The organism is Paracoccus sp. 08 (assembly GCF_024105395.1).
Lineage (GTDB): Bacteria > Pseudomonadota > Alphaproteobacteria > Rhodobacterales > Rhodobacteraceae > Paracoccus > Paracoccus marcusii.
The window spans coordinates 55,266-104,672 of the sequence record NZ_WEKR01000010.1; the positions used below are offsets into that span (position 1 = coordinate 55,266).

A 49,407-nucleotide genomic window follows, 5' to 3' on the forward strand; every position below is an offset into this window, starting at 1 on the left:
GATGCTGATGGCGATCCTGCTGGGCATGCCGCTGCATTTCCTGGCCGAGGATGACCGCGCCGGTCCCGGCATCGACTTTGCCGCCCGCACCCTGCTGCGCGCGGGGGTCGCGCTGCTGGGCCTGCGGGTGTCGCTGGACATGGTCGCCGCGATCGGCTGGCCCTTCGTGGCATTGGTTGCGGGATCGGTCGCGGTGGTGATCCTGGGATCGGTCGTGCTGGCGCGCAGGCTGGGACAGGACCGCGCCTTTGGCCTGCTGACCGGCGGGTCGGTGGCGATCTGCGGGGCATCGGCGGCGATGGCCATCGCATCCGTCCTGCCCGCGCGCGACAGCGCGGAACGCGACCTGTCCTTTACCGTGATCACCGTCACGGTCATGTCGACCTTCGCGATGATCGTCTATCCGATGCTGGCGGCAGGCCTGGGCCTGGACCAGCATCAGACCGGCCTGTTCCTGGGTGCCACGATCCATGACGTGGCCCAGGTCGTGGGCGCGGGCTATTCCGTGTCCGAGGAGACAGGCGACATCGCCACCGTGGTCAAGCTGATCCGCGTGACGCTCTTGGCGCCCGTCGTGCTGATTGCGGCGCTGGTCCTGCGCCGTGCCGCGCCCGCGGGGGCCGCGCGCCCGCCGCTGCTGCCGGGCTTCGTGCTGGTGTTTCTGGTGCTGGCAGCGGCGAATTCGGCACATCTGGTGCCGCTGCCCGTGACCGATGCCGCCTCGACCCTGTCGCGGGCCCTGCTGGTCGCCGCCGTGGCCGCGGTCGGCATGAAAACCGCGCTGGCGCGCATGGCGCAGGTCGGCGCCGCCGCCATCGCCATGCTGCTGGTCCAGACCGCCGCCCTGGCCACGCTGATCGCGGTGCCGCTGATGCTGGGACTGGTGTGACGGGCGGTTGCCCCCTGCCCCGCTTTCGGGCCATCTGATCCGGACCGGAGGGGATCATGGCCTTTCACCTGGACGACTTTCTGCCCTATCGCCTGGCCGTCGCGGCCCAGCAGGTCAGCCGCCGTTTCGCCCGCCTCTATGCGGCCGAAGCCGGGCTGACGATTCCCGAATGGCGGGTGCTGGCGCATCTGAACCATTCCGGTTCCGTCAGCGTCCGCGACATTCATACCCGCGTCAGCCTAGACAAGTCGGTCGTCAGCCGGGCGGCGACGCGGCTGGAACAGGCGGGGCTGGTCGCCAAATCTGACCATGCGGGCGACCGCCGCCTGATCGCATTGGAACTGACTCCGCAGGGGCGTGATCTGATGGACCGGTTGGGCCAGGTCGCGCAAGCGTTCCAGGATCGCCTGCTGCAGGAGCTTGGACCGGAGGCGGCCGCCCTGTCCGCGGCGCTGGACCGGCTGGCGCAGGATCCCGACGCGCCGTGACCCATGAAAAAGGCCGGGCGCATGGCCGGCCTGTTCAACACGGGATCATCGGGTCAGCCGTCGGTCACCGGCTCGATCCCGTCGACCATCAGCAGCGTCCCGTCCGTGGCGCTGAAGATCAGCTCGGTCGGCAGGCCGCCGCGTTCCCCGCTGACGATCAGCGTCTCGGGGCCGCGCAGGACGACGACATTCTCGTAGCCTTGGGCGGACAGGCTGTCGATGACCTCCTGATCGGTCGCGAAACCGTCAAGGGTCGGGAACTGGACCTCCTCCATGGTGGTCATCCCCTCCGTCGGCACGGCGGTCTGGGCCAGGGACGCCGTCGCCATCAGGGCGGTCAGGAAGGCGGCCGCGCCGCCTAGCCTCAGGGATGCGATCGGATTGGTCATCGTGCTCTCCTGTGATTCGCTGCGGTCGATGCCGCTGTCACGGACCCAACCTTTAGGCGGACGAACGGTTCAATCACGCCCGTGTCACGGGGGCCGCTGATGATTTCGTGTGCCGATGTGATCGGCAGCCGACAGCCTGCGCCGGAACCTGCCCAGATCCGGCGATCTCGGGGCGGGTTTCAGGCAGGGTCTTGCCGGTATGGCGGCCATGGACGGTGCGGGTCGGGTCATTCCCGATCGCTCGGTCTAGCGTCCTGCCGACGTTGCCCGGATCACCACCGGGTACGCAGAAAAAGGAAACGACATGATCCGCAAGATCGCATTCGCCATGGGTCTGGGCCTGCTGCCCGCCGCCGTTGTCGCCCAGGATGCCGCAGCGCCTGCACAGGACGCCCCCGCCGATCCCGGCACCACCTACGAGGCCGCGCGCAACCAGCTGGGCATCCTGCAGTACTGCCAGGAGCAGGGCTTCACCGGGGCCGAGGCCGTCGAGGCCCAGGGCAAGCTGGTCGGCCTTCTGCAGGGCGGTGACGAGGCCGTCGGCAGCGCCGCCGAGGAGAAGGGCGCCCAAGGCACCGTGTCCGTCGGCGGAACCGAGGTGTCCCTGGCCGATGCCGTCGAAGAGCGCGGCAGCACCGTCGAGGCGACCTGCCAGCAGATCGAGGCCGCCGTCAACGAGATCGCGCCCACCCTGCCCGCAGGCTGAGCCTTACGCCCATGACAACGGAAAACGGGCCGGCGATCGCCGGCCCGTTTTTCTATGGCGCATCGGTGGCGTCGTGCGTCGCGACCAGTTCGGCCGTAACCGCGCGGGCGGCGGGGCCATCCTCGGCGGCGGCACCCGCCTCGACCAGTTCGCGGGCCTCGTCCTCGTCCTCGTCGGTCAGGGCGGGGGGTTCGTCGCCGGCCAGGAAGTTGCCGAACTTCTCCCACCCGGGGATGTGTTCGGCCAGCACGCGGATCACCACCAGCACCGGCACCGCGATGATCATCCCGATGACCGACCACAGCCAGGCCCACAGCGCGACGCCCAGGAACACCACGACCGTGTTCATCTGAAGCCGCCGCGACACGAAGTAGGGCGTGATGATCTGCCCCTCCAGCGATGTCAGGCCCAGATAGCTTGCGGCGACCATCGCCGGCCAGAACAGCCCCGGCATCACCACCAGCGCCACGATCCCCGATATGGCGACCCCGGTGATCGCCCCCAGATAGGGGATGAAGTTCAGAAGGAACGCCCCGATCCCGAACAGAAGCGGGCCCGGCATCCCCCATGCCCACATCGTCAGCCCCACCGCCAGGCCAAGACCCGCATTGATGATGGTGATGGCGCCCAGATAGTTGCCAAGCGAATCCTCGATCTGGCGCAGGGCCAGATAGGCGCCGCGCTTGTCGCGCATGCGGTCGAAGCTTTGGACGATCTTCAGATACAGCAGGTCGCCGGACGCGATCAGGAAGAACAGCAGGATCAGCGTGAACAGCACCTGCCCCATCAGCAGCGGCGCCATGTGCATCACGGTGCCCAGGGTTGTCTCGCCCTCCTGCTGGATGCGGATGGCGGGGGGTTCCTCGGGGCCGGGATCGGTGCTCTGCGCCTCGTCGATGCGTGCGGCGGCCTCGCGCAGGTCCGACAGGCTGTCGCGGACGCTGTCGAACTTCTGCTCCAGCTGCGCGCTGATGATGGGCATGTTGCTCATCGCCCGGCTCAGCGGGCCGCTGGCGGCATAGGCGATCACCCCCACGGCCAGCAGGATCGACAGGGTGATGCCCGCAGCGGTCGCCGCATCCGGGATGCCGCGGCGTTCGGCAAAGCGGCGCAGGGGCGTGAAGACGAAGAACAGCAGCATCGCCATGGTGACGGGCATCAGGAAATCGCGCCCCGCGGCGATGGCGGCGAAGGCCATGACCAGAAAGATGCCGATGACGGCCCAGTTCGCCAGAACAGGGACCTTGCTGTCGGCGCGTTGTGAAAACCGTGGAAAAAGATGTCCTTCAGGACCTGGCATGTCGAACCCCCGATGCGGGCGCCGCGTTCCCCAACGCCGGTGGCACCCGTGTGCTGCGCAAACGCAGGCGGCGGCCCGGATGTTCCGAACCGCCGCGTTCACGTTATTCCGGATCGGCCTGGATCAGACCGGATGATCGCCCGATGCGTCGATGACGCGGGTGGGAAGGCCCATCTCTCCCAGCAGCTCCAGGAAGGGTCGCGCGGGCAGATCCTCGACATTGGCCATCTTGCCCGCGTCCCACGGGCCGCGCGCGATCAGGATCGCCGCCGCGACCGGGGGCACGCCCGCGGTATAGCTGATGCCTTGGCTTCCGACCTCCTCGAAGGCCTCCTTGTGGTCGGCGACGTTGTAGATGAAGACCTCGGCCTCCTTGCCGTCGCGGGTGCCGCGGACCAGGTCGCCGATGCAGGTCTTGCCCTCATAGTCGGGGGCGAGGCTTGCCGGGTCGGGCAGCACGGCCTTGACCACCTTCAGCGGCACCACGTCCGTGCCGTCGGCCAGCGTGACCGGCTGTTCCGACAGCAGGCCCAGCTTCTGCAGGACGGTGAAGACGTTGATGTAATGCTCTCCGAAGCCCATCCAGAACCGCACGTCCGCATCGGGATACCGGGCCGACAGGCTGTGGACCTCATCGTGGCCGGACAGATAGGCCGTGCGCTTGCCCACCACGGGCAGGTCCCATTCGCGGCCGACCTCGAACATGCGGTTCTCCTGCCAGGCGCCCTTCTGCCAGGAATAGACCGTGCCGGTGAACTCGCGGAAATTGATTTCGGGGTCGAAATTCGTGGCGAACCAGCGGCCATGGCTTCCCGCGTTGATGTCCACGATGTCGATGCTGTCGATCTTGTCGAAATACTCGTCCTCGGCCAGGCGCGCATAGGCGTTCACCACGCCCGGATCGAAGCCCGCGCCCAGGACGGCGGTGATGCCGGCCTTCGCCACGTCCTCGCGGCGCTTCCATTCGTAGTTTCCGTACCAAGGGGGCGTCTCGCAGACCTTGGACGGGTCCTCGTGGATGGCCGTGTCGATATAGGCGGCGCCCGCGCGGATGCAGCCCTCAAGGACGGTCATGTTGATGAAGGCCGTGCCCACGTTGATGACGATGCCCGCATCCACCTGCCGGATCAGCGCCTCGACCGCGTCCGCGTCCATCGCGTCCAGCGCGTGGCTGGTCCAAGCCATGTCATGGCCCTTCTCGCGCAAGGACTGGATGATCGCGTCGGCCTTGGCCTGCGTGCGGTTCGCGATGTGCAGGTCGCCGAACTCGGCCGCCCATTGCGCGACCTTGTGGGCCGTGACCTGCGCCACGCCGCCCGCACCGATGATGAGCACGTTCTTCTTCGCCAATTCTGTCTCCTTCAGGTGGCAGAGGATGGGTGGCCTTAGGACAGGCTGCCTTTGTATTCGTCGTAACCGAAGCTGCGGACGGTGCGGATCGTTCCGTCCTCCTCGCGGCGCGCGATGGCGGGCATGGCGACGCCATTGAACCAGTTCTTCTTGACCATCGTGTATCCGGCCGCATCCTGGATGCTGACCCGGTCGCCGATCTGCAGGGGCCGGTCAAAGCCCGCCTCTCCGAAGATGTCGCCCGCCAGACAGGTCTTGCCCGCGATCTGGTACCGGTGGTCGCCCTCCTGCGGCAGGCGGGCGTCCTGACGATAGATCAGCAGGTCCAGCATATGCGCCTCGGTCGAGCTGTCCACGATCGCCACCTGACGGCCGGTGTCGATGATGTCCAGGACGCTGACCTCCAACGTGGTGGTGTTGGTAATGCTGGCCTCGCCGGGCTCCAGATAGGCCTGCACGCCGAAGCGGTCCTGGAAGGCCTTCAGCCGGTCGGCCAGCCGGTCCAGCGGATAGCCCTCGCCGGTGAAGTGGATGCCGCCACCCAGGGACACCCAGTCCAGGCGCTTCAGGATGGCGCCGAACTCGTCCTCGATCCGGGTCAGCTGGCGGTCGAACAGGTCGAAATCGCCGTTCTCGCAGTTGTAGTGGATCATCACGCCGCTGATGCGGTCCAGCGCGGATTCCAGCCGCTCCACGTCGCCTTCGCCCAGGCGGGAAAACGGCCGCGCCGGGTCGGCCAGGTCAAAGCCGCTGGTCGAGAAGCGCGGGTTCAGCCGCAGGCCGGTCGCGATGCCCGCGGCCTTGGCGCCGAAACGGTCCAGTTGCGACAGGCTGTTGAAGATGATCTTGTCGGCGTAACCCACCGCCTCGTCGATCTCGTGATCGGCCCAGGCCACGGAATAGGCGTGGGTCTCCTTGCCGAAGGTCTCATGCCCCAGGCGCAGTTCATAGAGCGACGAGGACGTGGTCCCGTCCATGTAGTCGCGCATCAGGTCGAAGACCGACCAGGTGGCGAAGCATTTCAGCGCCAGAAGTGCCTTGGCACCCGACGCCTCGCGCAGATGGGCGACCTTTTCCATGTTGTCGCGCAGACGGGCCATGTCGATCAGGTAATGCGGCGTCTGCGGCAGGGTCATGGTCAACCTTACGTCAAGAAACACGGGGGGCGGGTCGCGAAGCCGCGATATAGCCACGCCCCCCGCTTTTCGCAAGGAACCATGACGGCCGGGTGACGGGACCTAGCGCCCCGTCAGGTCGGCGGCAAAGCGGCGCAGCTCTCGCTTGACCAGTTCCAGCTCGGCCCGCAGGGCGGAGATCTCGGCGGTCAGAGCCTCGTCCAGGGGCTGGCCCGCCATCAGTGACAGCCGCGCCAGGACATACCCGTCCGGCCCGCTGTCCGGTCCCGGCCCCGCCGCCGTCTTCAGCAGCAGCGTCTGCACCCCGTCCGACAGGACCTGGGCCGGCAGGTCCGCCTCGACCAGCCAGCGGCCGGGGCCGTCGGCGGTCACGCGCGCCTCGGCCAGGACCTCGGCGTGCTGGATCAGCACGACCCGGATGCCGGGTGCGTCGATGCCCGTCAGCGCGCCGCGCCAGACGCCGCCCTTCAGGCCGTGATTGTCGAAATGCGGCATGGCCATATCCTCAGATCTGGGCGCGGGGATGGCGCGACAGGATCACGTCGCGCAGGCCGACCGCGTTCATGAAGGGCGCCTCGAAGATCAGGTCCAGCCATGCCTTCTCGACCGACCGGGCGGACAGTTCGGCATAGCCCAGGTCGAACTCGACGATGCGGTCGCAGTGGCGGCCCTCGATCGGCTCGCCCATCTTGCGCAGCATGGTTTCGGTGTTCGGACCCTGCTGGATGTTCAGCCGGGCATAGACCGCGATGGGGCGTTCCGCCTGCAACGTCGCGTCCAGCCGGATGATGTGATGCCCGCCCAGATCACGCAGCGCCTCGACCGGCAGCGACAGCGAGAACGACAGGAAGCTGCCGGAAAACCCCATCACCTCCAGCGCCAGCCCGTAATCGGACAGGTCGGTGGCGCGGCGGTTGCGCACCTGCCGCAGGATCAGCGCACGTTCGGCGCAGTCGTGGAACAGCGCCACCTCGGGGGACAGCCATCGGCCCGCTTCCGGGGCAATCAGCGCGGGGGCGGCATGGCGCGCCTGCAGGATCTGGGCGCATCACCGATTTCAGCATCCGCGACCATTGCCGGGCCGCGTGGCCGCGCCGGCGGCGCGACAGCCAGCTGGTCTCATGGCGCGACATGGACGCGACCCCCGATCTGGCGCCGGTCATCCCGGACAAGGCGACGATTCGTCATGCGGCATGGCCCGTATGCTGGAAACCCCTGGCCTTGGGGATAGACCGTGACGGGCCGCCGGACAACCCTGACGCGTGCCGTTCAGGCCACCAGCGCGTCCAGCCGGGCGGCGCAGATGAAGTCATTGTCGGTCAGCCCGCCGGCCTCGTGCGTGGTGAAGGTCACCGTGCAATAGCCCCAGCCGAAGGCGATGTCGGGATGGTGGCCCTGCTTGTTGCCCAGCCATGCGGCCAGGTTCGCCATCTCCACCGCCTTGGCGAATCCCTTGAAGGTGAAGCGCCGGGTGATGGCGGTGCCATCGTCCGACAGGGTCCAGTCCGTCAGCCGGGTCAGCATGGTGGCGGCGGTCGCCGGGTCGTGCGGTGCCACGCCCCCCTTGCAGGGTTCGCAGTCGCGGGCGGCAAGATCGCAGGTGGTCATGGCATCGGTCCTTTCAGGCGGCGGTCTTGGGCGGGTATTTCGGCGCGTGCAGCCCCAGGGCGCGGGCCTGGGCGATGTCGGCCAGCAGGTCGCGCCGGGCGGCGGCGAACAGGTCGTCCAGATCGTCTATCACGAAATAGACCGGCTGGTGGATATCGATCCGATACGGCGTGCGCAGGATATCGATCACGTCGAAGGGCCGCTGTTCCGCCTGTCCGGAAATGGCCCAGGGCAGTTCGGTGACCGAACTGGCCAGCCCCGATCCCAGGGCCTTCAGCTGGCCATCCTCGCGCATCAGCCCGAATTCGATCGAGAACCAATACAGGCGGATCAGCCAGGCATAATCGGCCTTGTCGCAGCGCGTTCCCGCCGCGCCGATGGCCTGGCTGAAGGCGGCAAAGGCCGGATCGGTCAGCAGCGGCGTGTGGCCGAAGATCTCGTGGAAGATGTCCGGCTCCTCGATATAGTCGAAATGCTTGCGCTTGCGGATGAAGCTGGCGGCCGGGAACGTCCGGTCTGCCAGCATGCCGAAGAACCGCCCGAACCCGATCAGCGCCGGCACGGGTTCCACCCGCCACCCGGTCAGCGCGCCCAGCTTGGCCGACACCTCGGGGCATTGCGGCACGCGGTCCTGCGGCAGGTCCAGCAGGTCCAGACCCCGCAGATAGGGCGAGGCCATCCGGTCCCGCACGGCGGGCAGCTGCTGGGCCATCAGTTCGCGCCAGACGGCATCCTCCTCGGCGTCATAGGCGATGAAACCCCGGTCATCGGCGACCTTGGCGGCGTATTCGGTCGATTTCGGCATGGCACGTCCTCCTCTGCGGTCCAGATTACCGGATGCGGGGGAAAAACCTTGCCGGAATGGGTTGTCCATCCGGCTTTGGCGGCACATCATTTCGCAGATCGCCGAAACAGGGGAAACCGATGCCCGATCTGGACGACGCCGACCGCCGCATCCTGCGCCTGATGCAGCAGGACGCGACCCTGTCGACCCAGGGGCTGGCCGATGCGGCGGGCCTGTCGACATCGCCCGCGTGGCGGCGGCTGCGGCGGCTGATCGAGACCGGGGTGATCGACCGGCAGGTGGCGCTGGTCCCGCCGGCCAAGGCCGGGCTGCATGCCCTGGCCTATGTCCAGGTGTCGCTGCTGGACCATACCGAGGCGACGCTGGCGCGGTTCGACCGCTTCGTGCAGACCGAGGCGCAGATCCTGGAATGCGCGACCATCACCGGCACCTTCGACTATCAGCTGAAGATCGTGGCGACCGACCCCGAGGGGCTGGAACATTTCCTGATGCGCCGGATGCTGTCCTTGGGCATCATCCGCAGCACGGTGACGCATTTCGTGTTGCGTCAGACGAAATACACGACCGCCCTGCCCCTGTGATCACAGCAGCGGCGATGCCAGCGCCAAGGCGTTGTTGCGGATGCGCCGCCACGGCGACCAGGCGCGCACCTGGTCCAACGTGATCGCGTCGGCCCGCGCGACATAGCTGGCCTGCCGCGCATCCAGCAGCCCCACGAATTCCGGGTCATAGACCGCCATGTTGACCTCATAGTTCAGCTCGAAGCTGCGACGGTCCAGGTTCGCGCTGCCGATCATCGCCATGCGCCCGTCCACGGTCAGGATCTTGGAATGCAGCAGGCCGTCGCGGAACAGCATCAGCCGGACCCCGGCGGCCAGCAGCCCGTAATAGAAGCCCTGGCTGGTCGCCCCCACGATCAGGCTGTCGTTGCGGGCGGGCAGGATCATGGTGACCTGCACCCCGCGCCGCGCCGCCGCCCGGATCGCCGCGTCCAGCGCATCGTCGGGGACATAGTACGGCGTGGTGATCACCACCCGGTCGCGCGCCGCATGCAGCATCGCGGACAGGCAGTCCGACACGCTGCCCGCGCGCAGGTCGGGGCCGGTGGCCACCACCTGCGCCGCGACGCCGGGATCGGCGACCGGCGCCACCGGCTGCAGCATGGGGCCCAGATCGCGGCCGGTATAGCTCATCCAGTCCGACAGAAAGGCGCCCTGCAGCTGGCGCACCGCCGGTCCCTCGACCCGGACCAGGATGTCGACCCAGGGGGCAAAGCGCGCCTTGATCGCGAACGCMATGTCCGCGCAGTTGCGGCTGCCGGTAAAGGCCACGGCGTTGTCGATCACCAGGATCTTGCGGTGGTTGCGCAGGTCCAGACGCTGGAACAGGATGCTGATGAAGGGCAGGCCCCAGGGAAAGGCGGTGACGCATTCCACGCCCGCCTGGCTCATCCGGTCCCACAGCTCCGACCGGACCAGCGACCGCGACCCAAGGGCGTCGACGATGACACGGCATTGCACGCCGCGATCCTCGGCGCGGCACAGGGCCTGGGCGACCTTGGTGCCGCTGGCATCGGGCAGCCAGATGTAGAACAGCAGATGCACGTGGTCGGTCGCCGCATCGATGGCCGCGACCAGCTCGTCGATCGCCCCGTCGCTCTCCTCCAGCAGGTGCAGGCTGTTGCCCTGGACAGCCTGCATGCCGCCCACCGCCTCGTTCGCGGCGATGATCGGGCCCGCCGGGTCGGACCGGTCGGCGCGGACGGCGGGCACGGCGGTGCGCAGGCCGGTCAGGCGGTCGCGCACGTCGGACATCCGCTGGACCTCGGCCTGCTTCATGCGGACCTCTCCGAACAGCAGATAGGCCGCGATCCCCAAGAGCGGCACCGCCTCGACGACCATGATCCAGGCCAGCCGCACCGAGGGCTCGACCCTGGGACGCAGCAGCACGCGGGCGATGATCACCAGCGACAGGGTCGTGTGCGTGAAAAAGAACAGGGTCGTCCACATGCCCGGCATCATCAGCCGCCCCCCCGGCAATTGCAATTCCCCGCGTGGGGCCCTATCTGGGGGCCTGAAACAGCCAAGGCCATTCGCGATGAACTGGATCACGAACTACGTCCGCCCGCGCATCAACTCGCTGTTCTCGCGGCGCGAAGTCCCCGAGAACCTGTGGACGAAATGCCCCGAATGCGGGACGATGCTGTTCCACCGCGAATTGTCGGACAACCTGAACGTCTGCACGAACTGCGATCACCACATGGCGATCACGCCGCGAGACCGCTTCGGTGCGCTGTTCGACGGCGGCGCCTTCGTCGAGGTCAAGGTCCCCGAGCCCATCGCAGACCCGCTGCAGTTCCGCGACCAGAAGAAATACCCCGACCGCATGAAGGCCGCGCAGAAATCCACCGGCGAAAAAGAGGCCATGCTGGTCGCCGAGGGAGAGATCGGCCGCACCCCGGTCATCGCCGTGGGCCAGGACTTCAGCTTCATGGGCGGGTCCATGGGCATGTACGTGGGCAACGCGATCGTGGCGGCCGCCGAACGGGCGATCAAGGTTCGAAAGCCGATGATCCTCTTCTCCGCCGCGGGCGGCGCCCGCATGCAGGAGGGGATCCTGTCCCTGATGCAGATGCCCCGCACCACCGTCGCGGTCGAGATGCTGCGCGAGGCCGGCATCCCCTACATCGTCGTGCTGACCCACCCGACCACGGGCGGCGTCACCGCCAGCTATGCCATGCTGGGCGACATCCACATCGCCGAACCCAACGCGCTGATCTGCTTTGCCGGCCCGCGCGTGATTGAACAGACGATCCGCGAGAAGCTGCCCGAAGGGTTCCAGCGCGCCGAATACCTGCTGGAACACGGCATGCTGGACCGCGTGACCCATCGCGGCAAGCTGCGCGACGAACTGGTCTCGATCCTGCGGATGCTGGGCGGCCTGCCCGCCCCCACCCGCGCCGACCTGCCAGCGCCCGAACCGGTCAACGACCCGATCCCGGCGCCGGCTCCCACGCCTGCGCCGGCCCCGGCCGAGTAATTCTTCTTTGTCGAAATACCCCGGGGGTCCGGGGGCTGGCCCCCGGTGCATGACATGACCACATCCGATGCGATCCTGTCGCGCCTCATGGCGCTGCACCCCAAGGTGATCGACCTGTCGCTCGACCGAATGCACCGCCTTCTGGCGGCCTTGGGCAACCCCGAACGTGCCATCCCCCCGGTGATCCACATCGCGGGCACCAACGGCAAGGGCAGCACGCAGGCGATGATCCGCGCAGGCCTTGAGGCCGGGGGCGCGCGGGTCCATGCCTATACCTCGCCGCACCTGGCGCAGTTTCGCGAACGCATCCGCCTGGCGGGCACCCTGATCGAGGACGACGCCCTGGCCGACCTGCTGGCCCAGGTCGAGGCCGCGAATGACGGCCAGCCCATCACCTTCTTCGAGATCACCACCGCCGCAGCCTTCCTGGCCTTCGCCCGCACCCCCGCGGACTTCACCCTGCTGGAGGTCGGACTGGGCGGGCGCCTGGATGCGACCAACGTCATCGACGCGCCGCGCCTGACGGTCATCACGCCGGTCTCGATCGACCACACCCAGTACCTGGGAGAGACGCTGCCCCTGATCGCCGCCGAAAAGGCCGGCATCATCAAGCCCCGCGTTCCCGTCATCGTCGGCCCCCAGGACGACGATGCCCTGCGCGTGATCGAGGCGCGCGCCATGGGCCTGTCCGCGCCCATCGTCGCACATGGCCAGCACTGGATGATCCAGCCCGAACGCGACGGCATGGTGTTCCAGGACGATCACGGGCTGTGGGACCTGCCCCGCCCGAAGCTGATCGGCCCGCACCAGGTCCAGAACGCGGGCACCGCGCTGGCCGCCCTGCGCGCGCTTGGCGCCACCGACGCGCAGGCCCGCGCCGCCGTCACGCTGGCCGAATGGCCCGCCCGGATGCAGCGCCTGCGCCATGGTCCGCTGGTCGATCTGGCCCAGGGGGCGGAGCTGTGGCTGGACGGCGGGCACAACCCGGCGGGGGGGCAGGCGCTGGCCGCGACCCTGGCCGCGATGCCCGCACGCCCGACGCATCTGGTCTGCGGCATGCTGAACACCAAGGATGTCGCGGGCTATCTGCGTCCGCTGGCCGACCACGCCGCCGGCCTGACCGCCATCGACATCCCCGGAGAGCCGAACACCCTGCCCGCCACCCAGACCGCCGACGCCGCGCGCCAGGTCGGCATGACCGCGCATGTGGCCCAGGATGCCGCGCAGGCGGTGGAACAGCTGGTGACCCGCCACCCCGGCGCGCGTATCCTGATCTGCGGATCCCTGTATCTGGCCGGGCGCATCCTGCGCGACAACGGCTAGGCCACGCCCGAACCCAAGGACAGCCCATGACCCAGATCCGAGACAGCCGCGCCGCCATCCTGCGGGGCGTCATGAACCGCTGCCCTTCCTGCGGAGAGGGGCAGCTGATGCAGGGCTATCTGAAGGTGAACCCGGTCTGCGCGCATTGCCAGGCGCCCCTGTCCCGCTATCCGGCGGCGGACGGGCCGGCGTTCTTCACCATGACAGTGATGCTGCTGGTGCTGATCCCGCTGTTCGGCATCATCTGGAACGTCTGGCGCCCCGAACCCGCGACGCTGCTGGCGGTCACCGGGCTGATCACCACGGTGATGACGCTGGTGCTGCTGCGCCTAATCAAGGGCGCCTTCATCGGCTATCTGTGGGCCAAGGACGAACAGGACCGGGGCGCCTGACGGCCCCCGGTCCCCGCCCTCACGCCCAGTCCCAGGGCGTCGTGAACTGGCCCAGCCTCTCGCGGACCTGATCCTCGGCGACGTTGCCCTCGCGCGACAGGCGGGCGACCAACCCGCGCTTCTTGTCCTCGCGCACCTCGACCACGCGGGCGCCGGTGCCCTGCAGGGCTGCGTCATAGACGCGGCTGATGGCCAGGCGGCGCAGGTCCGGCTTGAAGATCTTGCCGACCGCGGTCTTGGGCAGCTCCGACAGGATCTCGATATGCTTGGGGACGGCGGCGCGTTCATGGATGTGGTCGCGGGCATGGGCCGCCAGTTCGTCCACGGTCACGGTGGCTCCGCCGACCAGTTCCACATAGACGCAGGGCAGTTCGCCCGCGAAGGCGTCGGGCTGGCCGATGGCGCCGGCGAACGCGACGGCGGGGTGCGACAGCATCCCCTCCTCGATCTCGGCGGGGTCGATGTTGTGGCCGCCGCGGATGATCAGGTCCTTGGCCCGCCCGGTGATCCACAGATAGCCGTCCGCGTCGATCCGGCCCAGATCGCCCGTGCGCAGGTACCGATCGTCGGCGAACAGCTTATGGTTCTTGTCGGCCTCGGTATAGGTCGAGCCGGGGAAGACGCCGGGATTGGCGACGCAGATCTCTCCGACGACATCGGTGGGGCATTCGTGCACCCGGCCCGCATCGTCGTGGTTCAGGATGCGGACATGCGTGTGCGGCAGTGGGATGCCCACCGACCCCACCTTCTTCAGCCCGTCCACCGGGTTGCAGCTGACCAGGCAGGTGGCCTCGGTCAGGCCATAGCCTTCGGCGATCTCCACCCCGGTGGCCGCCTTGAAGCGGTTATACAGCTCGATCGGCAGCGGCGCCGAACCCGAGATGGCGGTCTTCAGGCTGCCCACATCGGCGTTGACCGGACGCTGCATCAGCGCGGCGATGGCCGTGGGCACGGTGATCAGGAACGTCGCCTGCCAGCGTTCGATCAGCTTCCAGAAGTTGTCGAAGACCCCATCGCCCCGGTATCCGGCAGGCGTGGGCATCACCACATGCGCGCCGGACGCGATGCAGGACATCAGCACCGGATAGGCCGCAAAGACATGGAACATCGGCAGCGGGCACATCAGTACGTCGGTCTCGTCGAACAGCAGCGTCCCCCCAAGCCAGCCGTTATAGATCATGCCGCTGTACTTGTGCTGAGCCACCTTGGGCGTGCCGGTGGTGCCGCCGGTGTGGAAATAGGCCGCGACGCGGTCGGCCTTGGGGTCGTCGAATTCCAGGGCGGTGTGCTTGCGTGCGCTGGTGGCGGCCTCGAAATCCAGGACCTTGGCCTTGTGCCGGACCTTCACCTTGGGGCGGATCAGCGGCACGATAAAGCGTTTCAGGCCGCGCAGATGGCGGTTCAGGTCAACCTCGACCACATGGGTGACGTTCGGGGCCTGGGCCACCGCTTCGGCGGCCTTCTGCGCCACGTCGGTCTTGGGGAAGGCCTTCAGCGTGACCAGCACCTTGGCATTCGTCTCGCGCAGGATGCCGGCGATCTGGGTTGCATCCAGCAGCGGGTTGATCGGGTTCACGATCCCCGCCGTGGCCCCGGCCAGCAGGACGACCGGCGTCTCGATGCTGTTGGGCAGAAGGTACGCAACGGTGTCGGTCGGCCCCACGCCCAGGCTGCGGAACAGGTTGGCGGTTTCGGTCACGCGTTCCAGCAGGTCCTGCCAGGACAGGGTAACGGCGTGGTCCTTGGGCCCGGACAGCAGCTGGAACGAGATCGCGGGCCGCTGCGGAAACCGCTCGGCCGTGCGCGACAGGAATTCATAGATCGTGACCGGCAGGCCGCGCGCGTCGAAGCTGCCTTCCTGTTCGATCCTGTCGCGGTCCGCATAGCTGCCGAACTTGCCCATCTGGTCCCCCTGCTGTCGGGCCGCATCGGCTGCGGCCCCTCCCTGCGGGTCAGGATGGTCCGACAAGGCCGGGCGGGGCAAGTCCTGACCGGTCCGCCGCATGTGAAAACGCCGCGTCAACCGATGGCCGACGCGGCGTCATGGCGGTCCGACCGGGGTGGTCAGTCCGCGGCGGGAATGCGCAGGACCTGGCCCGGATAGATCTTGTCGGGATCGCTCAGCATCGGGCGGTTCGCCTCGAAGATCGCGGCGTACTTGTTCGCGTTGCCCAAGTGCTCCTTGGCGATGGCGGACAAGGTCTCTCCCTTCTTCACGGTGTGGAAGACAGGTTGGGGGGCGTCGGCGGGCAGGTCGGCCTCGACCTTGGCGATGCCCTCGATGTTGCCGACGGCCAGGATCAGCTTTTCCAGCGTCTCGCGGTCGGCGCCCTTGGATTCGACGACCACCGTGTCGCCGCGCAGGCGCAGGTGCACGTCGTCGCCGTCCAGGTTCAGCGCGCGCAGTTCCGCCTTCAACGCCGCGACCTTGCGCGGCGTGTCGTCCTGGGCCGCGGGCTGCGCGGCAGCGGGGGCTGCGGCAGGGGCCGCGGCGGAGGGCTTGGACGTGGCGGCCTCGGCCTTGCCGAAGACCGACTTGCCCGCGTCTTTCACGAAATCCCAGATGGCCATGTGCAAAGGTCCTTGTGATGTTCCGCCACCGAACGACCGCCATGTCGGCACGGTTCCGCCAAACCAGGGCGCCAGGACCGCATCGGGGCGAAAGCGCTTGTTAACCCGGGGCGGCTATAAGAACCAAGGCGCGCTTGGAAACGGGGTCACCGCAGGGCATGACGAACTGGACAGGATACGGACGGGGATCGCTGATGATCCTGGGCGCGGCGCTGCTGGCGGGATGCACGGCGACCCCGCAGGCGCCGGTGGGACACGACCCCCACGCGGTCCAGGTCGGCCCGCCCGGACCCGCGCAATGCGGCGCGACGGCGCCGGACCGGAACGCGATGGCCGCGCAGGTGACCAACCGCGCGCGGGCCCGCGCCGGCCTGACGCCMCTGCGTGCCGACCCCCGGCTGGCCCGGGTCGCGGCGCGCCATGCCTGCGACATGGCGCAGCGCGGGCGCATGACCCATCTGGGCAGCAGCACCACCGGACCCGCCATGCGCCTGAAGCAGGCAGGCTATCAGCCCACCGTCTCGGCCGAGAATATCGCCGCGGGGCCGTTCTCGCTGCCGCGGGTGCTGTCGGAATGGACGGCCTCGCCGGGGCATCACGCCAACATCATGCTGCCGCAGGTGCGCGATTTCGGCGTGGGACAGGCGACGTCCCAGGATGGGCGCACGACCTATTGGGCCGCCGTCTATGCGGCCCCCCGTTAGGCCGCGGGCATGACCTGCGGCCCGACCCGTTCGGATGACCACAAAGACGAGGATCGGATGACCCGACATTTCAACCGCATCGCCGCGCTGGCGCTGATCGTGGCCGGCGCATGGCCGGCCCATGCGTCGACGTCCTGCGCCACGCCCCCGCCCCGGGCCAGCCAAGCGATCGCGTCCTCCGTCAGCCAGATGCGGGCCCAGGCCGGGCTGGGCGCGGTGACAGTCGATCCCGCGTTGACGGCCGCGGCGACCCGCCAGGCCTGCGAGATGGCCGCCCGCGGCAGGCTCAGCCATCGGGGCGGCGGGGGCGTCAAGGCGCGCGCCCGGTCGGCGGGCTATGCCGCCTCCGTCGTGGCCGAGAACATCGCCGCGGGCCAGCGCGACGCGGGCGCCGCGATGCGCAGCTGGGCGCGGTCGGCGGGGCACCGGTCGAACATGCTGCATGCGCGGGTGCGCCACGTGGGCATCGGCCAGGCGCTGGCGGCGGACGGGCGGACGGTGTTCTGGGCGATGGTGCTGGCCGCCCCGCGCTAGGCGGGGTCGACCGTCCTGTCGCCCGGCCCGTCGGTGAACTGCATCCGCGCCAGGCGCGCATAGAGCCCGCCCTGCGCGACCAGTTCGTCATGGCTGCCGGTGGCCACGATCCGGCCCTGATCCAGGACCACGATCCGGTCGGCCTTCTTGACCGTCGCCAGGCGGTGCGCCACGACGACGGTCGTGCGCCCCTCGGCCAGGCGGCTGACGGCGGCCTGGACCAGCGATTCGGATTCCGCATCCAGCGCGCTGGTCGCCTCGTCCAGCAGCAGGACCGGCGCGTCGCGCAGGATCGCGCGGGCGATGGCCACGCGCTGGCGCTGACCGCCAGACAGCATCACGCCGCGTTCGCCCAACGCGGTATCATAGCCCTGCGGCAGGGCCGCGATGAAGTCATGCGCATGCGCCGCGCGCGCCGCGGCCTGCACCTGCGCGTCGGTCGCGTCGGGGCGGCCAAGGCGGATGTTGTCGGCGGCGGATGCGGCAAAGATCACCGGGTCCTGGGGAACCAGCGCGATATGGCTGCGCAGATCGACGCGCGCCAACTGGCGCAGGTCGGTGCCGTCCATCGTCACGCGACCCGATTGCGGGTCCCAGAACCGCTGGATCAGCTGGATCACGGTCGTCTTGCCCGCCCCAGACGGGCCGACCAGCGCCACGGTCTCCCCCGGCCGGATGGTCAGGTCGATCCCGTGCAGGGCCGGGGCGTCGGGACGCGAGGGAAAGCTGAAGGCCACCCCCTCCAGCACGATCTCTCCGCGCACGGGCAGCAGCAGGGGCACCGGGCGCGCCGGATCGGTCAGCGTGTCCGTCGCGGACAGCAGTTCGGCCAGGCGTTCGGTCGCCCCGGCGGCGCGTTGCAGTTCGCCCCAGATCTCGGACAGGGCGCCGGCCGCGCCCGCGACCAGGATCGCATAGATCACGAACTGCACCAGCTGGCCCGCGGTCATCACCCCGTCCTGGACGTCGCGCGCGCCGACCCACAGCACGCCGATCACGCCCGCAAAGATCAGGAAGATCACGATGGCGGTCATCACCGCGCGGGTGCCGATACGGGTGCGGGCCACGACATAGGACTGTTCGGTCACGTCGTCAAAACGCACCATGCTGCGCGCCTCGGCGGTATAGGCTTGGATGGTCTGGGCGGCCAGCAGTGTTTCGGACGCTGTGCCCGAGGATGCGGCGATCCAGTCCTGGTTGGCGCGCGACAGGGCGCGCAGGCGGCGTCCCAGCACGATGATCGGGATCAGGATGGCGGGCACGATCAGCAGCACCAGTCCCATCAGCTTGACCGAGGTCCAGGCCAGCATCGCCATGCCCCCCGCCAGGATCAGCATGTTGCGCAGGGCGATGGACAGCGACGACCCCACGACCGACTGGATCAACGTGGTGTCGGTGGTGATGCGCGACAGGATTTCTCCCGTCATCACGCGTTCGAAGAAGGCGGGCGACAGGGTGATCACGCGGGCATAGACGGCCTTGCGGATGTCGGCCACGACCCGTTCGCCCAACCGTGTCACGAAGAAGTACCGCGCCGCCGTGCCCAGGGCCAGCAGCGCCACGATCATCAGGGCCGCGCCGAAATACTTGTCCAGAAGGCCCGCGCCGTCGTCGAAATTGTCGACCACCCGGCGTGCGGCAAGCGGCAGGATCAGGCTGATCGCCGATGTCAGCACCAGCGCCACCAGCGCCAGCACCATCTGCCCGCGATAGGGCCGGACGAACGGCCACAGCGCGCCAAGCGCCCCCACCCGCCGGCTGGTGGGCCGGTCTTCCAGATTGCTTGCGCCGCGTGCCATGCTTGCCCGTCTTTGTCCGTTGCCGCCCCGGTTTAGGGGGCCGCCGCCCCAAGGACAAGCGTGCGCCCTGTCACAGGACCAGCCGCCCCTGGGCCAGCGCCTTGTGCAGCAGGTCCACCGCCGCGGCCAGCTTGCCGTCGATCACCTGAAGATAGCGGGTCCAGTCGTCCATCCCGCCCAGATCGGCCGCCCCGTCGGAGATGCCGCGCAGCCCGATCAGCGGCACGCCGAAATGCTGGGCGGCGCGCAGGTGGGCAAAGGTCTCCATGTCGACCATGTCCTCCTCGATCGCGGCATAGGCGGGGCCGCTGACGATGTCGGCGCCAGTGGACAGGCTGGCCACCGGCAGGCCGGGGATGCGGTGCGGCAGGTCGATCACCCGCGGCAGGTCCAGAAGCGGCGTGCAGCCCCGCGCGAACCCCAGCGCGCTGGCATCCATGTCGCGCCAGGCGACGGCGCCCACCTGATAGACCTCGGTCTGGGCCAGACGCGCGGACCCGGCCGACCCCAGCGACACGATCAGCCGGGGCAGCCGGTCCATGCGGGCCAGCGCGGCGGTCAGCTGGACCGCGGCCTCGATCGGGCCGATGCCGGTCATCAGCGGCTGGATGCGCGCGCGCAGGGCCGGGCCGTATTCGGGCTGGGCGGCCATCACGAACAGGATCGGCAGGTCGGTCATAGGCGCACCTTCGTCAGCGGGGATCGCGTCGGGCGTCGCACGGCCACGCCGCAGCGGTCAAGGCCGCAGACCCTTGCGGGCACGGGCCGCGCCGTGGCAGGGGTGCATCGGTCACAGGACAAGGGCACGCCATGGGCAAGGTCAGCGATCTTTACCGCCAGCGCATCGCATCGGGCGCGCTGCGCCACGACGACGCGCAGGCAGCGGTGCTGCCGCACATGGACCGCGTTCTGGATCAGCTGCAGGCGGCACCGCCGCAGAAGCCGCGATCGGCGTGGCGGGCCTTTTTGGGCGTGGGCAGCCCCGATCCGGTGCCCGCGGTGCAGGGGTTGTATCTGTGGGGCGGCGTAGGGCGCGGCAAGTCCATGCTGATGGACCTGATGGCCGACGCGGCCGGCGACATTCCCACCCGGCGGGTGCATTTCCACGAATTCATGCAGGAGATCCAGGCCGGCCTGAACGAGGCGCGCAAGCGCGGCGAGCAGGACACCGTCCGCCCCGTGGCCGAGGCCGTGGCGGCCCAAGTCCGCCTGCTGTGCTTTGACGAGATGCAGATCACCGACATCGCCGACGCGATGATCGTGGGGCGGCTGTTCCAGGTTCTGTTCGACCAGGGGGTGACGGTGGTCACAACGTCGAACCGCGAACCGGACGACCTGTACAAGCATGGGCTGAACCGCCAGCTGTTCCTGCCCTTCATCGCGCTGATCCGCCAGCGGATGGAGGTGGTCTGCCTGGACAGCCGCACCGACTATCGCCAGAACCGCCAGGGCGGTCAGGTCTGGTTCGCCCCCGCCGATGCGGCGGCACGGGCCGAACTGGACGCCGTCTGGGCCGAGTTGACCGGCGACGCCACGCCCGAACCGCTGGTCCTGACCGTGCAGGGGCGCCAGGTCACCCTGCCCGCCCATGTCGGGCGCGCGGCACGGTCCAGCTTCTGGGACCTGTGCGGCAAGCCGCTTGGGCCCGCGGACTACCTGGCGGTGGCGCGGGCGGTCGACGTGCTTCTGATCGACGGCGTGCCGCGGCTGTCGGCGTCGAACTATAACGAGGCCAAGCGCTTCGTGACGCTGATCGACGCGCTTTACGAGGCGCGGGTCCGGCTGATCGCCAGCGGCGCGGACCAGCCCGAACAGCTGTACAACGAGGGCGAAGGCAGCTTCGAGTTCGAACGAACCGCATCCCGCCTGCGCGAGATGCAGGACGCCGCGTGGGGTCGGCGTGACCCGGCGGGGGACTAGACCCCCATCGTCCGCCGTCCGCGCTGGACCAACGCGCGCAGCTCCTCCAGCGTCATCGCGCCGAACGCGGCCTCGTCCCCGCAAATGAAGCTTGGCGTCCCCATCAGCCCCATGTGGTCGCCCAGCAGGTGGCTGTAGGTGATGTGGCGTTCGACGGTATCGGCCTGCATGCCCGTGCGGATCGCGGCCTCGTCCAGGCCCAGATCGCGGACAACGCGCATCACGGTCGCCTCCTCGGCGCGGGCGCGCATGCCCAGCAGGGCGGCGTGCAGCCGCCAGTAGTTCCCCGTGGGCAGCGTCGCCAGCGACGCGCGCGCCGCGAATTCCGATCCGGGACCGAAGACCGGCCATTCGCGCAGCACCACCCGCAGCTGTGGGTCCGACCGGACCAGTTCCGACATCAGCGGCAGCATCGTTTTGCAGTGCGGACAGTTGTAATCGAAGAACTCGGTCAGGGTGATGTTGCCGTCGGGATTGCCCAGCACCGGTGCGGTCGGGTCGCGTTCCAGCGCTTGGCGCAACTCATCGGGCATCGGGTTGGGGCGGTCCTGCGCAAAGGCGGGCATCGCCGCGAAGGCGCCGGCAGAGGCCAGAAGAAAGCGGCGGGTCGGCATGGCTTGTCCTTTCGGCGGGTCCGGGGTCAGATGTCCTTCGGCCTAACCGACGGCGGACAGATGCGTAAATCCAGATATACCGAACCAGAGGTCACGATGGCGTCAGACCCCGACCCGGTCTGCCCGCTGTGCCTGCGCCCGATCCCGCCCGACGTGCCGCAAAGCCGCCATCACCTGATCCCCAAGCTGCGCGGCGGCAAGGGGGGCCCTACGGTGCTGCTGCACCACATCTGCCACAAGACGATCCACAAGACCCTGCGCGAGACGGAGCTGGCGCGAAACGTGAACACGGTCGAGGCGCTGCGCGCCCATCCCGACCTGGCCCCGTTCTGGGCCTGGATCGCCCGCCGCCCGCCGGGCTTTTCCGGAAAGACGCGTTGAGACCATCGGTTTTTCCGCTTTGCGGAAGCGTGATTCGGGCGCACCCTGAGACAATCGTCCCCTGCGAAAGGACTGTCCCATGCCCCGATCGTTCCTGACCGCGCTGGCCTTGGGTGCCCTGACCGCCCCTGCGGCCTGGGCCCAGACCGGGCCGCCCCAGGCCCCGGCACCCGCGCCCATCGTGATCCCCGCCCCCCAGGACGCCCGCACCCCAGATGCCCCCCTGCCGACCAATCCGGCCATGACCGGCAAGCGGTCCTGCGGCGGGGCCCGGCAGGTCACATCCTGACAGGCGCACGGCCTCGACAAGGTCCGCGCCGGCGGTGAACCGCGCGTCTCGGCCTGAGCGCCCTGGCTTTGGCGGCAGGTCGTGATCGGCACAGGCCTCCTTTGCGGCCCCACGCACGGGTTCGGCTGGCGTCGCTCACGCGGGTTCACAAGCCTGTGGTTGCGACCATGCAACGCCGCACACGGGCAATCCGGGCGTCAACCTTTCGGCAGCAGGGACAGACGGTTAGATCTGCCCCGTCATCAGACTGAGAAGGACCCCCATCATGAAACTTGCATTCGCAACTTTGGGCGCAAGCCTGTTCGCCGTCACCGCCCATGCCGGCGGCTATGTCGCCCCCGTGGTCGAGCCCGCCCCCGCACCCGTCGTCGCCCCCGTCGCGGCACCCGTATCCGACTGGACCGGTTTCTATGCCGGTCTGCAGTACGGCCAGGGGGATGCCGACGTGAACTTCGACGGCGACAGCGTGTCAAGCGACTTTGACGCCTACGGCGTGCACGGCGGCTACAACCGCGATTTCGGCCAGTTCGTCCTCGGCGGCGAGCTGGACTACAACCGCATCGACCTGGACGAGGCCGGCGAAGGCGACCTGGTCCGGCTGCGCGGCCGCGCGGGCTATGACTTGGGCCGCTTCATGCCCTACGTCTCTCTGGGCGCTGCCCATGTCGATGCGGACGACCTGTCGGAAACCGCCTTCACCTATGGCATCGGCGCCGACTTCAAGGTCACCGAGCGCGTGACCCTGGGCGCGGAATACACCCGCCAGGACTTCGACGACGTCAACGACGTGTCGGGCCTCGACCTCGACACCGACATGGTGCAGGTGCGCGCCTCGTTCCGGTTCTGATCGAAACGGTCCGAACGCGAAAGGCGGCCCCCGCGGGGGCCGCCTTTTTCATTGCCGCAACAGGTGCGATCAGCGCGTGAACTTCTTGTACTTCACGCGCTTGGGGTTCACCGAATCAGGGCCCAAGCGGCGGATCTTGTCCTCCTCATAGGCCTCGAAATTGCCTTCGAACCATTCGACATGCGCGTCGCCCTCGAACGCCAGGATATGCGTGCACAGACGGTCCAGGAAAAAGCGGTCGTGGCTGATGATCACCGCGCAGCCCGCAAAGTCGTCCAGCGCCGCCTCCAGCGCCTGCAGCGTCTCGACGTCCAGGTCGTTGGTCGGTTCGTCCAGCAGCAGCACGTTGCCGCCCGACTTCAGCAGCTTGGCCATGTGCACGCGGTTGCGTTCGCCGCCCGACAGGGTGCCGACCTTCTTCTGCTGGTCGCTGCCCTTGAAGTTGAAGGCGCTGCAATAGGCGCGGCTGTTCATCGTCGCGTCGCCTAGGGCGATCAGCTCGGCACCGCCGCTGATCTCCTCCCAGACGTTGTGGTTGTCGCCCAGCGCGTCGCGCGACTGGTCGACATAGGACAGCTGCACCGTCTCGCCCAGGGTGATCGTGCCCTCGTCGGGCTGCTCCTGGCCGGTCAGCATGCGGAACAGCGTCGACTTGCCCGCGCCGTTCGGACCGATCACGCCGACGATGCCGCCGGGCGGGATGGTGAAGTCCAGGTTCTCGATCAGCAGCTTGTCGCCCATCGCCTTCTTCAGGCCGATGACCTCGATCACCTTGCCGCCCAGGCGCTCGCCGTTCGGGATGATGATCTGGGCGCTGGTGATGCGCTCCTTCTCGGTCTTGTTGGCCATCTCGTTATAGGCGTTGACGCGGGCCTTCTGCTTGGCCTGACGGGCCTTGGCGCCGGCGCGGATCCATTCCAGTTCCTTCTCCAGGACCTTCTGCTTGGACTTGTCCTCGCGGGCCTCCTGCGCCACGCGCTTGGCCTTGGCGTCCAGCCACGAGGAATAGTTCCCCTCGTGCGGGATGCCGCGGCCGCGCTCCAGCTCCAGGATCCAGGTCGTGATGTCGTCCAGGAAATAGCGGTCGTGGGTGACGATCAGGATCGTGCCCTTGTACTCGATCAGGTGCTTTTGCAGCCAGGCGATGGTCTCGGCGTCCAGGTGGTTGGTCGGTTCGTCCAGCAGCAGCATGTCGGGCGCCTCAAGCAGCAGCTTGCACAGCGCGACCCGGCGGCGTTCGCCACCCGACAGGGTGCTGACATCGGCGTCGTCGGGCGGGCAGCGCAGGGCCTCCATCGCGACATCGACCTGGCTGTCCAGGTCCCACAGGTTCTCGGCGTCGATCTGGTCCTGCAGGGCGGACATCTCCTCGGCGGTCTCGTCCGAGTAGTTCATCGCCAGCTCGTTATAGCGGTCCAGCTTGGCCTGCTTGGCCGCGACCCCCAGCATGACGTTGCCGCGCACGTCCAGGCTTTCGTCCAGGTGCGGCTCCTGCGGCAGATAGCCGACGGTCGCGCCCTTGGCGGCCCAGGCCTCTCCGGTGAAATCCTTGTCGATGCCGGCCATCACGCGCATCAGGCTGGATTTGCCCGATCCGTTGACGCCGACGACGCCGATCTTGACGCCCGGAAGGAAGTTCAGCTTGATGTTCTCAAACACCTTCTTGCCGCCGGGATAGGTCTTGGACACGCCGTCCATGTGGTAGACGAACTGATAGGACGCCATCGGAAACTCCTGTGAATTTGCCGCTTTGTAAGGGAAACGGGCGTCCGATGGAAGATCAGCGCACCTCGTCCACGAAATCGCCGCCCATGATGTCGCGCAGGGCGTCCATCTGGGGGGCCAGGCGCGCCTCCAGCGCGGCGATGGCCGCGGGGGGCGGCATCGGGCCGTCGGGATTTGCGAACACCTTCTGCGTCAGGTTGGCGTAGAAGCAGGGGCCCAGCCCCAGATGCGCCTCGACCGCGTCCATCACCCGGTGCGGCGCGCGCGCGATCCGACCGAAGGGCAGGACCAGCATGTCGGGATAGCGCCTAAGCCAGCGCGGCAGATAGGCGGCATAGTCGCCGCGTTCGTCCAGGACCGGGTTCGCGACCTCGGCCAGCCAGTCGGCCTCGGTCACGGGCACGCGTTTTTCCCGGCGCAGGTTCATGCGCAGCTGCGATATGGCGCGATCGACGGGGTGGCGGATCAGATAGATCACGCGCGCCTTGGGCAGCAGGTCGCGGACCGCCTGCACCCCCTCGTCCGGCAGGCCGGAATACTCCGGGGTGAAATCCATCGGCATCGCGTGTTCGGGCGCGGGGGCGAAGACGCGCTTGTACCATTGGTTGTGGAACATCTTGCCGCTGGTGATGGCCGTCAGATAGGCGTCCAGCTCGGGCTGCAGCTCGACCTTGCGCACCTTGTGGCGGTCGCGGATCTCCTGCGGCTTGTTGCGGTAATGCCAGGCGATCCAGCGGCGGTGTTCGGGGATGTGCAGATGGTTGAAATACTGCACCTCCTTGAACGGCGGGATCCAGACCTGCGGATGCTGGCCCAGCATCTGGGCCAGCCAGCTGGTCCCGGCCTTCTGCGCGCCGATGCACAGCGCGCCGGGCTTGCGGGGCTGGCCCTGGGGATCGAAGGCCGGGCTGATCGTCAGCGTAGTGACCAGGCGCGACAGGGCGTCAGCGCTCAAGTGTTCCCCAAAGGTCATAATCGCCCGCCTCGTCTACCGTCACGGTCACAATATCGCCCGGCGACAGGGCGTCAAACCCCTCGTCGATGAACAGGTTTCCGTCGATCTCGGGGGCGTCGGCCTTGGTGCGGCAGGTGGCGCCACGCTCGTCGACCTCGTCGACGATCACCTGGATGCGCTGGCCGACCTTGGCCTCCAGCTTGGCGGCGCTGATGGCCTGGGCCTTTTCCATGAACCGCGCAAAGCGGTCCTGCTTGACCTCGGCGGGCACGTGGTCGGGCAGGTCGTTGGCCCGCGCGCCCTTGACGTTTTCGTACTGGAACGCGCCGACGCGGTCCAGCTGCGCCTCGTCCAGCCAGTCCAGCAGGGTCTGGAACTCTGCCTCGGTCTCTCCGGGATAGCCCACGATGAAGGTCGAGCGCAGGGTGATGTCGGGGCAGATGTCGCGCCAGGCGGCGATCTCGTCCAAGGTCTTGGCCGCCGCCGCCGGGCGCGCCATGCGGCGCAGGACGTCGGGGTGGGCGTGCTGGAACGGGATGTCCAGATAGGGCAGGACCAGGCCATCCGCCATCAGCGGGATCAGGTCGCGCACATGCGGATAGGGATAGACGTAATGCAGCCGCACCCAGGCCCCCAGGCTGCCCAGATCGCGCGCCAGATCGGTGATGTGGGCGCGGTGCCCCCGGTCGGTCGCGTGCTTCAGGTCCAGCCCATAGGCGCTGGTGTCTTGGCTGATGACCAGCAGTTCCCGCACCCCGGCCTGCACCAGGCGCTCGGCCTCGCGCACCACGGCATGGGCCGGGCGGCTGACCAGACGGCCGCGCATATCGGGGATGATGCAGAACTTGCACTTGTGATTGCAGCCTTCCGAGATCTTCAGATAGCTGTAATGACGCGGCGTCAGACTGACCCCGCTGGCGGGCAGCAGGTCGATGAACGGATCGGGCTGCGGCGGCACGGCGGCATGGACCGCGTCCAGCACCTGTTCATATTGATGCGGACCGGTCACGGCCAGAACCTTGGGATGCGCGCCGGTGATGTAATCCGGTTCCGCCCCCAGGCAGCCGGTGACGATGACGCGGCCATTCTCGCGCAGCGCCTCGCCGATGGCATCCAGGCTCTCTGCCTTGGCACTGTCCAAAAACCCGCAGGTGTTCACCACCACCGCATCCGCGCCATGGTAATCGGCGCTGATTGCATAGCCTTCGGCCCGCAGGCGCGTCAAGATGCGTTCGCTGTCCACCAGCGCCTTGGGGCAGCCAAGGCTGACCATGCCGATGGTCGGCTGACCGTCACGGCGGTCATCCGGGATGCGCGCACGCGCAAGGTCGGGGCGAAGTTCGGGCGGGTTCTGCTGCATCCGCCGCACATAAGCGATTCTGGATCGCGGGGAAAGTCCGTTCCGCGGTCAGCGGCGGCCCATGAAACGACGGATCATCTTGAAGATGGCAAACAGCTTGAGCAGGCGGAACATGGGCTTCTCCGATATGGGTTCGCGGGCCCAACGTCCCCCACGGGCAACCGGTTCACGGCAATGCGCGTTCCCGATGCCCGTCGTCGCCGGAACGTGATTTCACCACCGCCCGAAAAAAGGACCAGATGTCGCCATGATGAAACCCCGCCGCCTTGCCCTGATCCTTGCCGCCGCCCTGACGGTCGCGACCCCCGCTTTGGCCCAGCAGCCGCAAGGCATCCAGCGCGCGGGAGAGTTCATCGACGTGTGGAACAACCGCGGCGGCAACGTGCTGGAGATGGTGCAGACCCGGCAGGAGTTGGCATCGTCGGGCCGCACGGTGCGCATCCGCGGATATTGCCGGTCGGCCTGCACGATCCTGACGACGATGCCCAATGCCTGCCTGGGGCCGCAGGCGCGGATCGGGTTTCACGCGCCGCGCATCCAGGGCACCCAGATCATCCCGCCCTATGTCGATCAGATCATGGGCAACTTCTATCGTGGCGGCATCCGCGAGCGGTGGTTCGGGGGCTGGAACCGCTCGATGGAGATGAAGATCATCTCGGCCCGCGAATACGTGCGTCTGGACCCGCAGGCGCGGATCTGCGGCAGCCTGCGCCCCTAGTCGCGCAGGCGCCAGCCGGTGGCAAAGATCCAGCGGATGATGGCCAGGCAGATCACGACCATGATCCCCACCGCCACCAGCGACACCCCCACCGGCACGTCGGCCAGTCCGAAGAACGACCAGCGGAACCCCGAGATCAGGTAGAGGACCGGGTTCAGCTTGGCCACGCCCTCCCAGAAGGGCGGCAGCATGCTGGCCGAATAGAAGGCGCCGCCCAGGAAGACCAGCGGCATGATGACCATCATCGGCACGATCTGCAGCTGTTCGAACGACTTGGCCCACAGCCCGATGATGAAGCCCAGCAGGCTGAAGCCGATCGACGACAGGACCAGGAAGGCCACCATCCAGAACGGGTGCAGGATGTGGACGCCGACGAAGACGAAGCTGGTCAGCAGGATCACCAGCGCGATCAGGATCGACTTGACCGCCGCCGCGCCGACGAAGCCCATCGTGACCTCGATCCAGCCGACGGGCGACACCAGGTATTCATAGATCGTGCCGCTGAACTTGGGGAAATAGATGCCGAAGCTTGCGTTGCTGACGGCCTGCTGCAGCACGGTCAGCATCATCAGGCCCGGCACGATGAAGGCCGCGTATTCGACCCCCTCGACCGACTGGATGCGCCCGCCGATGGCCGCGCCGAAGACGACGAAATACAGCACCGTGGACAGCACGGGCGATGCCAGCGACTGCCAGATGGTGCGGAAGAACCGCATCATCTCGTGGTGAAAGATGGACCAGACGCCAAACCAGTTGATGCTCATGCCGCGTCCTCGGAGACCAGGGAAAGGAAGACGTCCTCGAGGCTGGATTGCCGCGTGGACACGTCGCGCACGGTGATGCCGCGCGCGGCCAGATCGCCCAGAAGGCGCGCGATGCCGGTGCGTTCGGCCCGCGTGTCGTATTCGAAGGACAGCCGCCGCCCGTCATCCGACAGCGACAGCCCGCGCCCGGACAGATCGTCGGGGATCGCGGCCAAAGGCTGGTCCAGCTCGATCGACAGGGTCTTCTTGCCGAACTCTCCCATCAGCTCGCTGGTGGGCTTGACCAGCAGCAGGCTGCCCTTGGCGATGACGCCGATGCGGTCGGCCATCTCCTCGGCCTCCTCCAGGTAATGGGTGGTCAGGATGATCGTCACGCCCTCGCGGCGCAGATCGCCCACGACCTGCCACATCTCGCGGCGCAGGGCGACGTCGACGCCTGCCGTGGGTTCGTCCAGGAACAGCACCTTGGGCTGGTGCGACAGCGCCTTGGCGATCAGCACGCGGCGCTTCATGCCGCCCGACAGTTCCCGCGTGGCGGCGTCGCGCTTGTCCCACAGCGACAGCGACTGCAGGACGCGCTTGATATAGGCCTCGTCCGGGGGCATGCCGTACAGCCCGCGGGTGAAGCGGACGCAGTTGATGACCTTCTCGAACGGTTCCAGCGCGATTTCCTGGGGGACCAGGCCGATCAGCTTGCGCGCGGCGCGCCAGTCGGTGCGGATGTCGTGCCCGCCCACGCGGACCGTGCCGCCGGTCGGCACCACCAACCCGCAGATGATCGAGATCAGCGTGGTCTTGCCCGCCCCGTTGGGGCCCAGCAGCGCGATGATCTCTCCCTCGTCGATGGACAGGGTCACGTCGTCCAGCGCCTTGGTGCCGCTGCCATATTCCTTGGACAGGTGGTCGATGTCGATGATCGCGCCCATGCGCCTCTCCTGTAGGTGAGTTCGGGGACCGTGGCGCGCCTCGCGCACAGCTGTCCGGTCCCGCAGATAGGCCCTGCCCGCCCCGATTGCCAGTGCGGGACCGCGGATTCAGCCGGCCGACGTCCTCAGCCGCCCCCGGCTCATGTGGCGCTTGCGCCCGAAACCGGGGTTGCGGAGGACCTCGAACCCGGCATCCGACAGCGCCTGGCGGACATGGCCCGCGGCGGTATAGGTGGCGAACGTGCCCCCCGGCGCGGTATGCGCGCCGACCTCGGCCATCACGTCCGCGCCCCACATCTGCCGCCAGCTCCGCCAGGTCGGGAAAGGCGGCATGCGCCTGCTCCAGCTGGGCGCGGCTCATCGGAAAGGCCTCGAAGCTGGTCATCCGCACGGGCACCGTCGCCACCTGCGCCAGCGCCAATGCGTTCAGACCGGTGCCGAACCCCGTCTCGGCCACGTGGAACCCCGGCCTCAGCCGTGCCGGCAGGTCGTTGCCTGCAAGGAAGACGTGCCGCGTCTCCCCCAGCCCGCCGCCCAAGCTGAAATAGGGGTCGTTGAACTGCTGTGACACGGGAACGCCCCCATCGCGCCAGTCCAGCGCAGGCTCGTCATCGGGGCGGGGATGGGTTAGGTCGCTCATGACGCATCTGTCGGGAAAGGACGCGGCTTTGGCAAGGGTGATCCATGTGGCGGGGGCCGGCGTCTTCGGGCTGGCCTGTGCCTGGGCGCTGGTCCGGCGCGGCGCGCAGGTCACCGTATTCGAGGCCGCGACCATCGGCGCAGGATCCTCGGGCGGCCATGTGGGCGCCCTGGCCCCCCATGCGCCCGACCCCTGGAACATCAAGAAACAGCTGCAGCTGGACAGCCTTCTGGCCGCCCCAGGCTTCTGGGCCAGCGTCGAACAGGCCTCCCGCCTGCCCACGGGTTACGCCCGCACCGGCCGCCTGCAACCCGTGCCCGACATGGATACCGCCGCTCGCCTGCCCGACCGCATCGCGGCCGCCGCGCGCCAGTGGCCCGCCGCCATGGGCATGGCGCTGACCCGCGATCCGCACGGCCCGCTGATCCCGCCCAGCCCTACCGGCCTGTGGCTGACCGACGGGCTGACCGCCCGCCTGAATCCCCGCGCCGCCCTGCAGGCCCTGGCCGCGGCGATCCGCGCCGGGGGCGGCCAGATCCATGAACACACGCCGGCCTCCGATGGCCACACCCCCACGATCTGGGCCACGGGCACGCCGGGACTTGTGGCACTGAACACCGCGCTGGACCGCAAGATCGGCCAGGGGGTCAAGGGTCAGTCGCTGCTCCTCTCCCACGCCGCCCCGGACAGCCCTCAGGTCTTTGCCGACGGGCTGCATATCGTGCCCCATGCGGACGGCACCACGGCCATAGGCTCGACCTCGGAAAACACCTACGACACCGTACACCCCGATCATCAGGCCCAGGACCTGCTGGCCCGCGCCGTCGCGATCTGCCCGGCGCTGGCCGATGCACCCGTCCTCGACATCTGGGCCGGCCTGCGCCCCCGCGCCCGCTCGCGCGCGCCGGTGCTGGCCCCGTGGCCCGGCCGCCCCGGCCACCTGATCGTCAATGGCGGCTTCAAGATCGGCTTCGGCATGGCCCCGCTGATCGCCGACCTGACCGCACAGATCCTTCTGGACGACCGCTGGGACATCCCCGACCTCTTCGCCCTGCCCTGAGATTTCTCCTTTGCCCAAATACCCCGGGGGGAGTCCGCAGGACGGGGGGCCACGCCCCCCTGCCCGCTTGCCACCCGGGCGCCCCCCGCGCACACTCCCCCCGAACCAGCCGGAGCCCGCGATGACCCGCCTCGACCATGCCTTCACCGCCATTGATGCCGCCAATGCCCAGGACCCGAACCTGGACGACGGCAAGCCTGCGAACCTCCTCTATGGCCAGCGCATGACGGCGGAACAGCAGCGCCTGTTCCCAGACGCCGACGACGTTCTGCGCATCGCCTGCCGCGGCCAGCATGTCGAACGCTGGCTGCTGCCGCGGGCCGACTATCCGATGAACCGCCCCGGCTATCTGGCCTGGCGCCAGGAACAGGGCCGCCGTCACGCGGATCGCATCGCCGGCATCATGGCCGATGCGGGCTATGACGCCGATGACATCGACCGCGCCCGCAAGATGCTGACCAAACAGGGCCTCAAGCGCGACCCCCAGGTGCAGGCGCTGGAGGACGTGATCTGCTTCACCTTCATCCGCTGGTATCTGGGCGATTTCATGGCCGAACAGCCCGACCACAAGATCCCCCGCATCATCGAGAAGACCGCCCGCAAGATGTCGGCCGAGGCCCGCGCCCGCGCCCTGGCCGAATTCCCCATGCCCGAGGCGTTGGCCCAGTATTTCCATGACGCCGATCAGCCGCAGACCCTGTCGCGCGCCGTCATCGTCTCGCACGGCCAGCCCGGCGACCCCGCCCCCCAGCAGGCCGCCATCGAGGCGCTGGCAGCCCAGGTCGCCGCCCACGCGCCGGGCGTCGAGGTCCTGGGCGCGACGCTCGCCGACCCCGAGGCCCTGCCCCGCACCTGCCGCAGCGACTGCATCATCTATCCGATGTTCATGGCCGAAGGCTGGTTTACCGGGATCGAGCTGCCCCGCCGCCTGACCCAGGCCGGCGCGCCGAGCGCGCATATCATGCGCCCCTTCGGCACCGATCCCGGCCTCGACGCGCTGGTCGTCGAAAAGGCGCGCCAGGCGGCGGACGCCCAGGGCTGGGCGCTGTCAGATACGACCCTGCTCCTCTCCGCGCATGGATCGCAGCGTGGGCAGGCCAGCCACGACATCACCACGGCACTGGCCGCCCGCATCGCGCCGCATTTCGCCCGCGTCGTCGCGGGCTTCGTCGAACAGGAGCCCTTCATCGCCGACGCCGCCCGCGGCTTGGATCGTGCCATCAGCCTGCCGATGTTCGCGCTGCGCGCGGAACATGTGCTGGACGACCTGCCGCAGGCGCTGGATCAGGCAGGCTTCACCGGCCCGCGCCTGGACCCGGTGGGCCTGGCCCCCGAAGTGCCTGCGATGATCGCAGCCTCCATCGCCAGAGAAGTTTCAAGCTTGAAATGATTTCGGACCCGTGCCAGCCTGCAGCGCAGGAGGTGGCACGGGATGAAGATTCTCTGTCTGGGCGGCGGGCCTGCGGGCCTTTACTTCGCGATCTCGATGAAGCTGCGCGATCCGTCGCATGACGTGACCGTGCTGGAGCGCAACGGCGCGGGCGACACCTTCGGATGGGGCGTGGTGCTGTCCGATGACGCCCTGTCGCGGCTGCAGAAGAACGACCCGTCCTCGGCCCAGGCGATCCGCGATCACTTCATCTACTGGGACGACATCGCGGTCATCCGCGACGGCCACCGGCAGGTCTCCGGCGGGCACGGCTTCGCGGGCATCGGGCGGCGTCAGCTGCTGATCCTGCTGCAGGAGCGGGCGCGCGACCTGGGCGTCGATCTGCAGTTCCGGACCGAGTTCCAGACCGCTGAACATTATCGCCGCGACTATGACCTGGTCGTCGCCTGCGACGGGCTGAACAGCAAGGTCCGCACGGAATATGCGGACGTGTTCCGCCCCGACATCGACATGCGCCGCTGCAAGTTCGTCTGGCTGGGCACGAAACAGAAATTCGACGACGCCTTTACCTTCATCTTCGAAAAGACGCCGCAGGGCTGGCTCTGGGCGCATGTCTATTCCTTCGACGGCGACACCGCGACCTTCATCGTGGAATGTTCGCAGGAGACCTGGGATGCGATGGGCTTCGAGGGCATGACCAAGGAGCAGATCGTCGAGACCTGCCGCGACGTCTTCAAGGACCATCTGGGCGGGCACGACCTGATGTCGAACGCGGCGCATCTGCGCGGCTCGGCCGTCTGGATGAACTTTCCCCGCGTCATCTGCGACCGCTGGTATCATGAGAACGTGGTGCTGATGGGCGATGCGGCGGCGACGGGGCATTTCTCGATCGGGTCCGGCACGCGGCTGGCCTTGGACAGCGCCATCGCACTGGCGGATTACCTGCATTCCGAACCCGACCTGCCCCGCGCCTTCGAGCGCTATCAGGAGGAACGGCGGGTCGAGGTGCTGCGCCTGCAATCGGCGGCCCGCAACAGCCTGGAATGGTTCGAGGAGGTCGAGCGTTACCTGGACCTGGACCCGATCCAGTTCACCTATTCCCTGCTGACCCGCAGCCAGCGCATCGGCCATGAGAACCTGCGCCTGCGCGACCCCGATTGGGTGCGCGAGGCCGAGGACTGGTTCCAGGCCCAGGCCGGCGGCCAGCCGGGCCGCGCGCCGATCTTTGCCCCCTTTCGCCTGCGCGACATGGCGCTGAAGAACCGCATCGTCGTCTCGCCCATGGCGCAGTATAAAGCGCGCGAGGGCTGCCCGACCGACTGGCATCTGGTCCATTACGGCGAACGCGCCAAGGGCGGCGCGGGCCTGGTCTTCACCGAGATGACCTGTGTCAGCCCCGAAGGCCGCATCACGCCGGGCTGTCCGGGCCTTTACGCGCCCGAGCATCAGGCGGCCTGGCGGCGGATCACCGATTTCGTCCATGCCGAGACGGATGCCAGGATCTGCTGTCAGATCGGCCATTCGGGCCGCAAGGGCTCCACCCGCATCGGATGGGAGGGGATGGACCAGCCGCTGGCGGAGGGCAACTGGCCGACCATGGCGGCCTCCGCCCTGCCCTGGTCCGACGGCAATGCCGTCCCGCAGGAGATGACCCGCGCCGATATGGAAGCGGTGACCGAACAGTTCGTGGCCGCGACCCGCATGGCGGATGCGGCGGGCTTCGACATGATCGAGCTGCATGCGGCGCATGGCTATCTGCTGTCGGGCTTCCTGTCGCCGGTGTCGAACCGGCGCGGCGATGAATACGGCGGCAGCCTGCAGAACCGCCTGCGCTGGCCGCTGGAGGTGTTCACCGCCATGCGCGCTGTCTGGCCCGAGGGGCGGCCCATGTCGGTGCGCATCTCGGCCACGGATTGGACCGAGGATGGCGTGACGCCTGACGAATCCGTCGCCATCGCGCGGGCCTTCCACGCGGCGGGGGCGGATATCATCGACGTCTCGGCCGGGCAGACGACGCCCGACGCGCGGCCCGTCTATGGGCGGATGTTCCAGACGCCGTTCTCGGACCGCATCCGCAACCAGGCGGGGCTGGCCACGATGGCGGTGGGCAACATCACCGATGCAGATCAGGCCAACGGCATCCTGCTGGCCGGGCGCGCCGATCTGGTGGCCATCGGGCGACCGCATCTGGCCGATCCCTATTGGACGCTGCATGCGGCGACGGCCCTTGGCGACGGGGCGGACTGGCCCCTGCCCTATTACGCGGGCCGCGATCAGGCGCGGCGACTGGCCGCCAAGCAGGCCGAGGAGATCCGCGCATGACCCGCGTCCTGATCACTGGCGGCGGCAGCGGCACCGGCGCCGACATGGCCCGCGCCTTTGCCGCCCAAGGTCATGAGGTCGTCATCACCGGGCGCGATGCCGCGCGGCTTGAGGCGGTGGCGGGCGGCCTGATCCGCGCCGTGCCGGGCGATGTCAGCGACGAGGATCAGGTCCGCCGCATCTTCGACGACGCCGGGCCATGCAAGGTGGTCATCGCCAATGCCGGCATCGCCGAGGCCGCGCCCTTTGCCCGCACCACGCTGGACCAGTTCAGCCGCATCATGGCGGTCAACCTGACGGGGGTCTTCCTGACCTTTCGGCAGGCGCTGCCGCAGATGGGACCGGGGGGGCGGTTGATCGCGGTGTCCTCGGCCGCGGGGCTGCGGGGGGCGGCCTATGCCTCGGCCTACGCGGCCAGCAAGCATGGGGTGATGGGGCTGGTGCGGTCGATCGCGCTGGAGGTGGCTGCCAAACAGATCACCGCCAATGCCATCTGCCCCAGCTATCTGGACACCGAGATGACCGGCCGCACGCTGGACGGGATCATGGCCAAGACGGGGCGCGACCGCGACGCGGCATTGGCCGCGCTGACCGCCCGCAACCCGCAGGGCCGCCTAATCGCGCCCGCCGAGGTGACCGGCGCGGCGCTGTGGCTGGCCTCGGACGCGGCGGCGGGGGTGAACGGACAGGCCATCGTCCTGGACGGGGGCGAGAGCGCATGACCGACCTGTCCAAGCGGCGGCTGAAGACCTGGATCCGCCTTCTGGGCGTCACGCGGGGGGCCGAGAACCACCTGCGCGACTATCTGCGCCGGGCGCATGGCACGACCCTGCCGCGTTTCGACGTGATGGCCGCTTTGTGGCGCAGGCGCGAGGGTGTGACCATGTCCGAGCTGTCGCGCCTGCTGCTGGTGTCGAACGGCAATGCCACGGCGGTCGTCGACCGACTGGAGGGCGACGGCATGGTCCGCCGCGAGGCCGAGGATGGCGACCGACGCCGCATCCGCGTGCGCCTGACGCCCGAAGGCCTGGAGGCGTTCGAGATCATGGCCCTGGGCCATGAGGCCGAGGTCGACGCGATCCTGGGCCGACTGTCCGAAACCGATCTGGAGGCGCTGCGCGACATCCTGTCCCGCGCCGGGAGGCCCGAATGAAACCCGTCCCCATGGCCGATCTGACGCCCGAGCATTTCCTGTGGGAGGTCACGGACCGCATCGCGGTGATCCGCCTGAACCGCCCCGAACGCAAGAACCCCCTGACCTTCGACAGCTATGCCGAACTGGGCGCGTGCTTTCGGATGCTGGCCCATGCCTCGGACGTGGATGTGGTGGTGCTGGCCTCCAACGGCGGGAATTTCTGTTCCGGCGGCGACGTGCACGAGATCATCGGCCCGCTGGTCGGCATGGAGATGCCGCAGCTGCTGGCCTTCACCCGCATGACCGGAGAGCTGGTCCGCGCGATGATCCATTGCGGCAAGCCGGTGATCGCGGCGGTCGAGGGGATCTGCGTGGGCGCGGGCGCGATCATGGCCATGGCCAGCGACCTGCGGCTGGCCGCGCCCTCGGCCAAGGCCGCGTTCCTGTTCACCAAGGTGGGGCTGGCGGGCTGCGACATGGGGGCCTGCGCGATGCTGCCGCGCATCGTGGGACAGGGGCGCGCGGCGGAACTGCTGTACACCGGCCGCGTGCTGCGCGCCGAGGAGGGCGAGCGGTGGGGGTTCTGGAACAGCCTGCATGACGATGTCCTTGCGGCGGCGATGGATCTGGCGCGGGCGATCGCGGCGGGGCCTGTCTGGGCGCATGGCATCACCAAGACGCAGCTTCTGCAGGAATGGACCATGGGGCTGGACCAGGCGATCGAGGCCGAGGCGCAGGCCCAGGCCATCTGCATGACCACGCGCGATTTCGAGCGGGCCTATCGGGCCTTCGTCGCCAAGGAGACGCCGGTCTTCGAGGGCAACTGAGGGAACCGGGGCTCTGCCCCGGACCCCGGGATATTTGGGTGAGGAAGACGATGGATCGCAGCTTTCTTGACTGGCCATTCTTCGAGGACAGGCATCGCGCGCTGGCCCAGGGGCTGGAGGACTGGGCCACCGGCGCGCTGCCGGTGGATCACGGCGATGTGGACGGGGCCTGCCGGGGGCTGGTCCGGGCCTTGGGGGACGGCGGGTGGCTGGCGCATTCGGGGGGCGAGGCGCTGGACGTGCGCGCGCTGTGCCTGATCCGCGAGACGCTGGCGCGCCATGACGGGTTGGCCGATTTCGCCTTTGCCATGCAGGGCCTGGGCATGGGGGCGGTGACGCTGTTCGGCAGCGGGCCTCAGCGGGCGTGGCTGGAACGGACACGGGCGGGCCGGGCGATTTCGGGGTTCGCACTGACCGAGCCTGCGTCCGGGTCGGACGTCGCGCGGCTGGCGACCACGGCGCGCCGGGATGGCGACGGGTGGGTGCTGGACGGGGAGAAGACCTATATCTCCAACGGCGGGATCGCGGATGTCTATGTGATCGTCGCGCGGACCGGAGAGGCCCCGGGCGCGCGGGGGCTGTCGGCCTTCCTGCTGCCTACGGACACGCCGGGGCTGGAGGTGGTCAGCCGCATCGACGTGATGGCCCCCCATCCGCTGGCGCATCTGCGGCTGACGGGGGTGCGGTTGCCGGGGGAGGCGCTGATCGGGCAGCCGGGACAAGGGTTCCGCATCGCCATGACGGTGCTGGATCATTTCCGCCCCACGGTCGGGGCCGCGGCCCTGGGCTTTGCGCGCCGGGCGCTGGACGAGGCCTTGGCCCGCGTGCGCTCGCGCCAGATCCAGGGCGCGCCGATGGCCGAGCTGCAGATGGTCCAGGGGCATCTGGCCGACATGGCGCTGAAGATCGACGCCGCCGCCCTGCTGATCTATCGCGCGGCCTGGGCCAAGGACCAGGGCGCGCCCCGCATCACGCGCGAGGCGGCGATGGCCAAGCTGTACGCCACCGAGATCGCGCAGGAGGTCATCGACCAGGCCGTGCAGCTGCATGGCGGCGACGGCGTGCGGACGGGCAGCACGGTCGAGAGCCTGTACCGCGAGATCCGCGCCCTGCGCATCTACGAGGGGGCCAGCGACGTGCAGCGCGTCGTCATCGCCCGCAGCATCCTGGAGGGCGCATGACCTATTCCCGCACCATTCCCATCGAGTTCTGCCATTGCGACCCGGCGGGGATCGTCTTCTATCCCCGCTATGCGGAGATGGTGAACCACATGGTGGAGAACTTCTTTCTGGAGGTCGTGGGGCATGGCTTCGGGCCGATGATGGCGGCGGGTCAGGGGATGCCCACCGTCGCGCTGGAGATGGCGTTCCGCAAGCCCGCCCGGCTTGGCGACCGGCTGGACTGGACGCTGGTGGTCGAGCATCTGGGCCGGTCCAGCGCGCGCTTCCTGGTGCGCGCCGAGGACCGGGTCGAGGCGCGGACCACGGTGGTCTGGATGGACCGCGACTTCACCCCCTCGCCCTGGCCCGACGACATGCGACAGACCCTGGAGGCGCATCATGCATGAACCCCTGCATCCGGCGACGTGGAAGCGCGCCTCGGGCTATGCCAACGGGATCATGGCGCGGGGGCGGATGATCTTCACCGGCGGGCTGGTGGGCTGGGACGCGGATCAGGTCTTTCGGACCGACGATTTCGCGGGCCAGGTCCGACAGGTGCTGGAGAACATCGTGGCGGTCCTGGCCGAGGGCGGCGCGGGGCCACAGCATCTGGTGCGGCTGACCTGGTATGTCACGGACAAGCACGAATACCTGGGCGCGCTGCGCGATGTGGGGGCGGCCTATCGCGACGTGATCGGGCGGCATTACCCGGCCATGGCGCTGGTGCAGGTCGTGGCGCTGGTCGAGGACCGCGCCAAGGTCGAGATCGAGGCCACGGCCGTGGTGCCGGAATAGGGGGACGATCATGCTGGGACCAAGTGGGCACGAGGACAGCTTCACGCGCGACAACCTGCCCCCGCCGGAGGCCTGGCCGCGGATCGACCTGTCCGGATACGACTATCCCGACTGGCTGAACGCGGGGGCCGAGCTGACCGACCGCATGGTCGATCGCGGCTTCGGGGACCGGGTCGCGCTGGTCGGCAACGGGCGGGCCCGGACCTACAAGGAGCTGTCGGACTGGACCAACCGGCTGGCCCATGCGCTGGTGGCGGATTATGGGCTGCGGCCGGGCAACCGGGTGCTGATCCGGTCGGCCAACAACCCCGCAATGGTCGCCTGCTGGCTGGCCGCGACCAAGGCCGGGGCGGTCGTGGTCAACACCATGCCCATGCTGCGCGCCAAGGAGCTGTCCCAGATCATCGACAAGGCACAGGTGACCCATGCGCTGTGCGACACGCGGCTGATGGATGAGCTGGTGGCGGCGGCCAAGGGGTCGGCGACGCTGACGACGGTGGTGGGGTTCGACGGCACCGCGAACCATGATGCGGAGCTGGACCGGGCGGCGCTGACGAAACCCGTGCGCTTCGAGGCGGTGCGGACCGGGCGGGACGACGTGGCGCTGTTGGGGATGACCTCGGGTTCGACCGGAGAGCCCAAGGCCACGATGCATTTCCACCGCGACCTCTTGATAATCGCCGACGGCTATGCGCGCGAGGTTCTGGGGGTGACGCCGGACGATGTCTTCGTGGGGTCGCCGCCGCTGGCCTTCACGTTCGGGCTGGGCGGGCTGGCGGTGTTCCCGCTGCGCTTCGGGGCCAGCGCGGTGCTGCTGGAGAACGTCTCGCCCCCGAACATGATCGAGATCATCGAACGCCACCGCGCCACGATCTGCGTGACCGCGCCCACGGCGTACCGGGTGATGCTGCGCGCGATGGACCAGGGGACGGACCTCTCCAGCCTGCGCGTGGCGATCAGCGCCGGAGAGACGCTGCCCGCCCCCATCTGGCAGGATTGGCACGACCGCACGGGCAAGCCGATGCTGGACGGGATCGGCGCGACCGAGATGCTGCACATCTTCCTGACCAACCGGCTGGACGACAGCCATCCGGGCTGCACCGGGCGGCCCGTGCAGGGATACCGCGCGCGGATCGTGGACGATGCGGGACAGGAGGTGCCGCGCGGAGAGATGGGGCGGCTGGCGGTGATCGGGCCGACCGGCTGCCGCTATCTGAACGATGCGCGGCAGGCGGAGTATGTGCAGGGCGGCTGGAACCTGACCGGCGACACCTTCTGGCAGGACGATGACGGGCGGTTCCATTTCGCGGCGCGCTGCGACGACATCATCGTGTCGTCGGGCTATAACATCGCCGGGCCGGATGTGGAGGCGGCGCTGCTGGCGCATGCCGACGTGCTGGAATGCGCGGTGATCGGCGCGCCGGACCTTGAACGCGGCCAAATCGTCGAGGCGCATGTGGTGCTGGCCCCCGGCGTCGCGCCCGACACCGCGACTGCGGAGCGGTTGCAGCGGCATGTGAAGGATGCGATCGCGCCTTTCAAGTATCCCCGCCGGGTGGTCTTCTGCGAGGCCCTGCCCAAGACCCAGACCGGCAAGATCCAGAGGTTCAGATTGAAGCAATGACCATCGACCCTGCACAGGAAGGCGCGCGCATGTCCTTCGACGGGCGCATGTCCTATGGCGATTATCTGGGGCTGGACCAGCTGCTGACATCGCAAGCTCCGCTGTCGGATGCGCATGACGAGATGCTGTTCATCATCCAGCACCAGACCTCCGAATTGTGGATGAAGCTGGCCTTGCTGGAGATGGGGGCGGCGCGGGAACGGATTGCCGCGGGCGACTTGCGGCCCGTCTTCAAGATGCTGACCCGCGTGGCGCGGATCATGGAGCAGCTGAATTCGGCCTGGGACGTGCTGCGCACCATGACCCCGTCGGAATATTCGACCTTTCGCCCCGCGCTGGCCGAGAGCAGCGGATTTCAGTCGCATCAGTACCGGATGATCGAGTTCGTCGCGGGCAACCGCAACATGGCGATGATCGCGCCCCATGCACATCGTCCCGACCTGGCCGAGGCGCTGCGAGCGGAGGCCGCGCGGCCGTCGCTGTACGATGAGGTTCTGGGGCGGCTGAGGGCGGCGGGGTTCGACGTGGCGGCACGCACGGCGCTGGACGCGCCCCATGCGCCGGACGCGGCGGCGCGGGCGGCCTGGGCGGCGGTCTATCGCGAACCGGGCCACTATTGGGAGCTGTATGAGCTGGCCGAGAAGCTGGTGGATTTCGAGGATTACTTCCGCCGCTGGCGGTTCAACCATGTGACGACGGTGGAGCGGATCATCGGCTTCAAGCGCGGATCGGGCGGCACGTCGGGGGTGAACTATCTGCGGCGGATGCTGGACGTGGTGCTGTTCCCGGACCTGTGGGAGCTGCGGACCGAACTGTGAGGGAGCGGACGGCCGCGCCTGACCGGCCCTGACGGGCCGGGGTCGCGGCCGTCGGTGGCGCCCGGACCTGCGGTCCGGGCGCGGTCGGACCAATGGGTCAGGCGGCGGGGCCGTAATAGGCGTAGCTGCCCTGGACCGTGAAGCCGAGGCTGGCATAGGTGGCCTGGGCTGCGGTATTCGCGCGGCTGACGGCCAGGCCGATGCGCGTGGCACCGAGATCCTGGGCCCAAGCGGCGGCCTGGCGCATCATCCATCCGGCGAGGCCCTGGCGGCGGAAGGCAGGCAGGACCTCCACCGCGTGGACCATGGCGGTGCGGTCATGCAGCGCAACGAAGCCTGCGCCGGCAGCGCGGTCGCGGATGCGGCCGAGGAGCGCGGCCTTGGGCAGGGGGACGCGGTCGATCACGGCCTGTCTTGCGGGGGTGATGTTGCCCGCGCCCCAGATCTGGCGCTGGATCGCCAGGGGGGGCCAGATGGCGAAGGCGGTGACGGGCGGGATCGGCCGGTCGGTCAGCGCGGCGATGGGCGCGGCCATGACCAGGGTCGGGATATGTGCGCCCATACCCCGCGCGGTCAGGGCGGCGATCAGGGGCGCGTCACCGTCCCAGGCCCGGAACAGCGGCGGCTGGCCCCATGCGGCATGCCGGGCGCAGGCGGCGTCGATGTCGGCATCGCCCCACGGACCGACCGCGATGGCCGAGCTGACGCGGCCGCCCGCCCTTGCGCCCCGCCCGACCAGGAAGCCGCCGCAGCGGACGGTCTCGAACGCGGGCCAGGTCGCCTCGAAGGCGGCGGCCAGATCGGGGTCGGGCCTCACAACCCAATGCGTCCGCGCAGAGCGGCCATGGCCTGATCGACGCGGGCGGCATCCAGGCCCCGCACGACCAGGTTCGTGCCCCAGCCCGTGTCATCGCGGAACGGATAGGACCCAAGCGACAGGTCGGCGTATTCGGCGGCGACGGCCTTCAGGTCCTCGGCCACCTCGCTTTCGCCGCGGCGGACCTCGACGGTCAGGGACTGCACCGGGCGGCCCACGGGCAGCTGCGGGATCAGCCAGGCGACCATTGCGCGGAAGACCTCGGGGACGCCCGCCATCACATGGGTCGCGCCGATGGAGAAGCCGGGCGCGGCCGACACGGCATTGTCGATCAGCGTCGCACCCACGGGGATGCGGGCCATGCGCAGGCGGTTCTCGTTCAGTTCGACCCCCATGCGGTCGCAGCGCTCCTGCAGCAGGGTGCGGGCAGTGGGGTTGACCTCGACCGTGGTGCCATGGGCGGCGGCCACGGCATCGGCGGTGATGTCGTCATGCGTGGGCCCGATGCCGCCCGAGGTGAACAGAAGGTCGTACGCCCCGCCCAGGGTCCGGTCCAGCGCGCGGATCGCGTCCACGATGCGGTTGGTGTCGTCGGCCACGACGCGGATCTCCTGGAGGTCGATGCCGGTGGCGGTCAGCACCTGGGCCAGGTGATGGGCGTTCCCTTCGCGGGTGCGGCCGGACAGGATCTCGTCGCCGATGACCAGAATGGCGGCTGTGGGGTTGTCGGACTGCATCAGGCTCTCCCTTGGGTGTCGCGCCCCATCTATGCCCGCAGCCGGGGCTGGAACAAGTGGGCGCGCGTCTCTATCTAGGGCGGCAGACAGAAAGGATCAGCGATGGACGAAGGCCGTATCACGAGGGAAGGCATCCGCCTGCACATGCCCGGGGATTTCGCAGGCATGCGGGCGGCGGGCGCCCTGGCCGCACGGATCCTGGACGAGGTGGGGCCGATGGTCGCACCGGGCGTCACCACCGGCGCGCTGGACGATTTCATCCGGGGCCGGGTGACGGAGCTGGGCGCGACCTCGGCCACGATCGGCTATCGCGGGTACCAGCATGCCAGCTGCATCAGCGTGAACCACGTGGTCTGTCACGGCATCCCGGGCGACAAGAGCCTCAAGGACGGCGACATCCTGAACATCGACGTGACGGTCATCCTGGACGGCTGGTTCGGCGATACCAGCCGGATGTATGTGGCGGGCAAGCCGTCGCTCAAGGCGCAGCGGCTGCTGCAGGTGACGCATGACGCGCTAATGAAGGGGATCGAGGCCGTCCGTCCCGGCGCGACCTTCGGCGACATCGGCGCGGCGATCCAGACCTATGCGGAGGAACGGCGCATGTCGGTGGTGCGCGACTTCTGCGGGCACGGGATCGGGCGGGTGTTCCATTCGCCGCCCAACGTGCTGCATTTCGGACGCCCGGGAAAAGGGCCGGTGCTGGAGGAGGGCATGTTCTTCACGATCGAGCCGATGATCAACCTGGGCCGCCCGGAAACCAAGGTCCTGGCCGATGACTGGACGGCGGTGACGCGCGACAAGTCGCTGTCGGCCCAGTTCGAACATTCGATCGGCGTGACGGCCGACGGATGCGAGATCTTTACCCCTTCCGACCGGTTCTTCCCCGAACTGGCGTGATCGATTGCGTCCCGCGGTGGCCGGGGGCGCTCCGCCCCCCGGACCCCCCGGAGGTCGCAATCATTCATTGGTCAGGAAAACACCGCAAGGCGTCCTCCGCCCCAGGGGGTCCGGGGGGTGGAACCCCCCGGCACCGCGCGGGACGCAAAATTCAGGCGCGGCCGGACGCCGCCGACAAAAGCGACGGATCGATCCCCTGCGCCCGCAGCGCGCGCTGCCACTTGTCCTCGTGCGACAGATCGAAGATCAGGTCCTCGGCGCCATCTCCGGTCAACCAGCCATTGGCCAGCATCTCGGTCTCCAGCTGCCCCGGCCCCCAGCCTGCATAGCCAAGCGCCAGAACCGCAGGGTCTGGACCATAGCCCTGCGCCAGTTCCACCAGGATGTCACGCGTCGTGGTCATCGCCAGCGCCTGGCCGATCCGCAAGCGACCCTCGGGGTCCTGCCCGTGCTCGGCCACCTTGTGCAGCACGAATCCCCGGCCCGGCTCGACCGGGCCGCCAAAGCGAACCTCGATCGGCCGCGCATCCTCCTCGGCCTCGATGCCCAGCTGGTTCAGCAGATCGCCAAAGCCGATCTCGGGCAGCGGGCGGTTCAGCACCAGCCCCATCGCCCCCTCGTCGGAATGCGCGCAGACCAGCACCACGGACCGCTCGAAACGCGGATCGCTCATGCCGGGCATGGCGATCAGGATCTTGCCGGTCAGGTTGCGGTCTTGGGCGGAATCACCGGTGATGCTGGTCATCATGTCTCCTTTTCATGACAGATCGGCACTGGGGCGGGATGTTGCAAGGCTTGCGCGGAATTGTGACTTTCCGCCCCCGCCGCGCGGGCGCTAGGACAAGGGCATGACACATTTCCCCCTCCCGCTTCTTGCCACCGCCCTGGCGCTTTTCCTGACCGGACCCGCCATCGCCCAGGACGACCTGCCGCCCGGCCTGCGCGGCGCACAGCTGCTGCCCGGCTGGACCGAACCCGGCGGCGCGCGCATCCTGGCGCTGGAACTGCTGCTGGAGCCGGGCTGGAAGACCTACTGGCGCAGCCCCGGCGACACCGGCCTGCCGCCCCAGCTGGACTGGGCGGGGTCACGGAACCTGTCCCATGTCACCCTGCACTGGCCCGCGCCCCAGGCCATCCGGTCCGGAGAGACGCTGGAGATGGGCTATCACGACCGCCTCGTGCTTCCGCTGACCGCCCATCCGCAGGACCCCGGCAAGCCCGTCGACATCGCCGCCCAAATCGATCTGGGCCTGTGCGAGAACATCTGCGTTCCCGTGCACCTTGAACTGCAGGCGCCGCCCGTGGGCAGGCAGTCGGATCCGGTGATCGCCAGCGCCCTTGCGGCGGAGCCGCAGCGCCTGGACGGCAACCCCGCCTGCGAGGTGACGCCCTTGGCAGACGGGCTGCGCGTCGCGATGGACCTGCCGCAGGGCCCGGCCACGCTGGCCGCGGTGGAACTGACCGACAATCCGCAGGTCTGGGTCTCGGCGGCGGACATCCTGCCCGGACCCACAGGCCCCCAGGCGGTTGTCGAGATGGTCGCCCCCTCGGGCAAGCCCTTCGATCTGGACCATGACGCACTGCGCCTGACGGTGATCCCCGCCGATGGGGGACGGGCGACCGAAACCACCGGCTGCGCCGCGGACTAGGTCCCCGCACGGCGCCCCCGCCGGACCTGCGCCAGGGTCGCCCCCGCCATGATCGCCGCCAGCGTCGCCAGATAGGCCAGCAACGCGCCCCCCGAACCCGGCCACCAGCCGGGCGCGGCCAGGCCCATCGCGGGCAGCGCCGTCACCGGCCCCATGATCAGCACCAGCCCCGCGACGGCCGCGACCACCGCGCCGCGCATCACGCCGCGCACTGGCCCGGCCCGCAGGCTGCGGCGAAAGGCCCGGCGGGCGTGGGCCAGATCGTCGCCCGCGACCAGCACGGCCGGCACCACCAGCAGCACCAGCACCATCCCGAACCCCAGCCCATAGGCCAGCGTGACCACCGTGGGCTTGAGGAACAKCGCCTGCGACGAACGTTCGTACAACAGCGGGGCCAGGCCCAAGACCGTGGTGGCCGTGGTCAGCAGCACGGGGCGGAACCGGCCGGCGACCGCATCGACGATCGCGGGCCGCAGGGCCCGGGTGGCCCGGTATTCGTCGATGGTCGAGATCAGCACGATGGAATCGTTGATGATGATCCCCGACATGCCGATCAGGCCCACCACGGAAAACAGGCTCAGCGGCAGGCCCCAGGCCGCGTGCCCCCAGACCGCGCCGATCAGTCCGAAGGGGATGACCGACATCACCACCAGGGGCCGCGTCCAGCTGGCAAAGATCCACGCCAGCACCATGTAGATGCCGGTCAGCGCCAGCGCGAATCCGATCAGCGCCTCGGACAGGAACGCGCGCTCCTGCTGGGCCAGGCCGGTGACGTCATAGGTCACACCGAACTGCGCGGCGATGTCGGGCAGCAGGCGGGTCTGCAGGTCCGCGGTGATCGCCGCCGCCCGCGCCGGATCGTCGCCCGAGATGTCGCCGGTGACCTCGATCATCCGCTCGCCGTTCTCGCGGCGGACGACCGAGAAGCCCGCCTCGGTGCTGACCGACACGATGTCGCCCAGGGGCACCCAGGCCCCGGATGCGGTGCGCATCTGCATCCGGTCCAGAAAATCGGCGCGGCGATCGTCTTTGGCCAGTTCCACGGTGATGGCGCCGGTGCGGGTGCCCTCGGGCCAGGTTGCGGCCTCGATCCCGCCAAGGCGCTGGCGCAGCTCGCGCGCAAGCCCGTCGGTGGTGAAGCCCAGGGCCTCGCCTTGGGGCGTCAGGCGCAGCGCCAGCTCGTCCTTGTCGTAATCCAGGCTGTCCTCCAGCGCCGAGACCTCGGGCGCCTTTGCCAGCCGCGCCTTCAGCGCCTCGGCGGCGGCCTTCAGCGTTGCGGCATCCGCACCGGTCATCAGCACCGAGATGGCATCGCCCCCCGGCCCCGACCGCCCGCCGCGAAAGCTGATCGTCTCCAGCTGGGGGTCGGTGGGCATGGCCTCCTGCAAGGCGGCGACCAGCTCGAAGCTGGAATAGGGGCGGAAATCGGGGTCGATCAGCTCCATCTGGACGGCGCCCAGCAGGTCGGCGTCCTTGGTCTCGGCCCCCGGCAGGGGACGGCCCGCATTGCCGCCGACCTGGGTCATCACATGGGTCAGCGGGCTGATGCCGTATTCTGCCTCATATTCGGCCGCGACCCGGTCCACCGCGTCCTGCACCAGTCCCATGACGCGCAGGGTATCGTCGCGGGTGGCCCCCTCCAGCATGGCGAAATTGCCCGACACACTGCCCTGTTCGGGCGAATCGAAGAACCGCCACGGCACCGACCCGCTGATCAGCGCCGCCGTGGACCAGGAAAAGCCCACCATGACCAGCGCCAGCACCGGATAGCGGGCGACAAGCACCAGACGCGCCAGCGGGCGCAGAACGCCCGCCACGAACCGGTCCAGCCAGCGGTTCACGACGACCGACGGCCGGTCGTACCAGCGGTCCTTGCCGTGATGGGCCAGCGCATGGGCCATGTGGTTGGGCAGGATCAGGAAACATTCGATCAGCGAAGCCGCCAGCACCAGGATCACCGTCAGCGGGATGTCCGACACCAGCGACCCGAACTGTCCGCCGATCAGCACCAGCCCGGCAAAGGCGATGATCGTGGTCAGGGTCGATGCGATCACCGGCGCGCCCATCGCGCCCGCCGCCCGTTCGGCGGCGACCAGCGGCGGCTCGCCCAGCTTGCGGGCGCGATAGTCGGCATGTTCGCCCACCACGATGGCGTCGTCCACGATGATGCCCAGCGTCAGGATCAGCGCGAAAAGAGAGATCATGTTGATCGTCATGCCGACCGCGTACATCATCGCCACCGCCGCCAGCAGCGCCGCCGGGATGCCCGCCGCGACCCAGATCGCGGTGCGGGCGTTCAGAAACAAGAACAGCAGGCCCAGGACCAGCCCCAGCCCCATCAGCGCATTGTCCAAAAGCAGCGACAGCCGGGCCGAGATCTGTTCCGCCCGCGCCCGCACCAGTTCCGCCGTGACCCCCTGCGGAAGGGTCGGCGCCAGCGCGTCGACGGCCGCCTGCACGTCCTGCTGCATGCCGATCGCGTCGCCCGATGCGCTGCGCTGGACGGACACCGTGACCGCCGGGTTGCCGTCGACGAAATAGGCCACGCCCCGGTCGATGCCCGTGTCGCGCACCTGCGCCACGTCGCCTATGGTCAGCTGCGTCCCGTCGGGCAGCGCGGTCAGGACCAGAGCCGAGACCTGTTCGGGGGTGCGCGTCTCGGCCCCCGTGCGCACGCGCGATATGCCCGATGCCACGTCGCCCGCAGGCGTGGGCGCGGCGGCGGCGGCGATGGTCGCCGCGATCTGGTCCAACGTGATGTCGTGCTGCACCAGGTCGGCCATGCGCAGCTCGACCAGGGTTTCGGGGGCGGACAGGCCGGTGACGGACAGCCGCGTCACCCCACGGGCGTACAGGCGGTTGGTCAGGTCGTCCGCGATGCGGCCCAGCTGGTCCAGGCCCACAGGGCCCGAGATCACCACGTCGGTGACCGCGTCGCGCCAGGCGCGGCGCGTGACCTCGGGGTCCTCGGCGCCCTCGGGCAGGTCGCCCGCGGCGGCGATGGCGGCTTCGACCTCGCCGGTGGCGCGGGACATGTCCCAGCCCGGCTCGAACTCCAGGGTGATGCGGGCGCTGCCTTGGCTGGACTGGCTTTCGGTCAGGGACACGCCCTCGACCGCGATCAGCGCGGGTTCCAGCACGCCGACCACCGAGCGGTCCACATCATCCGCCCCGGCCCCGTCCCAGCGGACGGCCACCTGGATCTGCTGGACGACCGTGTCGGGAAAGAACTGCGCCCTGAGGCGCGGCGCGGAATAAAGGCCCGCCACCACCATCACCGCCAGCAGCAGGTTGGCCAGCGTGGCATGGCGCACGAAGGTGCCGATCAGGCCCGGGCGCCTATCCACGGGTGGGGCCCCGGCCCTGCGCCCGCTGATCGGGCCCCTGCGCGGGCACGGGGGCGGCGGCGTCGCGGACGCGGATGCCGGKGCCCAGCTGCGGCGCGCGTTCGGCCACGATGCGCGCCCCTGCCAGGTCGGCCGGCACCGCGATGATCAGATCGTCACCCTGCCGGCGCAGCACGGTCACGGGCGTCGCCTGCAGGCGGCCGTCCGCCCCCGCGACAAGCACGCCGCCATCCGACCCCAGGGCCGCCGCGGGAATCATCGCCGCGTCGGACAGCGCCGGTTCGGCGATGCGCGCGGTCACGAAATCGCCCGGGCGCAGCGCCTGCGCACCCTGGACCAGCCGGGCATAGACCACCCGCCCCGCCGTCCCTTCCGCGACCGAGGCCGCCGCCCGGTCCAGCCGCGCCTGCGCGACCACCGCGCCGGCGCTGCCGTCCAGCGTCACCGTCACCTCGCGGTCCAGCAGGGCACCGTCCGGGCCCAGCAGGCGCCCGAACTGGTCCAGCGACAGCGGGATCTGCAACTCCAGCGCCGCGGGGTCGATGATCGTGGCCAGCTGTTCGTTCACGCCGACCAGCGCGCCCTCGACCGCGGTGACGGCGGTGACGCGCCCGTCGAAGCCCGCGCGCAGTTCCGTGTCGGCCAGCGCGCGGC

51 protein-coding genes and 1 pseudogene (1 of these 52 cut by a window edge) are annotated in these 49,407 nt (G+C 68.9%); 27 read left to right on the forward strand and 25 right to left on the reverse strand.

Annotation, left to right across the window (positions count from 1 at the left end; genetic code table 11):
- Together GBO37_RS05365 and GBO37_RS05370 are read left to right on the forward strand one after the other, a co-directional pair.
- A protein-coding gene (locus tag GBO37_RS05365; RefSeq protein ID WP_252927678.1) for a YeiH family protein crosses the window boundary here: on the forward strand, positions 1–889 show its 3' portion. The gene continues 119 nt to the left of window position 1, outside the view; the window shows 889 of its 1,008 coding nt (coding positions 120–1,008); the start codon falls outside the window, past its left edge; its stop codon occupies positions 887–889.
- Positions 890–945: 56 nt separating this feature from the next.
- The gene (locus GBO37_RS05370) at positions 946–1,377 is read left to right on the forward strand and encodes a MarR family winged helix-turn-helix transcriptional regulator (RefSeq protein ID WP_252927681.1); all 432 of its coding nucleotides are present in this window, start codon (positions 946–948) and stop codon (positions 1,375–1,377) included.
- Positions 1,378–1,430: 53 nt separating this feature from the next.
- Here the strand turns inward: GBO37_RS05370 and GBO37_RS05375 are convergent, their stop codons facing one another.
- Positions 1,431–1,766 carry a hypothetical protein gene (locus GBO37_RS05375; protein ID WP_252927683.1) on the reverse strand — a complete coding sequence of 112 codons (336 nt, stop codon included), beginning with the start codon at positions 1,764–1,766 and terminating at the stop codon, positions 1,431–1,433.
- A 304-nt stretch (positions 1,767–2,070) separates the two neighbouring features.
- On the opposite strand from GBO37_RS05375, the gene GBO37_RS05380 reads away from it, so the two are divergent.
- Entirely contained in the window at positions 2,071–2,472 is a 402-nt protein-coding gene (locus GBO37_RS05380) for a pore-forming ESAT-6 family protein (RefSeq protein WP_252927685.1), read from the forward strand.
- A 52-nt stretch (positions 2,473–2,524) separates the two neighbouring features.
- Here the strand turns inward: GBO37_RS05380 and GBO37_RS05385 are convergent, their stop codons facing one another.
- The 7 genes from GBO37_RS05385 to phhA form a co-directional block, all read right to left on the reverse strand.
- Positions 2,525–3,772: an AI-2E family transporter gene (locus GBO37_RS05385; RefSeq protein WP_148910913.1), complete on the reverse strand. Its 1,248-nt coding sequence runs from the start codon at positions 3,770–3,772 to the stop codon at positions 2,525–2,527.
- A gap of 123 nt (positions 3,773–3,895) precedes the next feature.
- Positions 3,896–5,122, reverse strand: a complete 1,227-nt coding sequence (locus GBO37_RS05390; protein WP_252927687.1) for a saccharopine dehydrogenase family protein — start codon at positions 5,120–5,122, stop codon at positions 3,896–3,898.
- A 35-nt stretch (positions 5,123–5,157) separates the two neighbouring features.
- On the reverse strand, positions 5,158–6,252 hold the full coding sequence (gene nspC, locus GBO37_RS05395) for a carboxynorspermidine decarboxylase (protein WP_252927726.1): 1,095 nt from the start codon (positions 6,250–6,252) through the stop codon (positions 5,158–5,160).
- Between the two features lie 108 nt (positions 6,253–6,360).
- On the reverse strand, positions 6,361–6,753 hold the full coding sequence (locus tag GBO37_RS05400; protein ID WP_252927689.1) for a hypothetical protein: 393 nt from the start codon (positions 6,751–6,753) through the stop codon (positions 6,361–6,363).
- 10 nt (positions 6,754–6,763) lie between these two features.
- Positions 6,764–7,297 (reverse strand): DUF6478 family protein, encoded by a 534-nt coding sequence (locus GBO37_RS05405; RefSeq protein ID WP_371927495.1) that lies wholly within the window; start codon positions 7,295–7,297, stop codon positions 6,764–6,766.
- Between the two features lie 230 nt (positions 7,298–7,527).
- Positions 7,528–7,866 carry a 4a-hydroxytetrahydrobiopterin dehydratase gene (locus GBO37_RS05410; protein WP_139599215.1) on the reverse strand — a complete coding sequence of 113 codons (339 nt, stop codon included), beginning with the start codon at positions 7,864–7,866 and terminating at the stop codon, positions 7,528–7,530.
- Positions 7,867–7,879: 13 nt separating this feature from the next.
- Positions 7,880–8,671 carry a phenylalanine 4-monooxygenase gene (phhA, locus tag GBO37_RS05415; RefSeq protein ID WP_252927691.1) on the reverse strand — a complete coding sequence of 264 codons (792 nt, stop codon included), beginning with the start codon at positions 8,669–8,671 and terminating at the stop codon, positions 7,880–7,882.
- A gap of 119 nt (positions 8,672–8,790) precedes the next feature.
- Between phhA and GBO37_RS05420 the strand changes: the two genes are divergently transcribed.
- The gene (locus tag GBO37_RS05420; RefSeq protein ID WP_045982401.1) at positions 8,791–9,252 is read left to right on the forward strand and encodes an Lrp/AsnC family transcriptional regulator; all 462 of its coding nucleotides are present in this window, start codon (positions 8,791–8,793) and stop codon (positions 9,250–9,252) included.
- On the opposite strand, the gene cls is transcribed toward GBO37_RS05420, so the two are convergent.
- The gene (cls, locus tag GBO37_RS05425; RefSeq protein ID WP_252927693.1) at positions 9,253–10,680 is read right to left on the reverse strand and encodes a cardiolipin synthase; all 1,428 of its coding nucleotides are present in this window, start codon (positions 10,678–10,680) and stop codon (positions 9,253–9,255) included.
- Between the two features lie 88 nt (positions 10,681–10,768).
- On the opposite strand from cls, the gene accD reads away from it, so the two are divergent.
- Genes accD through GBO37_RS05440 form a run of 3 tightly spaced genes read left to right on the forward strand, consistent with a single transcriptional unit; the run spans position 10,769 to position 13,425 of the window.
- Positions 10,769–11,710 carry an acetyl-CoA carboxylase, carboxyltransferase subunit beta gene (accD, locus tag GBO37_RS05430; protein ID WP_045982399.1) on the forward strand — a complete coding sequence of 314 codons (942 nt, stop codon included), beginning with the start codon at positions 10,769–10,771 and terminating at the stop codon, positions 11,708–11,710.
- Positions 11,711–11,764: 54 nt separating this feature from the next.
- Positions 11,765–13,033 carry a folylpolyglutamate synthase/dihydrofolate synthase family protein gene (locus GBO37_RS05435; RefSeq protein ID WP_252927695.1) on the forward strand — a complete coding sequence of 423 codons (1,269 nt, stop codon included), beginning with the start codon at positions 11,765–11,767 and terminating at the stop codon, positions 13,031–13,033.
- 26 nt (positions 13,034–13,059) lie between these two features.
- Positions 13,060–13,425 (forward strand): DUF983 domain-containing protein, encoded by a 366-nt coding sequence (locus tag GBO37_RS05440; protein WP_045982397.1) that lies wholly within the window; start codon positions 13,060–13,062, stop codon positions 13,423–13,425.
- 19 nt (positions 13,426–13,444) lie between these two features.
- Here the strand turns inward: GBO37_RS05440 and GBO37_RS05445 are convergent, their stop codons facing one another.
- A complete protein-coding gene (locus GBO37_RS05445) occupies positions 13,445–15,328 on the reverse strand; it encodes an acyl-CoA synthetase (RefSeq protein WP_252927730.1) in 1,884 nt (627 codons plus the stop codon).
- Between the two features lie 161 nt (positions 15,329–15,489).
- Positions 15,490–15,996, reverse strand: a complete 507-nt coding sequence (gene lysM / locus GBO37_RS05450) for a peptidoglycan-binding protein LysM (protein WP_252927697.1) — start codon at positions 15,994–15,996, stop codon at positions 15,490–15,492.
- 158 nt (positions 15,997–16,154) lie between these two features.
- Here lysM and GBO37_RS05455 point away from each other — a divergent pair, with 158 nt between their 5' ends.
- Both GBO37_RS05455 and GBO37_RS05460 read left to right on the forward strand, forming a co-directional pair.
- Entirely contained in the window at positions 16,155–16,700 is a 546-nt protein-coding gene (locus tag GBO37_RS05455; protein ID WP_252927698.1) for a CAP domain-containing protein, read from the forward strand.
- Between the two features lie 57 nt (positions 16,701–16,757).
- A complete protein-coding gene (locus GBO37_RS05460) occupies positions 16,758–17,234 on the forward strand; it encodes a CAP domain-containing protein (protein ID WP_164871356.1) in 477 nt (158 codons plus the stop codon).
- Here the strand turns inward: GBO37_RS05460 and GBO37_RS05465 are convergent.
- Both GBO37_RS05465 and GBO37_RS05470 read right to left on the reverse strand, forming a co-directional pair.
- A complete protein-coding gene (locus GBO37_RS05465) occupies positions 17,231–19,033 on the reverse strand; it encodes an ABC transporter transmembrane domain-containing protein (RefSeq protein ID WP_252927700.1) in 1,803 nt (600 codons plus the stop codon). The genes GBO37_RS05460 and GBO37_RS05465 overlap by 4 nt on opposite strands.
- A 70-nt stretch (positions 19,034–19,103) precedes the next feature.
- Positions 19,104–19,712: a 5'-methylthioadenosine/S-adenosylhomocysteine nucleosidase gene (locus tag GBO37_RS05470; RefSeq protein ID WP_252927702.1), complete on the reverse strand. Its 609-nt coding sequence runs from the start codon at positions 19,710–19,712 to the stop codon at positions 19,104–19,106.
- Positions 19,713–19,843: 131 nt separating this feature from the next.
- On the opposite strand from GBO37_RS05470, the gene zapE reads away from it, so the two are divergent.
- Positions 19,844–20,953: a cell division protein ZapE gene (gene zapE, locus GBO37_RS05475; RefSeq protein ID WP_045983309.1), complete on the forward strand. Its 1,110-nt coding sequence runs from the start codon at positions 19,844–19,846 to the stop codon at positions 20,951–20,953.
- Here zapE and GBO37_RS05480 read toward each other — a convergent pair.
- A complete protein-coding gene (locus tag GBO37_RS05480) occupies positions 20,950–21,567 on the reverse strand; it encodes a DsbA family protein (RefSeq protein ID WP_127897333.1) in 618 nt (205 codons plus the stop codon). The two genes, zapE and GBO37_RS05480, sit on opposite strands and share 4 nt — an antisense overlap.
- Before the next feature lie 60 nt (positions 21,568–21,627).
- Between GBO37_RS05480 and GBO37_RS05485 the strand changes: the two genes are divergently transcribed.
- From GBO37_RS05485 to GBO37_RS05495, 3 genes are all read left to right on the forward strand, one after another.
- Positions 21,628–21,948: an HNH endonuclease gene (locus GBO37_RS05485; protein ID WP_252927704.1), complete on the forward strand. Its 321-nt coding sequence runs from the start codon at positions 21,628–21,630 to the stop codon at positions 21,946–21,948.
- A gap of 79 nt (positions 21,949–22,027) precedes the next feature.
- On the forward strand, positions 22,028–22,237 hold the full coding sequence (locus GBO37_RS05490; RefSeq protein ID WP_045983312.1) for a hypothetical protein: 210 nt from the start codon (positions 22,028–22,030) through the stop codon (positions 22,235–22,237).
- Positions 22,238–22,502: 265 nt separating this feature from the next.
- The gene (locus tag GBO37_RS05495) at positions 22,503–23,084 is read left to right on the forward strand and encodes an outer membrane protein (RefSeq protein WP_045983313.1); all 582 of its coding nucleotides are present in this window, start codon (positions 22,503–22,505) and stop codon (positions 23,082–23,084) included.
- Positions 23,085–23,153: 69 nt separating this feature from the next.
- Here the strand turns inward: GBO37_RS05495 and ettA are convergent, their stop codons facing one another.
- From ettA to rimO, 3 genes are read right to left on the reverse strand one after another with little or no spacing between them, the layout of a single operon-like run.
- Positions 23,154–24,809, reverse strand: a complete 1,656-nt coding sequence (gene ettA / locus GBO37_RS05500; protein ID WP_045983314.1) for an energy-dependent translational throttle protein EttA — start codon at positions 24,807–24,809, stop codon at positions 23,154–23,156.
- A 55-nt stretch (positions 24,810–24,864) separates the two neighbouring features.
- Entirely contained in the window at positions 24,865–25,764 is a 900-nt protein-coding gene (locus GBO37_RS05505) for a sulfotransferase (RefSeq protein WP_252927706.1), read from the reverse strand.
- The gene (gene rimO / locus GBO37_RS05510; protein WP_194886387.1) at positions 25,754–27,124 is read right to left on the reverse strand and encodes a 30S ribosomal protein S12 methylthiotransferase RimO; all 1,371 of its coding nucleotides are present in this window, start codon (positions 27,122–27,124) and stop codon (positions 25,754–25,756) included. Before rimO ends, GBO37_RS05505 begins: the two co-directional genes overlap by 11 nt.
- Positions 27,125–27,371: 247 nt before the next feature.
- Here rimO and GBO37_RS05515 point away from each other — a divergent pair, with 247 nt between their 5' ends.
- Positions 27,372–27,842 carry a hypothetical protein gene (locus tag GBO37_RS05515; protein ID WP_239441348.1) on the forward strand — a complete coding sequence of 157 codons (471 nt, stop codon included), beginning with the start codon at positions 27,372–27,374 and terminating at the stop codon, positions 27,840–27,842.
- Here GBO37_RS05515 and GBO37_RS05520 read toward each other — a convergent pair.
- The 3 genes and pseudogenes from GBO37_RS05520 to GBO37_RS05530 form a co-directional block, all read right to left on the reverse strand.
- On the reverse strand, positions 27,839–28,600 hold the full coding sequence (locus tag GBO37_RS05520) for an ABC transporter permease (RefSeq protein WP_045983333.1): 762 nt from the start codon (positions 28,598–28,600) through the stop codon (positions 27,839–27,841). The two genes, GBO37_RS05515 and GBO37_RS05520, sit on opposite strands and share 4 nt — an antisense overlap.
- A 2-nt stretch (positions 28,601–28,602) precedes the next feature.
- Positions 28,603–29,532, reverse strand: coding sequence for an ABC transporter ATP-binding protein (locus GBO37_RS05525; RefSeq protein WP_252927708.1), 930 nt, complete (start codon positions 29,530–29,532; stop codon positions 28,603–28,605).
- A 108-nt stretch (positions 29,533–29,640) separates the two neighbouring features.
- Positions 29,641–30,172: pseudogene (locus tag GBO37_RS05530) on the reverse strand (MnmC family methyltransferase).
- A 28-nt stretch (positions 30,173–30,200) separates the two neighbouring features.
- On the opposite strand from GBO37_RS05530, the gene GBO37_RS05535 reads away from it, so the two are divergent.
- The 11 genes from GBO37_RS05535 (at position 30,201) to GBO37_RS05590 (ending at position 41,303) form a co-directional block, all read left to right on the forward strand.
- A complete protein-coding gene (locus GBO37_RS05535; RefSeq protein ID WP_252927710.1) occupies positions 30,201–31,232 on the forward strand; it encodes an FAD-binding oxidoreductase in 1,032 nt (343 codons plus the stop codon).
- A gap of 121 nt (positions 31,233–31,353) precedes the next feature.
- Positions 31,354–32,622 carry a DUF4202 family protein gene (locus GBO37_RS21595; protein ID WP_371927493.1) on the forward strand — a complete coding sequence of 423 codons (1,269 nt, stop codon included), beginning with the start codon at positions 31,354–31,356 and terminating at the stop codon, positions 32,620–32,622.
- Between the two features lie 42 nt (positions 32,623–32,664).
- On the forward strand, positions 32,665–34,944 hold the full coding sequence (locus GBO37_RS05550; RefSeq protein ID WP_252927712.1) for a bifunctional salicylyl-CoA 5-hydroxylase/oxidoreductase: 2,280 nt from the start codon (positions 32,665–32,667) through the stop codon (positions 34,942–34,944).
- Positions 34,941–35,666: an SDR family NAD(P)-dependent oxidoreductase gene (locus GBO37_RS05555; protein ID WP_148910901.1), complete on the forward strand. Its 726-nt coding sequence runs from the start codon at positions 34,941–34,943 to the stop codon at positions 35,664–35,666. Before GBO37_RS05550 ends, GBO37_RS05555 begins: the two co-directional genes overlap by 4 nt.
- On the forward strand, positions 35,663–36,097 hold the full coding sequence (locus GBO37_RS05560; protein WP_148910900.1) for a MarR family winged helix-turn-helix transcriptional regulator: 435 nt from the start codon (positions 35,663–35,665) through the stop codon (positions 36,095–36,097). The genes GBO37_RS05555 and GBO37_RS05560 overlap by 4 nt, the downstream gene beginning before the upstream one ends.
- The gene (locus GBO37_RS05565) at positions 36,094–36,906 is read left to right on the forward strand and encodes an enoyl-CoA hydratase family protein (RefSeq protein ID WP_127897343.1); all 813 of its coding nucleotides are present in this window, start codon (positions 36,094–36,096) and stop codon (positions 36,904–36,906) included. Before GBO37_RS05560 ends, GBO37_RS05565 begins: the two co-directional genes overlap by 4 nt.
- A 50-nt stretch (positions 36,907–36,956) precedes the next feature.
- Entirely contained in the window at positions 36,957–38,087 is a 1,131-nt protein-coding gene (locus GBO37_RS05570) for an acyl-CoA dehydrogenase family protein (protein ID WP_252927713.1), read from the forward strand.
- Entirely contained in the window at positions 38,084–38,473 is a 390-nt protein-coding gene (locus tag GBO37_RS05575) for a thioesterase family protein (RefSeq protein WP_252927714.1), read from the forward strand. The genes GBO37_RS05570 and GBO37_RS05575 overlap by 4 nt, the downstream gene beginning before the upstream one ends.
- Positions 38,466–38,861 (forward strand): RidA family protein, encoded by a 396-nt coding sequence (locus GBO37_RS05580; protein WP_252927715.1) that lies wholly within the window; start codon positions 38,466–38,468, stop codon positions 38,859–38,861. The genes GBO37_RS05575 and GBO37_RS05580 overlap by 8 nt, the downstream gene beginning before the upstream one ends.
- A gap of 10 nt (positions 38,862–38,871) precedes the next feature.
- Positions 38,872–40,485 carry a benzoate-CoA ligase family protein gene (locus GBO37_RS05585; RefSeq protein ID WP_252927716.1) on the forward strand — a complete coding sequence of 538 codons (1,614 nt, stop codon included), beginning with the start codon at positions 38,872–38,874 and terminating at the stop codon, positions 40,483–40,485.
- Entirely contained in the window at positions 40,482–41,303 is an 822-nt protein-coding gene (locus GBO37_RS05590) for a tryptophan 2,3-dioxygenase (protein WP_252927717.1), read from the forward strand. Before GBO37_RS05585 ends, GBO37_RS05590 begins: the two co-directional genes overlap by 4 nt.
- A 97-nt stretch (positions 41,304–41,400) precedes the next feature.
- On the opposite strand, the gene GBO37_RS05595 is transcribed toward GBO37_RS05590, so the two are convergent.
- Positions 41,401–42,120, reverse strand: coding sequence for a GNAT family N-acetyltransferase (locus tag GBO37_RS05595; RefSeq protein ID WP_252927718.1), 720 nt, complete (start codon positions 42,118–42,120; stop codon positions 41,401–41,403).
- Complete coding sequence (locus GBO37_RS05600) at positions 42,117–42,857, reverse strand: molybdopterin-binding protein (RefSeq protein WP_252927719.1); 741 nt, start codon at positions 42,855–42,857, stop codon at positions 42,117–42,119. The genes GBO37_RS05595 and GBO37_RS05600 overlap by 4 nt, the downstream gene beginning before the upstream one ends.
- Before the next feature lie 102 nt (positions 42,858–42,959).
- Between GBO37_RS05600 and map the strand changes: the two genes are divergently transcribed.
- Positions 42,960–43,757 carry a type I methionyl aminopeptidase gene (gene map, locus GBO37_RS05605; protein ID WP_127897348.1) on the forward strand — a complete coding sequence of 266 codons (798 nt, stop codon included), beginning with the start codon at positions 42,960–42,962 and terminating at the stop codon, positions 43,755–43,757.
- Between the two features lie 151 nt (positions 43,758–43,908).
- Here the strand turns inward: map and GBO37_RS05610 are convergent, their stop codons facing one another.
- The gene (locus GBO37_RS05610; RefSeq protein WP_252927720.1) at positions 43,909–44,505 is read right to left on the reverse strand and encodes a YqgE/AlgH family protein; all 597 of its coding nucleotides are present in this window, start codon (positions 44,503–44,505) and stop codon (positions 43,909–43,911) included.
- A 100-nt stretch (positions 44,506–44,605) separates the two neighbouring features.
- Between GBO37_RS05610 and GBO37_RS05615 the strand changes: the two genes are divergently transcribed.
- A complete protein-coding gene (locus GBO37_RS05615; protein WP_252927721.1) occupies positions 44,606–45,406 on the forward strand; it encodes a protein-disulfide reductase DsbD domain-containing protein in 801 nt (266 codons plus the stop codon).
- On the opposite strand, the gene GBO37_RS05620 is transcribed toward GBO37_RS05615, so the two are convergent.
- Complete coding sequence (locus tag GBO37_RS05620; RefSeq protein ID WP_252927722.1) at positions 45,403–48,753, reverse strand: efflux RND transporter permease subunit; 3,351 nt, start codon at positions 48,751–48,753, stop codon at positions 45,403–45,405. The genes GBO37_RS05615 and GBO37_RS05620 overlap by 4 nt on opposite strands.
- Positions 48,746–49,407, reverse strand: a 662-nt coding sequence (locus GBO37_RS05625; RefSeq protein ID WP_252927724.1) for an efflux RND transporter periplasmic adaptor subunit, incomplete at its 5' end; no start/stop codon positions are given. The genes GBO37_RS05625 and GBO37_RS05620, both read right to left, overlap by 8 nt.

Coding starts and splice junctions, on each gene's coding strand:
- GBO37_RS05570 (WP_252927713.1), top strand. CDS start 36,957: ATGGATCGCAGCTTTCTTGACTGGCCATTCTTCGAGGACAGGCATCGC.
- map (WP_127897348.1), top strand. CDS start 42,960: ATGGACGAAGGCCGTATCACGAGGGAAGGCATCCGCCTGCACATGCCC.
- GBO37_RS05420 (WP_045982401.1), top strand. CDS start 8,791: ATGCCCGATCTGGACGACGCCGACCGCCGCATCCTGCGCCTGATGCAG.
- GBO37_RS05590 (WP_252927717.1), top strand. CDS start 40,482: ATGACCATCGACCCTGCACAGGAAGGCGCGCGCATGTCCTTCGACGGG.
- GBO37_RS05515 (WP_239441348.1), top strand. CDS start 27,372: ATGATGAAACCCCGCCGCCTTGCCCTGATCCTTGCCGCCGCCCTGACG.
- phhA (WP_252927691.1), bottom strand. CDS start 8,671: ATGCCGAAATCGACCGAATACGCCGCCAAGGTCGCCGATGACCGGGGT.
- GBO37_RS05615 (WP_252927721.1), top strand. CDS start 44,606: ATGACACATTTCCCCCTCCCGCTTCTTGCCACCGCCCTGGCGCTTTTC.
- GBO37_RS05610 (WP_252927720.1), bottom strand. CDS start 44,505: ATGATGACCAGCATCACCGGTGATTCCGCCCAAGACCGCAACCTGACC.
- GBO37_RS05575 (WP_252927714.1), top strand. CDS start 38,084: ATGACCTATTCCCGCACCATTCCCATCGAGTTCTGCCATTGCGACCCG.
- ettA (WP_045983314.1), bottom strand. CDS start 24,809: ATGGCGTCCTATCAGTTCGTCTACCACATGGACGGCGTGTCCAAGACC.
- GBO37_RS05375 (WP_252927683.1), bottom strand. CDS start 1,766: ATGACCAATCCGATCGCATCCCTGAGGCTAGGCGGCGCGGCCGCCTTC.
- GBO37_RS05435 (WP_252927695.1), top strand. CDS start 11,765: ATGACCACATCCGATGCGATCCTGTCGCGCCTCATGGCGCTGCACCCC.
- GBO37_RS05555 (WP_148910901.1), top strand. CDS start 34,941: ATGACCCGCGTCCTGATCACTGGCGGCGGCAGCGGCACCGGCGCCGAC.
- GBO37_RS21595 (WP_371927493.1), top strand. CDS start 31,354: ATGACCCGCCTCGACCATGCCTTCACCGCCATTGATGCCGCCAATGCC.
- rimO (WP_194886387.1), bottom strand. CDS start 27,124: ATGCAGCAGAACCCGCCCGAACTTCGCCCCGACCTTGCGCGTGCGCGC.
- accD (WP_045982399.1), top strand. CDS start 10,769: ATGAACTGGATCACGAACTACGTCCGCCCGCGCATCAACTCGCTGTTC.
- GBO37_RS05585 (WP_252927716.1), top strand. CDS start 38,872: ATGCTGGGACCAAGTGGGCACGAGGACAGCTTCACGCGCGACAACCTG.
- GBO37_RS05385 (WP_148910913.1), bottom strand. CDS start 3,772: ATGCCAGGTCCTGAAGGACATCTTTTTCCACGGTTTTCACAACGCGCC.
- GBO37_RS05465 (WP_252927700.1), bottom strand. CDS start 19,033: ATGGCACGCGGCGCAAGCAATCTGGAAGACCGGCCCACCAGCCGGCGG.
- GBO37_RS05460 (WP_164871356.1), top strand. CDS start 16,758: ATGACCCGACATTTCAACCGCATCGCCGCGCTGGCGCTGATCGTGGCC.
- GBO37_RS05445 (WP_252927730.1), bottom strand. CDS start 15,328: ATGGGCAAGTTCGGCAGCTATGCGGACCGCGACAGGATCGAACAGGAA.
- GBO37_RS05600 (WP_252927719.1), bottom strand. CDS start 42,857: ATGCAGTCCGACAACCCCACAGCCGCCATTCTGGTCATCGGCGACGAG.
- GBO37_RS05410 (WP_139599215.1), bottom strand. CDS start 7,866: ATGACCACCTGCGATCTTGCCGCCCGCGACTGCGAACCCTGCAAGGGG.
- GBO37_RS05480 (WP_127897333.1), bottom strand. CDS start 21,567: ATGCCGACCCGCCGCTTTCTTCTGGCCTCTGCCGGCGCCTTCGCGGCG.
- GBO37_RS05560 (WP_148910900.1), top strand. CDS start 35,663: ATGACCGACCTGTCCAAGCGGCGGCTGAAGACCTGGATCCGCCTTCTG.
- GBO37_RS05400 (WP_252927689.1), bottom strand. CDS start 6,753: ATGCCGCATTTCGACAATCACGGCCTGAAGGGCGGCGTCTGGCGCGGC.
- GBO37_RS05485 (WP_252927704.1), top strand. CDS start 21,628: ATGCGTAAATCCAGATATACCGAACCAGAGGTCACGATGGCGTCAGAC.
- GBO37_RS05370 (WP_252927681.1), top strand. CDS start 946: ATGGCCTTTCACCTGGACGACTTTCTGCCCTATCGCCTGGCCGTCGCG.
- GBO37_RS05495 (WP_045983313.1), top strand. CDS start 22,503: ATGAAACTTGCATTCGCAACTTTGGGCGCAAGCCTGTTCGCCGTCACC.
- GBO37_RS05565 (WP_127897343.1), top strand. CDS start 36,094: ATGAAACCCGTCCCCATGGCCGATCTGACGCCCGAGCATTTCCTGTGG.
- GBO37_RS05440 (WP_045982397.1), top strand. CDS start 13,060: ATGACCCAGATCCGAGACAGCCGCGCCGCCATCCTGCGGGGCGTCATG.
- zapE (WP_045983309.1), top strand. CDS start 19,844: ATGGGCAAGGTCAGCGATCTTTACCGCCAGCGCATCGCATCGGGCGCG.
- GBO37_RS05380 (WP_252927685.1), top strand. CDS start 2,071: ATGATCCGCAAGATCGCATTCGCCATGGGTCTGGGCCTGCTGCCCGCC.
- GBO37_RS05470 (WP_252927702.1), bottom strand. CDS start 19,712: ATGACCGACCTGCCGATCCTGTTCGTGATGGCCGCCCAGCCCGAATAC.
- GBO37_RS05550 (WP_252927712.1), top strand. CDS start 32,665: ATGAAGATTCTCTGTCTGGGCGGCGGGCCTGCGGGCCTTTACTTCGCG.
- GBO37_RS05580 (WP_252927715.1), top strand. CDS start 38,466: ATGCATGAACCCCTGCATCCGGCGACGTGGAAGCGCGCCTCGGGCTAT.
- GBO37_RS05490 (WP_045983312.1), top strand. CDS start 22,028: ATGCCCCGATCGTTCCTGACCGCGCTGGCCTTGGGTGCCCTGACCGCC.
- lysM (WP_252927697.1), bottom strand. CDS start 15,996: ATGGCCATCTGGGATTTCGTGAAAGACGCGGGCAAGTCGGTCTTCGGC.
- GBO37_RS05525 (WP_252927708.1), bottom strand. CDS start 29,532: ATGGGCGCGATCATCGACATCGACCACCTGTCCAAGGAATATGGCAGC.